Raw genomic sequence first — 55507 nt, 5'->3', positions numbered from 1 at the left:
GGGCAAGACGCTCGCCGAGAACCTCGCGGACCTCGACCCGCAGCCGATCGACGGCGAGGTCATCCACACCTTCGACAACCCGATCCACGCGACCGGCGGCCTGACGATCCTGCACGGGTCGCTCGCGCCCGAGGGTGCCGTCGTGAAGACCGCAGGCTTCGACGCGGCCGTCTTCGAGGGCTCCGCCCGGGTGTTCGAGCGCGAGCGCGCGGCCATGGACGCCGTGGCCAACGGCGAGATCGAGGCGGGCACCGTCATCGTCATCCGCTACGAGGGTCCGAAGGGCGGACCCGGTATGCGCGAGATGCTCGCCATCACCGCGGCCATCAAGGGCGCGGGGCTCGGAAAAGATGTACTACTCTTGACTGACGGACGATTCTCAGGCGGCACAACCGGCCTGTGCATCGGCCACATAGCACCCGAAGCGGTGGACGCAGGTCCTATCGCCTTCGTGCGCGATGGTGATCTGATACGGGTCGATATCGCAGCTCGCTCTCTCGACCTACTCGTCGACGAGGCGGAGCTCGCCTCCCGCCGCTCTGGCTGGGAGCCGCTACCCCCGCGCTATACCCGTGGCGTTCTTGCCAAGTACTCGCGTCTCGTGCGGTCCGCCGCCGAGGGCGCGACGACCGGCTGATCCGCGTCGGCTCCGGCATCCCAGCCTCCGACGTCGCCAACAGACCATCAGAAGGAGTGTCATGACTGCTGACACCGTCTCGGCTGTGCCGAGGCCGCCCGCACCCAAGTCCGCCGCACCGGAGATCTCCGGAGCCGAGGCCGTGGTCCGCACGCTCGAGCTCCTCGGCGTCAAGGACGTCTTCGGTCTTCCCGGAGGAGCGATCCTCCCGGTCTACGACCCGCTGATGGACGCCGCCGAGCTGCGGCACATCCTCGTGCGGCACGAACAGGGAGCGGGACACGCCGCCGAAGGCTACGCGTCGTCCTCGGGCAAGGTCGGCGTCTGCATCGCGACGTCAGGTCCCGGTGCGACCAACCTCGTGACCGCGATCGCCGACGCCTACATGGACTCGGTGCCGCTGCTCGCGATCACCGGGCAGGTGTTCTCGACGCTGATGGGCACTGACGCGTTTCAGGAGGCCGACATCGTCGGCATCACGATGCCGGTCACGAAGCACTCGTTCCTCGTGAAGGATGCGTCGGAGATCCCGGGCGCCATCGCGGCGGCCTATGAGATCGCCTCGACCGGCCGACCGGGACCGGTGCTCGTCGACATCACGAAGGACGCCCAGCAGGCGATGGCGCCGTTCGTCTGGCCTCCCAAGTACGACCTGCCCGGATACCGCCCCGTGACCAAAGCGCACGGCAAGCAGATCCAGGCGGCGGCGGCCCTTCTGGCCGAGGCCAAGAAGCCGGTGCTGTACGTCGGCGGCGGTGTGATCCGCGGTCGCGCGTCTGCCGAGCTGCTCGCCCTCGCCGAGACCACGAATGCGCCCGTCGTGACCACGCTCATGGCTCGCGGCGCCTTCCCCGACTCCCACCAGCAGCACCTCGGCATGCCGGGCATGCACGGCACCGTTCCGGCGGTGCTGGCGCTGCAGGAGGCCGACCTGATCGTGTCCCTCGGGGCGCGGTTCGACGACCGCGTGACCGGCAAGGCCGCGCTCTTCGCGCCGAACGCCAAGGTCGTGCACGTCGACATCGATCCGGCCGAGATCTCGAAGATCCGCACCGCAGACGTGCCGATCGTGGGCGACGTCCGCGACGTGCTGGTCGATCTCGAGTCGGCGTTCCGCACAGCGATCACCACCACGACCCCTGATACCGAGGAGTGGTGGTCGTACCTCGACGGGCTGCGCAACGAGTTCCCGCTCGGGTACGCGCCGACGACCGACGGCCTCCTCGCTCCGCAGTACGTGATCCAGCGGATCGGCGAGCTGACCGGGCCGGAGGGCATCTACGCCGCGGGCGTGGGACAGCACCAGATGTGGGCTGCGCAGTTCATCAAGTACGAGCGCCCCAACGCCTGGCTGAACTCCGGGGGCGCAGGAACCATGGGCTACTCGGTTCCCGCTGCGATGGGCGCGAAGGTCGCCGAGCCCGACCGTGTGGTGTGGGCGATCGACGGTGACGGCTGCTTCCAGATGACCAATCAGGAGCTCGCCACCTGCACGATCAACAACATCCCGATCAAGGTCGCGATCATCAACAACTCGTCGCTGGGCATGGTGCGCCAGTGGCAGACGCTGTTCTACGACGGTCGCCACTCGAACACCGACCTCAACACCGGTCACGGCACCGTCCGCATCCCCGACTTCGTGAAGCTCGCGGAGGCATATGGCTGCCTCGCGATCCGCGTGGAGAAGGAGGAGGAGGTGGATGCCGCGATCAAGCTCGCCCTCGAGACGAACGACCGTCCCGTCGTCATCGACTTCGTCGTCAGCGCCGATTCGATGGTGTGGCCGATGGTTCCCCAGGGCGTGAGCAACAGCTACGTCCAGTACGCCCGCGAGCACGCGCCCGCATTCGACGAGGAGGACTGACCATGTCGACTCACGTGCTGAGCCTCCTCGTGGAGAACACCCCCGGCCTGCTGACCCGAGTCGCGGGACTGTTCGCACGCCGCGGCTTCAACATCGACTCTCTCGCGGTGGGCGTGACCGAGGTGCCTGGCATCTCGCGCATCACGGTCGTCGTCGACCTCGAGGATCTTCCTCTCGAGCAGGTGACCAAGCAGCTCAACAAGCTGATCAACGTCATCAAGATCGTCGAGCTCGACTTCCCGACCTCGGTGCAGCGCGAGCACATGCTCGTCAAGGTGCGCACCGACAACGCGACCAGGTCGAACGTCATCGAGGTGGCGAACCTGTTCCGCGCGTCTGTGGTGGACTACGCCTCCGACGCGCTGGTGATCGAGGTCACCGGTGACAGGGGCAAGGTCGATGCCATGCTCCGCGCCCTCGAGCCTTTCGGAATCAAGGAGATCGCGCAGTCGGGCCTCCTCGCCATCGGCCGCGGAGGCAAGAGCATCACCGAGCGCGTCCTGCGCGGCTGACCAGATTTCACACACGTACACGAACATCAATCAAGGAGAGAAACCAGTGAGCACCGAGATCTTCTACGACGCAGACGCCGATCTGTCGATCATCCAGGGCAAGAAGGTCGCGATCGTCGGCTACGGCTCGCAGGGTCACGCGCACGCGCAGAACCTTCGCGACTCGGGTGTCGAGGTCGCCATCGCCCTCAAGGAGGGGTCGAAGTCGGCGCCGAAGGCGGAAGAGGCCGGATTCGCGGTCAAGACCGTCGCCGACGCGACGCAGTGGGCCGACCTCATCATGATCCTCGCGCCGGACCAGCACCAGCGCACGATCTACAGCGAGTCGATCGCACCGAACCTCACCGAGGGCAAGACGCTCGCATTCGCGCACGGCTTCAACATCCGCTTCGGCTACATCGATGCTCCTGAGGGCGTCGACGTGATCCTCGTCGCCCCGAAGGCTCCGGGTCACACGGTCCGTCGCGAGTTCGTCGCCGGCCGTGGAATCCCCGACATCATCGCCGTCGAGCGGGACGCATCGGGCAACGCGTGGGCCACGGCGCTCTCGTACGCGAAGGCCATCGGCGGCACCCGCGCCGGCGTCATCAAGACGACCTTCACCGAAGAGACCGAGACCGACCTGTTCGGCGAGCAGGCCGTGCTGTGCGGTGGCGTCAGCCACCTCGTGCAGGCCGGCTTCGAGACGCTCACCGAAGCGGGATACCAGCCGCAGATCGCGTACTTCGAGGTGCTGCACGAGCTGAAGCTCATCGTCGACCTCATGTGGGAGGGCGGCATCGCGAAGCAGCGTTGGTCGGTCTCCGACACTGCTGAGTACGGCGACTACGTCTCGGGTCCCCGCGTCGTGACCCCCGAGGTCAAGGAGTCGATGAAGGCGATCCTCGCGGACATCCAGAACGGCAACTTCGCGAAGCGCTTCATCGACGACCAGGACAACGGCGCCGAGGAGTTCCTGGCACTGCGTGCCAAGGAGGAGACGCACCCGATCGAGGCCACCGGCAAGGAGCTACGCTCGCTCTTCGCCTGGAAGCAGCAGGACGAAGACTACGTCGACGGCAGCGCTGCGCGCTGATCTGAGACGGTCGAAGAGAAGGGGCCCGGTGCGGATCGCACCGGGCCCCTTCTCGCGGTTCTGCGGGTCACTCCGCCGGAGCCTCCTCGACCTCGATCGGGGCGTCGGCGGGGTCGGCCCATACCGGCGCGGGCAGAAGAGTGTCGACCGCTCCGCCCTGGATCTCGCGCAACGCGTCCTCGATCTCGTCGGCGTTCTCGGGCACGGCGAGACCGCAGGTGCGCAGCTCGGAGGCGAACTTCAGCGTGAGTCGGCTCTTGCCGGCCTCCACGGCCTCAGCCGTGGTGCCGGTGCGCTTCTCGCTGCCGGTCTGGATGTCGGAGACCTCATCGCACACGTGGTAGACCGCACCGCCGTCGACCCACACGACCTCGTCCTTTCCGAGCATCAGGATGACCGCCGACTGGTCGGCCGTGTACTTCTCGACGGACGGCGGGTTGAAGTCGACACCGATCACCGTGGCGAGCAGGGCGAGGACCACTCCGACGATGCCGGCCGTCGTCTTCTGCCCCTTGCTCATGTCCTTGTTGAGGAAGATCAGGATCACCAGGGGGAGGAAGGCCACGATCGCGATGATCGCGCCGAGCTGGTTCTGCACGAAGAAGCGCACGGTCTCGGATCGGCGCGCGGGGTCGAGCCTGTTGGCCTTCTTCCAGAGCACCGAGCCGGTGATCGCGAGCGCGGCGATGACCACGAGCAGGACGAGAAGCGTGACGAACGCCCACTGCGGGAACTGCGCCGTGACGCCCTGCTCTTCCAGGAGGCCCGTGTCGGGGTCGCGCACGAGCGTGCCGTCCTCGCCGACGTACTCGCGCTGGCGGAGCAGCCAGAAGATCGACACCGCCTCGGCCGCGATGGCGAGACCCCACAGGACCGCGGCGATCCAGCGGAAGGTCGTCGCCCGCGACTTCGCCGCGGCTGTCGGCTTCCATCCCGCGGCGGGCTCGTCGGCTCCGCCCGGTGTGCTCTGGTCGACCCTGTCGTTCTGCTCGGCCACTGGCTTCCCTTCCGGAGAGGGCCGCGGTGGCCCAGATGCCCCCGAGCATAGTGGACGACGTGTCCTACGCTGGGGACATGACTTCCGACTCCGACGATGCCCTGAGCTGGGACGGCGACGACGGCGTCGCGCCGAAGGCGCGCACTCCGAAGCGCTCTGAGAGCGAGGCGTCCACCCAGCGGGATCACGCCGATGATGCGGCGCTGCCGGACGGCTGGAACGCCGTCGGCCGCGGCAGCGAGGCCGTCGGTCGCGTCGAGACCGACGGCACCGTCACGATGCCGGACGAGCAGGAATCAGCACACCTGAGCACCGCGATGCTGCTGACCCTCGGGGTCGTCGGCGGCGTGTACCTCCTGTACAGCATCGGCTGGGTCGTCGGAGGGCTGCGGCTGAAGCCGCTGGCCAATCTGATCGTGGCCGATGCCATGTACGTGCCGTGGTTCGTGCTCGCGGTCGCGGCGCCCGCGCTCTGGTTCCTCGCGGTGTGGGTCTTGACCCGTGCGAAGGCGACGTGGGTCCGGGTCGGACTGCTGCTGCTCGGAGTCGTGCTGCTCGTGCCCTGGCCTTTCGTGACGGTGGGGGTGATCGGATCATGACCGAGCAGTCGACCTCTCCGGCGACCTCCGCCTCCCCGCGGTGGCTCAATGCACTCGTGCTCGGAGTCGCAGGACTCTTCTACGCCTATGCGATCTGGAATGCCGTCGCTCATCTCGTCTCCATGGCCCAGAGCGGACTCACCGGCATCGGCTGGGTGACCCTTCTCTTCGGAGTGGTGTTCCCGGCGCTCGTCTTCGTGTTCGCGTACGTGATCGGGCGACGGCGACGCGCGGGCGAGCTCGCTCTGGTGCTGCTGGCGGGTCTCGGCGTCGTGGCGGTGTTCTGGCTGAGCCTGATCGGCTACAGCATCCTCAACATGTCCGATCTCGTGACCGTCGCTCTCTGACAGACGGCGTCACACGGCACGGAGCAGCGGAGCCGCTCGGGTACAGTTGAAGTGATCGCGCCCCCACGGTGTGCGGCGCATCGGCCCCCTGTCGCGCTGCCCCGAAGGATCCCTGTGCCGAAGCCCGTCGTGCTCATCGCTGAAGTTCTCTCTCCCGCCACGATCGAGGCCCTCGGCCCCGACTTCGACGTTCGCAACGTCGACGGCACCGACCGCGAAGCGCTGTTCGCCTCGCTCGCGGATGCCGACGCGGTGCTCATCCGTTCGGCGACGCACATCGACGAAGAGGCGCTCACCCACGCTCCGAAGCTCAAGGTCGTCGCCCGCGCGGGCGTCGGGCTCGACAACGTCGACATCAAGGCGGCCACCGCCGCGGGTGTCATGGTGGTCAACGCGCCGACCTCGAACATCGTCTCGGCCGCCGAGCTGACGGTCGGCCACATCCTCAGCCTCGCCCGTCGTATCCCCGCCGCACACGCGTCGCTCGCGGCCGGTCAGTGGAAGCGCAGCTCGTTCACGGGAGCCGAGCTCTTCGAGAAGACGGTCGGCATCGTCGGCCTCGGCCGCATCGGAGCTCTCGTCGCCGCGCGCCTCGCCGCGTTCGACATGCGCGTCGTCGCTTACGACCCCTACGTCACCTCGGCCCGCGCGCAGCAGCTCGGTGTCCAGCTCCTCTCGCTCGACGAGCTCGTCGCAGAGGCGGACTTCCTCACGATCCACATGCCGAAGACGCCGGAGACGACCGGCATGATCGGTGCCGAGCAGTTCACGGCCATGAAGCCCACGGCCTTCGTCGTCAACGTCGCCCGCGGTGGCCTCATCGACGAGGAAGCGCTGCACGCGGCCCTCGTCGCCGGTGAGATCGCGGGTGCGGGTCTCGACGTCTTCACCTCCGAGCCCCCGGCCGAGGGCGGAACTGCTCGTCCGCTGCTCGACCTCCCGAACGTCGTCGTCACTCCGCACCTGGGTGCCAGCACGGAGGAGGCGCAGGAGAAGGCCGGAGTCTCGGTCGCGCGTTCCGTGCGCCTCGCGCTCGGCGGCGACCTCGTTCCCGATGCGGTCAACGTGGCCGGGGGAGTGATCGACCCGTATGTGCGCCCCGGCATCTCGCTCGTCGAGAAGCTCGGCCAGATCTTCGCGGCTCTCTCGACGTCGCCTCTCACGAGCCTCGATGTCGAGGTGCACGGCGAGCTGAACGACTACGACGTGAGCGTGCTGAAGCTCGCCGCGCTCAAGGGCGTCTTCACGAACATCGTCAGCGAGACCGTGTCGTACGTCAACGCACCGCTGCTCGCCGACCAGCGCGGTATCGCGGTGCGTCTGCTCAAGGACGACGTGAGCGACGAGTACCGCAACGTCATCACTCTGGTCGGAGCGCTCTCCGACGGCACGCAGCTGTCGGTGTCGGGCACCCTCACGGGTCCCAAGCAGGCAGAGAAGCTGGTCGCCATCAATGACCACGCCCTCGAGCTGCCGATCGAGAAGCACCATGTCGTGATGCTCTACACCGACCGTCCCGGCATCGTCGCGGTCTACGGTCAGAAGTTCGGCGAGGCCGGTATCAACATCGCAGGCATGCAGATCTCGCGCCTGGGGGCGGGCGATCAGGCGCTCAGCGTTCTCACCCTCGACTCGCCGGTCTCGGACGATCTGCTCGACGACCTGCGCAACGAGATCGACGCAGACCTGTTCCGTCAGATCGAGATCACCGAGGTCTGATCGCAGGGGAGACTCCGACAGAGCGGGAGGAGCGGCCGGGAGGTCGCTCCTCCCGCTCTGTCGTTCCCGGCCTCAGGGAGCGGTGGCGCGCAGCACGAGCGCGATCAGGTCGGACAGCTCGTCACTTCTCGGCACCAGGCGTTCGGGACCGTGCACATCGAGCGAGTTGTTGAAATACAGACCGTCGCTGAGCAGCATCACGAGATCGAGGCTCGCGGCATCCCGCACATGAGGACGGATCGTGTCCTCCCAGCGGTCGCGGTTGCGTCGCAGCGCGTCGGCAGCGGGTGCCGAGCCGCCTTGGGCCAGGCGGGTGGCGGCGATGAGGACGCGGTCCAGCGCGTCGTCCTCCATCACGGAGGTGCGCACGTAGTACGCGACGGGGCCCTCTTCGGCCGAGGTCATCCGCTCGAGATCCAGAGTGGTGAGCGCATCGAGGCGCTCGATGAGGCCCGCTGCCAGCTCGTCCTTCGAGCCGAAGTGATAGAGGAGGCCGCCCTTCGACACGCCGGCGGCCTTCGCTGTCGCATCCAAAGTGGCGGCCCGCTCACCGTCTTCGATGACGATCGATTCGAAGGCGTCCAGGACGCGTTCGCGGGCGAGGGGAGGTCGGGGCATCGGGGATCCTCTGTTCGTCTCGATTCACAGTAGCGCGGACGTATGACGATTCTGTTACTATACCATCTGGACGGTTTAGTAACGATGCCGTCGTGATCCTGAGAGGTGTTCCATGACCCGTACTGCGTCGATCCCGACGACAGAGACGGATGCTCCCCGCGTCGGCGCCCGTGGCTGGGCGGCACTCGTCGTCCTCATGCTGCCGGTGCTCCTGGTGTCGGTGGACAACACGGTGCTGAGCTTCGCACTGCCCGAGATCTCCATCGCGCTCGCGCCCACCGGAGCGGAGCAGCTGTGGATCATCGATGTGTATCCGCTCGTGCTCGCCGGGCTGCTCGTGACCATGGGCACACTCGGAGACCGCTTCGGGCGTCGTCGGATGCTGCTGATCGGCGCGACCGGCTTCGCGGCCGTGTCGGCACTCGCTGCGTTCGCCCCCACGGCAGGTCTTCTCATCGCCGCACGAGCGCTGCTCGGCTTCTTCGGCGCGATGCTGATGCCGTCGACCCTCTCGCTGCTGCGCTCGATCTTCACGAACCGCGATCAGCGGCGCCTCGCCATCGCGGTCTGGGCGTCGGCGTTCTCCGCGGGCTCGGCCCTCGGGCCGATCGTCGGCGGCTTCCTGCTCGAGCACTTCGACTGGGGCTCGGTCTTCCTGATCGCCGTGCCCGTGCTGATCCCGCTCCTCATCGCGGCGCCGCTGCTCGTTCCCGAAAGCCGTGACCCGCACCCCGGACGCATCGACATCGTCAGCATCATGCTCTCGATGGCAGCGATGATCCCGGTCGTCTACGCGATCAAGTCGCTCGCCGTCGACGGCCCCAGTCTCACTGCGGGGGCGTGGGCGCTGCTCGGCATCGCGATGGGGTATCTCTTCGTGCGACGTCAGCTCGCAGCCGAGGTCCCGATGCTCGACATGCAGCTGTTCCGCCGGGGCTCCTTCTCGGGGGCGATCCTCGTGAACCTCCTGAGCGTCGTGGCGCTCGTGGGCTTCCTCTACTTCGTGTCGCAGCACCTGCAGCTCGTCCTCGGCCTCTCGCCGATGACGGCCGGCGCAGCGCTCGTGCCCGGAATGGCCGCGATGATCGTCGCCGGCCTCTCGGTCGTGCCGATCTCACGGCGAGTGCCACCGCACGTGCTCGTGCCCGCCGGTCTCGCGTTCTCTGTCGCCGGTTACCTCCTGGTCGCGTTCACGACGGCGGATCACGGCGTCGCTCCGCTGATCATCGCCTTCGTGGTGCTGGGCATCGGCATCGGGGCGGCGGAGACGATCTCGAATGAGCTGATCCTGTCCAGTGCTCCGGCCGAGAAGGCGGGCGCGGCCAGCGCCGTCTCCGAGACCGCCTACGAGCTGGGAGCGGTGCTCGGCACCGCGGTCCTCGGCGGCCTGATCACCGCGTTCTACCGCGGGGCGCTGGTGATTCCCTCCGGCATCCCAGCGGAGGCGGCGCACGCCGCGACGGAGACGCTGGCCGGCGCCTACACTGCCGCGAAGGATCTGCCCGCGCAGCTCGGAGACGCGCTGTGGGATGCGGCTGCCGCCGCCTTCGGATCGGGTGTCCTGGTGACCTCGCTGATCGGCGCGGGCCTGGTGATCGTGGCCGGGGTGATCGCCGCCGTCACACTGCGCAAGGCGCCCTCGCACTGACCAGTACGCTGGGAGGACCGGCCCGCTCGGCATGCATCCGAGCGTCGGCCGGTCCATCCCGATGCAAGGAGTGTCATGTCGCGTGTCGTGAAGCTGGCCGTCATCCCCGGTGACGGAATCGGCCCAGAGGTCGTCGCCGAGGCCGAGAAGGTCCTCGACGCGGTCACCGCATCGAGCGATGTGACGTTCGACAAGACGCGCTTCTCGCTCGGCGCCGCCCGTTTCCTCGAGACGGGCGACACTCTCACCGACGATGATCTGCAGTCGATCTCCGAACACGACGCGATCCTGCTCGGCGCGGTCGGCGGCACGCCAGGAGACCCGCGCCTGAAGGACGCGAACATCGAGCGCGGCCTGCTGCTGAAACTCCGCTTCACGCTGGATCATTACGTCAATCTGCGTCCGTCCAAGCTCTTCGCCGGTGCCTCGGGTCCGCTCGCGAACCCCGGCGAGATCGACTTCGTCGTCGTCCGCGAGGGCACTGAGGGGCCGTACGTCGGCAACGGCGGCGCGATCCGCAAGGGCACACCGCACGAGGTCGCCAACGAGACGTCCGTGAACACGGCATTCGGTGTCGAGCGGGTCGTGCGATACGCGTTCGATCTCGCCGAACGTCGCAGCAAGAAGATCACCCTCGTGCACAAGACGAACGTGCTCGTGCACGCCGGCGCCATCTGGCAGCGCGTCGTCGACGAGGTCGCGTCCGAGCATCCCGACGTGTCCGTCGACTACCTGCACGTCGATGCCGCGACGATCTTCCTCGTCACCGATCCCTCGCGCTTCGACGTGATCGTCACCGACAACCTCTTCGGCGACATCCTCACCGATCTCGCAGGCGCTGTCACCGGCGGCATCGGACTCGCCGCATCGGGCAACATCAACCCCGACGGCACCTTCCCGTCGATGTTCGAGCCGGTGCACGGCTCGGCTCCCGACATCGCGGGGCAGCAGAAGGCCGACCCCACCGCGGCGATCCTGTCGGTCGCGCTGCTGCTCGACCACCTCGGACTCGGAGCGGAGGCCGCTCGAGTGAGTGCCGCCGTCGAATCCGACATCGCGACCCGCACGGGTGCGCGCACGACCGCGGAGATCGGCTCCGCGATCGCTGCTCTGCTCTGACCGACAGGCGTAGGCTGAGACGGCGCGAGGATGCGCGCCGCATGAGGAATGGATGACGAGATGACGACCATCGACGCCGAGACCACCGTGGCTCCGCTGGAGTTCGCTGTGACCAAGAACCTGACCGCCGCGACGCCCGGTCGGGTCGCCGAGGTTCACGAGAACCCGGGGTTCGGTGTCGTGTTCACCGACCACATGGTCGACATCTGCTGGTCCGTCAAGGGCGGATGGCACCGACCGCGCGTGCAGCCCTACGGACCCATCCCGCTCGACCCGGCCGCGTCCGTGCTGCACTACGCCCAGGAGATCTTCGAGGGCATCAAAGCCTATCGTCACGCCGACGGCTCGATCCACACGTTCCGCCCCGACCGCAACGCGGCACGACTGCAGGCCAGCGCGCGTCGACTCGCGCTCCCGGAGCTGCCCACCGAGTACTTCATCCAGTCGCTGCGCGAGATCATCGCGGTCGACGGTCGCTGGGTTCCCTCAGGTGCCGACCAGAGCCTGTACCTGCGTCCGTTCATGTTCGCCAAGGAGGCCTTCCTCGGTGTTCGCGCGGCTCAGAAGGTCGCGTACTACGTGATCGCCAGCCCAGCCGGAGCGTACTTCACCGGGGAGTGAAGCCCGTGCGGATCTGGCTCTCCGAGGACTACGCCCGTGCCGGCAAGGGCGGCACCGGCAAGGCGAAGACCGGCGGCAACTACGCCTCGAGCCTGCTCGCGCAGAGTGAGGCGAGCGCGAAGGGCTGCGACCAGGTCGTGTTCCTCAACGAGCAGCGCAACGTCGAGGAGCTCGGCGGCATGAACGTCGTGTTCGTCTTCAAAGACGGCCGCGTCGTGACGCCCGAGTCCGACAGCATCCTCGAGGGGATCACACGCGATTCGCTGCTGCAGCTCGCCGAAGACCGCGGCTACGCGGTCGAGAAGCGTCCGATCTCCATCGACGAGTGGCGCGAGGGTGTGGCCTCAGGCGACATCGTCGAGGTCTTCGCCTGCGGCACCGCCGCCGTCGTGACTCCCATCGGTGCTCTCGTCGGCGAGGGCTTCGATGAGCCGCAGCCGCTCGGCGAACTGGCCCTGTCGCTGCGCGAAGAGCTCACCGACATCCAGTACGGCCGCCGTGAGGACAAGCACGGCTGGCTTCTGCGGCTCGACGCCTGAGCCTTCGTACTCTCGAGACCCCGCTGCGCTTCCGTGCAGCGGGGTCTCGTCGTGCATCACGCTGGATAGGCTGGTGGCATGAAGATCGCCCGATTCAGCCATGACGACGCCATCCTCTTCGGGATCGTCGATGACACCGACCTCGTCGTCCTCTCCGGCGATCCGCTCTTCGCGGGCTACGAGCCCACGGGTGACCGGGTGCCGATCGCGGACGCGGTGATCCTCGCTCCGGTGATCCCGCGCTCCAAGATCGTCTGCGTCGGCAAGAACTACCACGATCACGCCGCCGAGATGGGCGGAGTCGCCCCCGAGGAGCCGCTGCTGTTCCTCAAGCCCAACACCGCCGTCATCGGCCCGGGAGACGCCATCGTGCGCCCCTCGATCTCGGAGCAGACCGAGTACGAGGGTGAGCTCGCTGTCGTGATCGGTAGGGTCGCGAAGAACGTGAAGGCCGCGGATGCCCTCGATCACGTGCTCGGCTACACGATCGCCAACGACGTCACCGCGCGTGACCTCCAGCGCAAGGACGGTCAGTGGGCTCGGGCGAAGGGCTTCGACACCTTCTGCCCTCTCGGCCCGACCATCAGCACCGACTTCGACCCCTCGGCCGCGACGATCGAGACCCGCGTCAACGGCGAGGTGCGGCAGAAGGCCCCGCTCACCGACATGATCCACTCGGTCGAGGCGATCATCGAGCATGCTTCGGCGGCCTTCACGCTGCTGCCCGGCGACGTCATCCTCACGGGTACGCCGGCAGGTGTGGGGGAGTTCGTCGCCGGGGACACCGTCGAGGTCGAGATCACCGGACTGGGTATCCTGCGCAACACCGTGCGCGACGCCGTGCGCGCATCATGACCGGCGTCGCCCTCACGGCTGCTCAGCAGGCGGCGGTGCAGCGGCGAACCGTGCTGGTTCTCTCCACAGGGCAGGTACTGGGCGGGATCGCCTTCGGGGCGACGGTGTCTCTCGGCGCTCTGCTTGCGGCTGACATCTCGGGCAGCGACGCCCTCTCGGGGCTCGCGACGGCGTCGGTCACCCTCGGCGCCGCGCTGTGCGCCATCCCGCTCGCGCGCCTGGCTGCCAAGGTGGGCCGACGCCGAGCCCTCACCTTGGGAAACCTCTTCGCACTCGTCGGCATCGCGGTGGTGATCCTCGCGGCGTCGGTGCGGGTGTTCCCGCTGCTGCTCGTCGGCATCCTGATGATCGGCGCCGGCAATGCGGGCAATCTGCAGTCGCGGTTCGCCGCGACCGACCTCGCCGCACCACAGCATCGCGGAAGGGATCTCTCGATCGTGGTCTGGGCGACCACCATCGGCGGTGTCGCTGGGCCGTTGCTGCTGGGGCCGGGGGAGATCGTCGGGGCGGCGATCGGCATGCCGCCACAGACCGGTTCCTACGCCTTCTCGTTCGTCGCTCAGTGCGTCGCGCTCGTCCTGTACCTCGTGGCGCTCCGCCCCGACCCGCTTCTGGCAGCGCAGCGGCTCGCCTCGGCGGCCGCGAAGGCGACGGGCGCCGTCGTCGCCGACCGACCTGTGGTCGCGCGCTACGCGATGTTCGCGGTGGCCGGTTCGCACGTGGTGATGGCCTCCGTCATGGCGATGACCCCGGTCCACCTCGCCCATATGGCGCACGGTGCACACGGCATGGCGCCCACCCCGGCCGATGTCTCGGCTCTCGTGGGCATCACGATCGCCCTGCACGTCGGAGGCATGTACGCGCTGTCGCCCGTCTTCGGCATCCTCGCCGACAGATGGGGCCGGCTGCGCGTGGTTCTGCTGGGGCAGATCCTTCTCGGCGGGGCGCTCGCGTTCGCCGTCTTCGCGAACGATCGGGAGTGGGGCGTGATCGTCGCTCTCATCCTGCTGGGACTCGGATGGAGCGCGGCGACGGTGGCAGGGGCCGCGCTGCTGACCGAGTCGAGTGCCCCCGAGATCCGCACGCGCAGGCAGGGCCGCAGCGATTCGCTGATGAGCCTCTCGGCCGCAGCAGGCGCTGTGCTCGCGGGTGTGGTGCTCGCGAACTTCCAGTACGCAGGGCTCGGGATCGCGGCATCGGTGATCGTCATCGCCATCGTCGCGCTGTCGCCGCTCGGCCGCTCGCGCGGATGAAGGACTGGACGGGCACCGGGCGCGCATACGCCGACTCCTACGCGTCGCTCTGCGTCGGGACCGCGGAGGCCCTGCTCGGAGCGTTCGGAACCCCTGGGAAGCGGACGCTGCTCGACGTGGGGTCGGGCACGGGAATGCTCACGGCCGCATTCGCCGATGCCGGCTGGGATGCGACCGGATGCGAGCCCGAGCCGACGATGCGAGACGTCGCGCTGCGCGAGCATCCCGAGATTCCGGTGCGCGACGGAACGCTGCCTGACCTGCCTTTCGAGGACGGCCAGTTCGACGTCGTCGTGGCGAACTTCGTGCTGAACCACGTCGCCGACCCCCGAGCATCCGCGGCGGAGCTCCTCCGCGTCTCCGTAGATCTGGTGTCGGCGACGATCTGGACGAACTCGCCCACCTGGCTCTGGCGGGAGGTGTGCGAGCGTGCGGCACTCATTCCTGCGACGGGGGAGCGACTGCCGCCGGAGAGGGACTTCGAGCGCACCGTCGACGGCTTCGCGAGGATGCTCGACGACGCGGGCTGGCCGCGCCCGCAGGTGTCTGAGATCACCTGGACGTGGTCGGCCGATGCGACTGCGCTGTGGGCGTCCGCCGAGGGAGGCGTCGGGGGAGCCGGTCAGTTCTACCGTGCGCTCGACGACGCCGGTCGGCGCTCGTTCCGCGCGGCCTTCGAGTTCGTGTGCGCCGAGCGGTCGATCGCCGGACGCCTGCCGCTGGCGCATTCTGCGGCGGTCGCCGTCGCGCCGCGAGGCTGAGACCGCCCAGGGCAGAATGCCCAGGGCTCCCCGGTGCCGCGACCGCCTCCGTGAGCGCGGCACCGAGGAGCACCTGAATCGCGGCGATCAGGTGTACCAGGTCGGCTCAGGCACCTCGTTGCGCAGCACGTAGTCGCCGACCTCCCGCTTCTTGTACGCGATCGGGTCGTGCAGGCTGTGCGTGCGCAGGTTGCGCCAGAAGATGTCGAGGCCGACCGAGTTGGCCGAGGCCCTGGCGCCGGTGAGCTCGTAGATCTTCGTGGCGACCTCCAGGCCGTCGTCGACGATGCGCAGCTTCCCCGCCGCGATGCGCACGGCGATCTCGCCACGTCGACGTGCAGTGAGTTCTTCGCGCGGGGCGTGCAGCACCGCACTGATCTCGGCGCCCACGGCATCGAGCAGCGCTTCGTCGGCCCACAGCCTCGATGCCAGCTCGCCATAGCCTTCGAGCAGATACCACTCGTCTGTCGCGTGCTGCTTGTCATCGCCGCCGTACGGCCACGGGCGGGTCACAGATCGCGTGTAGGCGGATGCCGTCTGGAGGGCACCCTGTGCGATGCCGAGGTAGAAGTTCGCGAAGACGAGCTGGATGGTCGGCACGTTCAGAGTGTTGTAGGTCAAGGGGCGGAACACCCGGTCGACGAAGCCGGCTGCCGCCGACCAGGGGACTCGGACGTCGCGGATCTCGACCGAGCCCGATTCGGTGAGTCGCTGCCCCAGGTTGTCCCAGTCGTCTCCGAAGACGATCCCCTCCTGAGCCGTGGGGACGATCGCGAAGATGTGCGTCTCGGTGCCTTCGAGGACGCCTTCGAGGACGGTCAGGTCCGAGATCTGGCCGCCCGTCGAGAAGGACTTGCGCCCGGAGAACACGAGATCATCGCCGTCTTCGCGGATCACCAAGTCGGAGTCGCGCGGGTTGACCGCGCCGCCGAAGACGAAGTCGTTCGCGGTGTACAGCTCCTCGACCGCGGCGATCTGCTCTTCGGTTCCGACGAGACGGGCCGCCCACGCCCAGAGGTAGTGATACCCGAGGACCTGTCCGATCGACCCGTCGCCGCGGGCCACCGCCCTGATCACCTTGTAGGCGGTGTCCCAGCTCTCACCGGCGCCGCCGTGGGCGCGAGGGCCGAGCAGGGTGACCAGCCCCGAGTCCTTGAGCAGCTGGACCTCGGCCCGAGGGGTCGCATTCGCGCGGTCCCGCTCGACGGCATCCACCGCGAGGATGTCGGCCACCTCCTCGGCGCGGTCGATCCACTCGAGGCTGGTCTGAGGTCTTGGCGTGCCGCGCCAGCGATCGCTGAGGCCTGTCGTCACTGCATCCGTGATTGTCATGTTGTCACCCTTCCGGTTGGTCGATGCGGCAACGATAGGAGCGCGTCGGCGTCGAATGCGGGTTGTTACCCAGGGTGAGGGACTGTTACCCACGGTGACCCCTCCTGAGCGGCCCGCGACCGCTGGCGATCGGGGAGGTCGAGACGCCACCCGGCAACTAGAATCGAGGGGATATGGCTACCCCGCACCCCCTCACCACGACCGCCAGCGGCTCCGACGTACGCGTCCGCTTCTGCCCCTCGCCCACCGGACTGCCGCACGTCGGCATGGTCCGCACGGCCCTCTTCAACTGGGCGTACGCCCGCCACAACGGCGGGAAGATGGTGTTCCGCATCGAGGACACCGACGCCGCGCGCGACAGTGAGGAGAGCTTCCGCCAGCTCGTCGACGCTCTGACCTGGCTCAAGATCGACTGGGATGAGGGCGTCGAGGTCGGTGGGCCGCATGCCCCGTACCGCCAGTCCGAGCGTCACGACATCTATCGCGGCGTGATCGACAAGCTCCTCGCCTCCGGCGCCCTGTACGAGAGCTTCTCCACGGCGGAGGAGATCGACGCCCGCAACGAGGCGGCCGGACGCGCGAAGCAGCTCGGCTACGACAATCACGACCGGGATCTCACGACCGAGCAGAAGGACGCCTTCCGCGCGGAGGGTCGTCAGCCGGCACTCCGACTGCGCGTGCCTGACGAGGACCTCACCTACGTCGATCTGATCCGCGGTGAGGTGACCTTCCCCGCCGGTTCCTTCCCGGACTTCGTGGTGGTGCGTCCGAACGGGATCCCGCTCTACACGTTCGTGAATCCCGTCGACGACGCGCTCATGGGCATCACGCACGTTCTGCGCGGCGAAGACCTGATGCCCTCCACGGCTCGTCAGCTCGCGCTGTACGCGGCCCTGATCGACGCCGGCGTCACCACGTTCGTCCCGCGGTTCGCTCACATGCCGCTCGTGCTCGGCGAGACGGGTAACAAGAAGCTCTCCAAGCGCGACCCTCAGGCGGATCTTTTCCTGCACCGGGATCGCGGATTCATCCACGAGGGTCTCCTGAACTATCTGGCGCTGCTCGGCTGGTCCATCGGTCACGACCGCGATGTCTTCACGCTCGAGGAGTTCACCGAGGCGTTCGACATCGTGGACGTCAACCCGAACCCGGCTCGGTTCGACCAGAAGAAGGCCGAGTCGATCAACGGCGACCACATCCGCAAGCTCGACGAGAAGGACTTCGCCGAGAGGACGATCCCGTACCTCGCGGCCGCCGGCCTCTTCGACGAGCCGACTCACGAAGAGCTCGTGCTCGCCTTCCGGGTCGCCCCGCTCGTGCAGGAGCGCGTGCAGTTGCTCGGCGACGTGCCCGGCATGGTCGGCTTCCTCTTCTCCGACGACGTCTCGTATGACGCCGACGCGCTCAAGGGGCTCCCTGCGAACGCCGGCGAGGTGCTCGACGCGTGCGTGGTGGCTCTCGAGCCGGTGACCGACTTCACGCCCGAGAAGATTCAGGAGGCTCTCACAGCGGCGCTCGTCGAGAGCCTCGAGCTCAAGCCGCGTGTCGCCTACGGTCCTCCGCGTGTCGCGATCACGGGACGCCGCATCTCGCCGCCGCTGTTCGAATCCATGGAGCTCCTGGGCAAGGACGAGTCGCTGCGACGGCTCCGGTTGCTGTCGGAGTTCCTGGCCGGCTGAGACGGCCTGGTCGACGAGGGAGAGTCGCCGATGAGTGCTCTCCCTCGTCATCTCCGCCCGCGACGCGCCCGGACGAACGGCGGCGTTTTGGCATTAGGGCCGCGGCTCGGGTAAGCTTGACTCTCGGTGCGAGACTCCGGTTTCGCCCTTGGGGTATGGTGTAATTGGCAACACGGCGGTTTCTGGTTCCGTTGTTCTTGGTTCGAGTCCAGGTACCCCAGCAAGACAAAAACCCCCGCTCAGGCGGGGGTTTTGTCGTTACTGGATGCGTGCCTACTCGCACTCTCCGATGAACCCGAGGTAGCACACCGCTTCGTGCGTGACGGCTGGCTCGTAGTCGTCGTTCGACACCTGACGAGTATCGATCTCAGGCGTCCGGTGAAGGCTGCCATAGCTGCCGAGCGTGGCCACGAAGTAGCCGTCGCCGTCCTGCGCCTTCATCTCGTCTATCGCCGCGCTGTACTCGGCGCACAGGCGGGTCGCGCTCTCGGTGAGCTCGACATCGACGCAGGCTGCCGTGTAGGTCGCGACCATGAGGTTCGTGCAGTCCGTCCAGTCCTGGTTCACGCTGCAGGGGTTCACGTCGTCCATCGTGACGTCGTAGCGCCCGGTCTCGTACTCCTCGCTGCGGAAGGTCTCTGGCTGCTCGGGTACATCGGTCTTGGTCCAGTGTCGCGCCGTGGCGAAGGCGAAGATCACGACGATCGCGGCGATGAGAAGGAGCGCGCCCACGATCGAGAGCGCCACCCAGAGACCGACACGCCTCTTCTGACCCGGAGGGCCGTCGGGCGCGGGCGTGTATCCCGGGTACACCGGCGGGCCTGCTGGCGCCGGGGCCTGCGTGGCGTACACGGGCGCCGTGTCGTATGCGGGAGGAGGTGCGTCGTACGCCGGAGGAGGTGCGTCGTATGCGGGGCCCGTGGGCGGCGGGGGAGCGGTCGGCTGGGTCGACACCCAGTAGGCGTACCAGCTCTGAGCGGACGCGGTATCGTCGGCCACCTGTCGGGCTTCGAGGTCGGTGAGCTGCAACCCGAGTGGGGCGCGCAGATCTGCACGGGTCAGGGACGCACGGAACTCCTCGAATGACATCGCCATAGTCACGAGGATGGCAGACCATCGGGTGCCCGGACAATCCGATCGGCGCGATGCCGCTGCCGACGGAGCATGCCGTCCGGAGGGAGATATCGCCTAGCAGAGCGCGCCCGTGTCGCGCCATGCCCTTCACTGCCGTCGCCGGGCCGGGCATCGTGATCGCAGATGCCCGACGCGGCATGACAGGGAGGATGCCAATGGCACTCACGAGAGTCGTCCCCGGCGAGACGCCGGGAATTCGACGCGTGCGATCGGGCTCCGGCTTCCGATACGTCGATGCCGGTAACACGCCCGTGGCCGAGGCCGATCGAGAGCGCATCCGGGACCTCGCGATACCTCCCGCGTGGAAAGACGTGTGGATCGCCGCCGACCCCCTCGCTCACATTCAGGCGGTCGGCACAGACGATGCGGGCAGACGTCAGTATCTCTACCATCCCCTCTGGCGCACCGGCAGAGATCAGCGCAAGTTCGCCCGGGCGCTCAAACTGGCCGAGGCGCTGCCCGCCGCCAGGGCCAAGGTCACCCGTGCCATCGGTGAACCGGGACTGACACGTGACCGCGCCCTCGCCGTCTCCTTCCGGCTGCTGGACGACGCTGCACTGCGCATCGGCTCGGAGCGTTACCTGGTGAAACACGGCAGTCGCGGCCTGAGCACGCTTCGGCGACGGGACGTGCGGATCGACGGGAGTACGGTCGCGCTCAGCTTCCCGGCGAAGAGCAAGCAGCTCGCCTCGATCGAGATCACCGATGCGCCGCTCGCCGAGGCGCTGTCGGAGTTCGCCGTCGGTTCGCCGAAGGCTCCGCTGCTCGCCTATCGCAAGGGTCGTCGCCGGGTGCGACTCACATCGAGCGAGGTCAACGACTATCTACGGCAGGTGGCGGGATCGTCGTTCACCGCGAAGGACTTCCGCACGCTGCACGGTACGATCCTCGCGGCGGACGCGCTGGCGCGGATCGGCCGACTCGAGACGAAGACCGATCGACGGCGCGCCGAGCGCCTCGCTGTGCAGGCCACGGCGTCGGCGCTCGGCAACACTCTCGCGGTCGCCCGAGGGAGCTACATCGACCCGCGGGTCTTCCGGCTCTACGCGCGCGGTCGCACTCTCGACCTGTCGGTGTCGCCGGAGACTGCTATCCGCAAGCTCCTCGGGCGGTGAGGGGCGTCAGCTCTCGCGAGGGTAGGTGTAGAAACCCTCGCCCGTCGCGACCCCCAGCTTGCCGTGGTCGATGTACTGCTCCTTGAGCAGGTCTGCGAAGCGCTGCTGCTTCTCGCCGCCCATGCGCGAGATGTTGTAGGCGGTCGTCAGACCGACGATGTCGTAGATCTCGAAGGGGCCCGCCGGCGCGCCCGTGCCGATCCGCCAGGTCGCGTCGATGTCCGCGGGCTCGGCGATGCCGTCGACGAGCAGCTCGGCCCCGGCCTGGAGGAAGGGCACGAGCAGCGAGTTCAGCAGGTAGCCCGCCTTCTCCTTCTTGATCTGGATGGGGACCATCCCGATCTGCGTCGCGAACTCGACGACCGTCTCGTAGACGGTGGGGTCGGTTGCGGGGGTTCCCATGACCTCGGCGGTGTTGTGCGACCAGATCTCGTTCGCGAAGTGGAGGGCGAGGAACCGGTCGGGGCGACCCGTCGATTCCGCGAGCGCGCTCGGCAGGAGGGTCGAGGAGTTGGTCGCGAAGATCGTGGTCGCCGGTGCGGCGTCGGCGAGGGTCCGGTAGATGCTCTGCTTGAGTTCGAGGTTCTCGGGCACCGCCTCGATGATGAGGTCAGCTGCAGCGGCTGCATCCGCGAGGTCGGACGTGAGCCGGATGCGGTCGATCGCGGCTTTCGCGCCGCCGTCAGCGGCATTCTCCACGCCGTCTGCGATGTAGCGCGAGGCGAGACCCTCGAGTCGTTCGGCCGCGCGATCGAGCGCGGACTGATCGATGTCGTATGCGACGACGTCGAAACCGTGGAAGGCGGTCTGGAACGCGATCTGCGATCCGAGCACGCCGGTGCCGAGAACAGTGATGTTCTTCATTTCTCTTCTTCCTCTGGTGGCCTTGTGGGCCGTGGTCAGGCTTGTTCGTCGCCGCTGTCGAAACGCCGGAGATCATGCGCGAAGCGCTGCACCTCGTCATCCGTCCACTGCGCGAGATGGGCGTCGATGACGTCCTGCAGCGATCGCAGTGTGCCGCGGAATGCCTCTTCGCCCTCGGCGGTCAGCTCGAGCGGTCGGCCGCGTCCGGAGTTCGAAGGGGTCTCCTGCACGAGGCCGAGAGACATGAGTGCGGACAGCTGACGCGAAACGGTCGAGCGGTTCAGCCGGAACATCCGGGCGATGTCCGTCGACCGGATCCCGGGCTGGTCGGCGATCGCCATGACGATGGACTGGTCGGTCATCGAGAGCGTCGGCTCTCCCGCGCGGGCGTCGACCAGGCCGCGCCGCGTGATGGCGACGAGCGACTTCAGGACGGCGGCGCTGTCGGTTCGGCGTTCGTCTGACCCGGTCTCATGTTGCATAGCGCAACTCTACGCTCTTCTGTTGCGTGATGCAACGTACGTAGGTTCCGCAGGGCGGGAACGCGGATGAAAGGATGGAGGCATGGACACAGCCAATCTCTCTCGAGAGGAGACCGCGGCGCGATCCGCCGCCGTCTCCGTGCGCAGCATCCGCGTAGAACTCGACCTCACGGGTGCACCGGAGCGGGCACGCAGCGGGTTCTCCACGATCACGACCCTGGATTTCACCGCGACGGCGGACTCGACCTGGGTGGACTTCATCGGAGAGCGCGTCGAGAGGGTCGTCGTCAACGGCGTCGACCGCGATGTCGTCTACGACGGGTCGCGCATCGAGCTGAGCGGCCTCGGGACCGAGAACGTCGTCCGTGTCGAAGCTGTCGCGAGCTACAGCCGATCCGGCGAAGGCCTGCACCGGTTCCACGACCCGGCCGACGACCGCACCTACCTCTACACGCAGTACGAGCCCGCCGACGCGCGACGGGTGATGGCCTGCTTCGAGCAGCCCGACATCAAGGCGCCCTACACGTTCGTGATCGATGCTCCGGCGGGTTGGCAGGTGCTGTCGAACCAGGCGGCGGTCAGCGTCGACGCCGGCGTCGGCGTGCAACGTGTCGAGTTCGCTCCTACGCTTCCGATCTCCAGTTACATCACGTCCATCGCGGCGGGACCCTACGCTCGAGTCGACGGCGAGTGGCAGCGCGACGATCAGCGCATCGCGCTGGGCCTGTTCGCGCGACAGTCCCTCGCGCAGTACCTGGAGTCGGACGAGATCCTCGAGATCACCCGCCAGGGTCTCGATTTCTTCACCGACGCGTTCGCCTACCCCTATCCCTGGGGCAAGTACGACCAGATCTTCGTGCCCGAATACAACCTCGGCGCGATGGAGAACCCCGGCCTCGTGACATTCACAGAGTCCTACCTGTCGCGAGGGGCCGCCACGGATGCCCAGCGTGCCGCTCGCGCGAACACGATCCTGCATGAGATGGCGCACATGTGGTTCGGCGACCTGGTCACGATGAAGTGGTGGGACGACCTGTGGCTCAAGGAGTCGTTCGCCGACTACATGGGTTCGCACGCCTCGGCGGTGGCGACGCGCTTCCACGACGCCTGGGTGAAATTCGCTGCGAACCGCAAAGCGTGGGCGTACCAGCAGGACCAGTTGCCCACGACGCACCCGATCGTCGCGGACATCCCCGATCTCGAGGCGGCGAAGCTGAACTTCGACGGCATCACCTACGCCAAGGGTGCCGCCGTGCTCAAGCAGCTCGTCGCGTTCGTCGGCGACGAGGCGTTCTTCGAGGGCGCGCGGCGGTACTTCGCGGCGAACGCCTTCGGCAACACGACCCTCGACGACTTCCTCGTGCAGTTGAGTGCGGTCTCCGGGCGGGACATGACCGATTGGTCGCGTGCCTGGTTGCAGACCACCGGGGTCTCGACGCTGTGGGTGGAGCGGGATGCCGACGGCGGCGCCGCCGTCATGCAGAGCGACCCTCGGCCGCACCGCCTGCGCATCGGTCTCTACGATCGTGTCGACGGGAGGGTCGTCCGTCGCGATCAGATCGCGCTCGACATCGACGACGAGCGGACACCGGTCGTCATCCCGGCTGCGGATCTCGTGCTCCTCAATGATGACGACCTCACCTATGCCAAGGTGCGTCTCGACGACGCCTCTCTGGCGACGGTGCGGGAATCACTGTCTTCGCTCGACGATCCTCTCGCCAGGGCTGTCATCTGGTCATCGCTCTGGAACGCCACCCGCGACGGCGAGCTCGCGGTCGCTCGGTACGCCGAGATCGTTCGTGCCCACGCTCCGCGGGAGTCGAACATCGGCCTTCTCGCCGGCATCCTCGCGAATACGCTCTTCGCGATCCGCAACTACGCGAGCGATGACGCGCGACAGCGTGAATTGACAGCATGGGTCGAGACCGCGTGGACTGCGCTCCAGGCGTCCGATGCCGGCAGCGATGCACAGCTCTCCTGGGCGCGTGCGCTCGCATCGGCATCAGCTTTCGACGATGTGCGTGCAGACGACATCCGCGCGATCCTGCATGGCGATGCCCCCGACGGGCTCACGATCGACCCGGATCTGCGGTGGCAGCTCCTCACCGCCCTCGTCACCACGGGACACGCGGATGCCGATGCGGTGGCCGCGGAGCTGGAGTCCGACGACACGGGCAGCGGACGCACCGCTGCCCGCAGGGCCCTGGCCTCGCGTCCCGAACCGGACGTCCGGGCTGCCGCCTGGGACGCGGCGTGGAACGACGGATCGCTCAGCAACGATCATCTCGACGCGGTGATCGGCGGGTTCCGAGCCGGAGGACGCCGCGATCTCATCGAGAGGTTCGATGCCGAGTACTTCGGGCGGATCGGCGATGCGTGGGCGACACGGAGCATCGAGCTGGCGCAACGCCTCGTGGTCGGACTCTTCCCCGCCTCGCCCACACTCGATGCCGTGGATGCGTGGCTCGCGGACAACGACACGGCGCCCGCCGCTCTGCGTCGGATCGTCATCGAACAGCGCGACCACCTGGCGCGAGCTCTGCGCGTTCGAGCCGCGCAGAGCTAGTCCTCTTCGAGCGCGTCGGCCGTGCTCACTCCGACGGCGAAGTACTCGGGCCTGTCATCGCTCTGAGTCATCAGGACGAGGGCGATGTACGCCGCCCAGCCTCTCGCGCGGGTCCAGGTGGCGTCGTCGTAACGCTCCCTCGTCGCTCGCCGGAATGCCTCTCGGCCGCAGGCGTCGAAGAGCATCCAGGCCGAGGCGAGGTCGTAGGCGGGGTCGCCGACCGTGACATCGCCGAAGTCGATGAGCGCGGTGAGCGTGCCGTCGGCGACGAGCACGTTGCCCGGGTGCAGATCGCCATGGATCCAGACCTGCTCCGATGCGGGCGGCGCTGCGAGTGCCGCGGCCCAGGCGTCGCGCAATGCCGTCCGGCGGTCGAACGCGTCCAGACGTGGCCGAATGGCGGCGTCTCGAGTGGACAGGGCGCGTCCGCGCACCGGGTTGCGGGGAGCATCGACCGGCGCGGCGACGTGCAGCGCGCGCAGGGCGTCCGCGAGTCGGGGCGCCCAGGTCGCGTTGTCCGGGCGGGAGGAGGCGAGCGCCGTCGTTCCGGGGATCCAGGGCAGAACGGACCAGGGTCGCGGAAAGTGCGCGCTCGGCTCGCCCACGATCACGGGGACGGGCGCACGGATGCCGACGGCGGCGAGAGCCGGCCCGATCGTGCGCAGGGCACGCTGCTCGTGGGTGATGAGCGGCACCGAGAGATCGCGTCGAGGCAGTCGCACGGCGAGTTCGGAGCCGAGGCGCCACATCGAGTTGTCCCAGCCGTCGGCGAACAGCCTCAGCGGAAGCTCGGCGAGGGCGGGGTCCGTGCTTCGGAGGAGATCTCGTACGCCGCCCTCGTCGAGCGAGTACTCGGCAGAGGGGGAGTCCGCCACGTCAGATGTCGAGCGAGTCGCCCGGTTCGAGTATCGAGAACTCGCCGCCGCCCTGCTCGGTCGCCCACTGCAGCCGCTGCCGGTGCATCGTCTTGCCCGCGACGGACAGCGTCATGTCGTGAGTGCCGAACGCCCGCCGCGGTTTCACGGCCAGGACGTAGTCCATGGCCTCGCCGATCTTCAGCCACGGCGCGCCGAGCGGTGCCGCGAGAGTGCCGACCTCGACGCCCTCGGGGATCGCGTACGAGTCGCCCGGGTAGTAGAAGACATCGTTGATCAGCACGCCGACGTTCTCGACCACCGGCAGTGACGAGTGGATCAGCTCATGCGTGCCGCCGAAGAAGCGGAGCGTGAACGCACCGACCTCCACCGTCTCGCCCGGAGCGACCACGGAGATGTCATAGCCGTCGGCGGCGCGCGCGACGCCCGCCGGGGCGTAGATCGGGGTGCCGGGGGCTGCGCGCAGGATCCGATCCAGGTGCTCGGGGGTCCAATGGTCGGGGTGCTCGTGAGTGATCACGACAGCGACGAGACCCGAGAGATCGTTCAGGGGAGAGGTGAACGAGCCCGGGTCGAGGAGAAGGACGTCATCGCCCTGCTGGATGCGAAGAGCGGCATGTTCGAATTTGGTGACGCGCATGAGATGAGTCAACTCCTTCCGGGGCGCCGTGGCAAACCCCTCGGCAGGTGCGCCACGCCCGGGATCTGAAGACCGCCCCGCTCGATTTGGCGACGTGAGAATCGTCGTGGCATACTTGAACAGTTGTCGCGGCACGGAAACGTTCCGCCAGACGGCCCCATCGTATAGCGGCCTAGTACGCTGCCCTCTCACGGCGGTAACGCGGGTTCGAATCCCGCTGGGGTCACAACAAGCGAAAGCCCTCGGTTCTCCGAGGGCTTTCGTCGTCTCCGCATCCATCATGTGGATCCGACGGCTGTACGTAGCGACATGCTCCGGAACGCGGGGTTGGCCAACGGCGCCACCATCGATGCCGTCATCGCTCCACCGAAGAGGGCGAAGGGAACCCAGAGCGCGGTGGTCGACGCGAGCAGACCGAACGCGGCCATCGCGAGCGGCATCAGGCAGTCGTCGCCCAACCGGGTGATGGAGCTCATGCGGCCGAGGTACGCGGTGTCGACGGTTGCCGAGAACGTGGCGCTGAGCAGCACCGATGCGTAGCCGGCGGTCGCACCGATGACGAAGGCAGCGACTCCGACACTCCACGCGGGACCCCAGCCGAGTGCGACGATGGCCATTCCCTGCAGCATCAGAGCACGGAATCCCGCGCGTGCCTCGCGCCGAGGCCGCCACCTGGCGACGGACACGGCGCCGATCGCCGCGCCGAGTCCCAACAGAGCTTCGAACAGCCCTACAGCCGGCGCGCCCCAGCCTTCGTCGTGTGCTCGGAGCGCGAGGCCGATCCCGACGGCCGGACCGACCGCGAGGTTGAGCCCCGAGAGGGCGATGACGAGCGTGCGGGTGGTCGGATGTGCGCCGAGGTGGGCGAATCCACCCGCGATGTCGCGAAGAGCGGACTGTCGGTCTGCCCGTGCGAGCAGGAACCGCGGTCTGAGCCAGATGGCGATGAACGCGATGACGACGGTGAAAGTCACCGCGTTCACCGCCGCGCTTCCGACGAGGCCCGCGGATGCGACGATCACACCGCCGACGGCCGCGCCGGCCATCGTTCCGAGTCGCGATGCGGTCTGCGAGAGAGCGCCGTAGGACGGCAGGTCAGCGGCTCGCACGAGCTGGCGGGCGACGGTGCCCGCCGAGGGCTCGTAGAAGGCGTCGCAGACGCCGAATGCGATGGCGGCGAGGAGGAGCACACCCACGGTGGGCGGCGCGGAGAGCACCCAGAGCGCCACCGTCACGAGAACGCCCACCCGGACGGCGTTGAACAGCATCATCACTCGGCGCGCGTCCGCGCGGTCGGCGATCATGCCGCCGAACAGCAGGACGACCGCACGAGGCAGAGTGCCGGCGGCGACGATGAGTCCTGCGACCGCAGGCGAGGCCGTCTGCACGGCGGTCCACGCCAGCGCGATCGTCCACAGGGCGTCGCCCGCGTCCGAGAGCGCCTTGACGAGGATCCACGCATGCACTCGATGGTCTCGTCGGAACGCCGGCGGCTCGACGAGCTGCACAGGGTCTGCGGCGGTCATGGTGTCGTCGGGAAGGCGTGCGCGAAGAAGAAGATCGGTGTCCGCTGCTGCCCGTCTTCGAGATCGACCGAGTCGCGCCAGTCCTTCAGCGTCGCCGACAGCCTCGAGCTGAGGTCGCGCAGCTCGTCCGGCGTCGCCCAGGCCGTGGTCTCGGTGTTCGAGGCGTCATAGCCGGCGACGGCCGGATCATCGTGCCGGCGCTGCCAGCGTTGGAGGCGCTCGATCTGCATCCGGATGCTCTGCCGTTGCGCTTCGCGCGCCAGAAGCGCGTCGGCGGGGGAGTCCGCGAAGTCTTCCGCCGACCAGGTCAGGCCGCGACGGGCGATCTTCCACCAGCTCGTGCGCCGGTCGCCCGACGGGTCCTCGGCGCGCTCGACGAGGCCCGCCCGCTCCAGCATGCGCAGATGATGGCTGATGCTGCCGACCTGCGCATCGAGCGACCGGGCGAGTGCCGTCACCTGCGATGTGCCGTACAGCAGCAGGTAGTCGTAGATGCGTCGGCGCAGCGGGTGGTGCACGGCGGTGACGACCGAGATGTCTTCCATGAACGTCACGTTAGAACCGGTTCCCGATTCTCACAAGAGTTCTTGTATACCCCGGAAATCCGAGATTTAACGGGTGATCTCAGCTGTCGGTACCCGCCGCGTCGGAGCCTCGACGACCGCGGCGTGCTCGGCGGACGCCCCATATGATCAGCACGACCAGCCCGGCCACGGCGAGCCACGGAAGCAGGAATCCGACAGAGACCACCAGGGCGTTCAGCGAGACCACGAGCCCGTTCCATCCCGCGACGAGCCCATCGGAGAATCCTGCGGGATCGGCCGTCGTCGGCGCGGCGGTGCGGGTCAGCTGCACCGAGAGACTCGACATCGCGACCTGGTCCTCGAGCGAGGCGAGCTGCTGCTCGTACGACTCGAGCTGCGCCTGACGATCGGTCAGCGCCACCTCCGCCTCGATGAGCTCCGCGACGGTGCCGGTCTGGGACATGAGCTCGCTGAGTCGCTGGACGGATGCCCTGGTCGCATCGATGCGCGCTCGCAGATCGATCGCGGTCGAGGTCACATCCTGCTGCGCGATGGAGGAGGAGAGCACCTCGCCGGATTCGGTGAGCTCATCGATGACGGCGGGAAGATCCGCCGACGGCACGCGGATGCTGATCCAGCCGTACTCCGAGTCCGCGGCGACAGGATCGGAGGAGGCGTCCACGGCAGGGGTCCCGCCGATCTCGGTGCTCTCGACGTAGCCGCCATGCGACTCTGCGAGTGCCCCGATGGCGACCGCGGCGTCCGAGACGTCCTTCACCTCCACCGTGGCGTTGGCCGTGGCGATGATCTCACGATCACCCGCTGCGACATCTCCGGCGACCGCGCCCGACTCGGCTGACTCGGTCAGAGCCGAGGGCGCGCTCTGGTCGACGGCGCCCGAGCGAGCGTCCTCGACGACAGTCACGCCCCCGCCGTCGGCCGAGCTCGTCGCCGAACCGCCGACCGCGGTGAGGATGGGCGGGGTGATGAGGACGCCGATGACGAACGCCGCGGCGATGCCTGTGCCGGTGAGCCACCGACGACGACGAACGCGACCGCGCTTCTCTGCAGGCGACTGCCGCGGCAGCTCGGCGGCGATGTCCTCGAACACGGCTCTCTCGATGCGCTCCACTGCGGCATCGGTCAGCTCGGGCAGTGGCTCGGTGGAGGTGTCGTTCATGCGTCGCTCGCTTCCTTCACGGCACCACGCAGTCGGGTGCGGACTCGGGAGAGACGGTTCCGGACGATGGCGTGGCTCACGCCGAGCTCCTCGGCCGCAGCCTGGTAGGCGTAGCCTTCCGCGGCGCAGAGGCGGAAGATCGCGCGATCGAGGTCGCTGAGGGTGCCGACCTCGGCCGCGATCCGCTCTGCGAGATCCGCGGTGATCACCTGCTCCTCCACGCTGACCGTCGAGGGGAGGGTCTCATCGACCGCATCCGCGGTGTTGGCCTGGTCGCGTCTGCGCTGGCGCAGGCGGTTCGCGGCCTGGAAGCGGCAGATCGTCGCGAGCCACGGGAGGAGGGAGTCTCCCTGCAGCTCGAACCCCGGCAGCTTCCGCCACGCCGTGACGAAGGTCTCCTGAGTCACGTCCTCGGCATCCGCGGCGGCGCCGACGATCCCGTGTGCGATCCAGTAGACCGGGCGGGCGTACGCGCGGTACAGCTCGCGGAAGGCGCTCTCGTCACCTGCCGCGGCCCGCGCCGCCACTCTCTGGTCACTCGTCTGCACTGGCATCCCGATTCCGTTCGGTGTCTCTCACCCAGGAAGTGTCGGTCGACGCCCCATCGTCTCAGATCGGTGCCGGCGGCATCCGCAAGCGTCTTCGACTCCGCTACCATTGCTGAGGCGAGAGGGAGTATCCCGCAAGCGCATCCACCGTCATCACGAGCACCGACATCGCTGCTCCGGTCGTGCGACGCACTCTGTGCGTGGGAGAGACTTTCGGCGTTTTTCCGACCCTCCCGAAAGGTGCTGTACGCCCTTGGAAATCCCTGTCTGGTTCGAGATCACCTCGATGATCGTCCTCACGATCATCCTGATCGGCGACCTGCTTCTGATCCGACTTCGTCCCCACATCCCCTCGACCAAGGAGTCGACCCTGTGGGTGGTGTTCTACGTCGGACTCGCGCTGCTCTTCGCGGTTCTTCTCGGAAACGTCGCAGGCTGGCGAAACGCCGGCGACTTCATCACCGGCTGGGCGCTCGAATACAGCCTCTCGATCGACAACCTCTTCGTCTTCGTGCTGATCATGGCGCAGTTCGCGGTGCCGCGACGCTTGCAGCAGCAGGTGCTGATGGTCGGCATCATCATCGCCCTCGTCCTCCGCGGAGCGTTCATCCTCGTCGGCGTCACGATCGTCGAGCACTTCTCGCCGATCTTCTACATCTTCGGTGCCTTCCTCATCTACACCGCGATCAAGCAGGCGATGCCCGAGGGCGAGCACGAAGACGATGTGAAGAAGGAGAACTTCATCGTGCGCCTGCTGCGGCGCCGCATCGACATCAGCGAGGAGTACGACGGCTCGAAGCTGCGCACGACCGTCGACGGCAAGCGCATGTGGACGCCGATGGTCATCGTGTTCATCACGATCGGCGTCACCGACCTGATCTTCGCGATCGACTCGATCCCGGCGATCTTCGAGATCACCACCAACGGGTTCCTCGTCTTCGCCGCGAACATCTTCGCGCTCATGGGTCTGCGCCAGCTCTACTTCCTGCTCGGTGATCTGCTCGATCGTCTGCGCTACCTCCACTACGGGATCGCGGTCATCCTCGGATTCATCGGCATCAAGCTGATCCTTCACGCGCTGCACGAGAACGAGCTGCCGTTCATCAACGGCGGTCAGCATGTCGAGTGGGTTCCCGACATCGACAACATGGTGTCGCTGGGCGTCATCGTCGTGGCGATGACGGTGGCCACCGTCGCCAGCCTCATCGCCTCGTCTCGGGAGAAGCGGGCGCAGCGGGTCAGCCCGACGGTCGAGTGAGACGGTCGCTCTCCGCGGCGCCCGCGATTCCCGCGACGAGCAGGAGACGTGTCACTCCGCCGTCCAGAGCGCCTCGGCGTCGAGCGTGAGATCGATCACCTGACGCAGCAGAGCGCCCACCGTGGTGGACTGCAGCAGCGTGTACTGGTCGTATTCGCCCAGCGGCGCGATGGCGGCGAGCTGCCAGGCGGCCGCGAGCGGTTCGTCGGACAGCTCGGTGTCGGCGTCCCAAGGCGAGTCGGTGCGTGCCAGCACCCGGCGCACGATCGCCTCGGCTTCGGTGCGCAGGGGTGTGAGGGCGTCGTTCCAGGTCAGCTCGGGCAGCGGGGTCACCTCTGCGCGCGGGTAAGGAGCTTCGTCCAGCCACTGGTCGACGGTGAAGCGTGCCGTGCCGACCGCCAGGGTGTGCAGCACCTGGGCATCCGCCGCCACGCTCACCAGGCGCGCCATCGTGCCGAATCCACTGCGGCGGTCGCCACCGCCGACCTCATGTCCGCGCTCGATGAGCACGACGCCGAACTGAGGGTCGTCCTCGTCGAGCAGCTGCCCGATCATGGTGAGGTACCGCGGCTCGAACACGCGGAGGGGGAGCGGGGTGTACGGGAAGAGCACCGACCCCAGCGGGAACATCGGTATTTCTGACATGGCCCCAGTCAACACCGTGCGACGTACAGTGAACAGATGCGCAGACCCCGCCCTCTCGTGCCCTCGCCCGGTCAGGAATCCGTCTGGGACTATCCTCGACCGCCGAAGATCGAGCCCGTGGCTGCGCGCATCACCGTCCGCCTCGGCGGCCAGCTCATCGCCGACACGCGCGACGCGGTGCGAGTCCTCGAGACGAGCCATCCTCCCGTGTACTACCTGCCGATCGCCGACTTCACCGCGGGCTCGCTCTCTGACGCGCCGGGCACCTCGTTCTGCGAGTTCAAGGGAGCCGCACGCTACCTCGACGTGCGAGGTGGAGCGCAGACGGCGGCCGGGGCCGCCTGGAACTACCCGAAGCCCTCTCGAGGTTTCGAGATGCTGGCAGACCGGGTCGCCGTCTATGCGGGTCCGATGGACGAGTGCACGGTGGGGGACGAGGTCGTCACACCGCAGCCGGGCGGGTTCTACGGCGGGTGGGTCACGTCGACGGTCGTCGGCCCCTTCAAGGGTGCACCCGGCACCCTGGGCTGGTGACCCTGCTCGCCTACGCGTCAGAACGCGCGGAGGTTCGCCTGCAGCCCTCCGTCGACGTAGTCCCGGCGCAGGATGCCCCGGCGTCGAAGAACAGGCACGAGTTCATCCAGCGTCCGATGCAGCGTGACGGGGTGGAAGTCGCCCCACAGCAGGACGCCGTCGTTGCCCCACTCGCCGAGCTCTTCGATCAGATCTGCGAACTCCTCGGCAGTGCCGACGAAACCCGAGCGATCGGAGATGCGGCCCGTCCGAGCGAGCGCGGCGAGATGGGCCCGCAGAGGAGCATCGTCTCCGCGGTCGCCGATCAGGCGCTGGATGCTCCCGCGCGAGACGTGCTCGCCGAAGATCTCGAGGTCGAGTGGTCTGTCGAGATCGAGCGAGGTCAGATCCGTCTCCAGGTCGCTGGACTGCTTGCGTGCGATCTGCACGAGGGTCGCGTCGTCGGGATGCGCGGAGGAGGCGACGATTCGGTCGGCCTCCTCGGCGGATGATGTGATCACCGGCTGGATCGCGAACAGGATCTTGATGTCGTCCGGCGAGCGTCCGGCGGCGATCGCCGCATCGTGGATCTTCGCTCGATAGGCACGCACCGAGGCCTCGTCCAGCGGCGCGAGGGCGAGCTGCACATCGGAGTTGGCGCCGGCGAATCCGAGGCCGCGGCCGGAGCCGCCGGGGGAGACGATCGACGGCTCTCCGTCGGTGAACGGCACGGCGTTCAACGGGCCGTCGAAGTCGAAGTGCGTTCCGCGGTGCTGCACGGAGCGCAGCTTCGATCCGTCGGCGAACACGTCGGTCTCGCGATCGCGGACCAGCGCACCGTCGTCCCAGCTGCGCCAGAGCGAGCGGATGCCGGCGAGCCATTCTTCGGCGCGGTCGTATGCCGCATCGTGCCCGAGCTGTTCCGCGGCGGAGAAATGTCGCGCACTGCCGGTGTCGGTCACCACGTTGAGCCCGAGGCGGTGGCCACTGAGGTGCTGAAGCGTGGAGAACTGCCGAGCCGCGGTATACGGCAGGTACGCCGCCGGGTTCACGGTGGGCACGACCCCGAGATGCCGTGTCGCCTGGAAGAGGTAGGGAGCGAGCAGCAGCGGGTCGTGCTTGGGGCCGCCGAAGGCATGGCGCACCCGGAGGTCGATCGTGTCGGGAGAGCCGAGCGACGGCGCGTCCTCGATGATGAGGAGGTCGAAGCCTGCCTGCTCGAGCGTGCGAGCCGCCTCCTGGTAGATCTCCGGACGGGTCCAGTCGTAGTCCCAGTCCAGCGACGGATAGCCCCACCCCTGCGGGCCGAAGCCGCGTGCCAGGAACCACCCGAAGTGCTGGGGCCTGGTCATGAGACGGCCTCTCGTGCGGGTTCCAGGACTCGGGCCAGGTCGCCGAGGAGGTCGGCGACGTCTTCGATGCCGACCGACAGCCGCAGGGTTCCCGGCTGCACTCCGAGGACGTCTCGCTCCTCGGGCGTGCGATGCGAGTGGCTGGTGGTCGCGGGGTGCAGCACCAGCGAGCGCACGTCGCCGATGTGGGTCATGTGCGTGAACACGTCGACGCTCTCGACGAAGTCGCGTGCGGCGTCGAGGCCCCCGCGGAGCGTGAAGGTGAAGATCGAGCCGTACCCTCCCGAGAGGTACCTCTCGGCGAGGCCGTGGTCGGGATGCGTGTCGAGGCCGACGTAGTCGACGCTCTCGACCGCTTCCTGCGCGGCGAGCCAGCGGGCGATCTCGAGGGCGTTCCGGGACTGCCGCTCGACCCGCAGACCGAGGGTCTCGGCGCCCTGTCCGATCAGGAACGCGTTGAGCGGCGACGGGGACGCGCCGAATCGCGGAGCGACGGACTCGCGCGCGTAGGCGATGCGCGCGTTGCCGCCATGACGCGAAGCCACGCTCGGGAACCCGCCGCGCCCCGGAAGAACGAGATGCGGAGCGTTGTGCCCCGCCTTCGCCGGGTCGAAGCGGCCGTCGTCGAGGATCACGCCTCCGAGCACCGACCCGTGACCGGCGAGGAACTTCGAGGCGGAGTGCACCACCATGGCGGCGCCATGCTCGAGCGGCCGGAGCAGGAACGGCGTCGCGAGGGTGTTGTCGACGATGAGCGGGATGGCGAACTCGTCGGCGACCGCGCTCACCGCGGAGATGTCGAGGATGTCGTTGCGCGCGTTCGCGATGGATTCGCCGAACAGCGCCCGGGTGGTCGGGCGGATCGCACCCCGCCAGGCGCCGGGGTCGGCGATGTCGTCGATGAACGTCGTCTCGATGCCGAGGCGAGCGAGGTTGTCGAGCAGAAGCCCTCGCGTGCCTTCGTAGATGTGCGTCGAGGAGACGATGTGATCGCCCGCTCCGGCGACGGTCAGCAGTGCGGTGACGACCGCGGCCTGGCCGCTGGCGACGAGCACGGCCTCTGCGGCGGATTCGAGTGCGGCGAGCTGGCGCTCGACGGCGTGCACCGTCGGATTCCCCGTGCGCGTGTATCCGAACCCCGCGCCGGTGCCGAAGTGGTCGGCGGCGTGGTCGAAGTCGTCGAACTCGAAGCCCGCCGTCAGGTAGATCGGTGTCGCCCTCGACGATGCGGGCCCCTGATTCCGGGCCGCGTGGACCGCTCTCGTGGCGAATCCGGTGCTGTCGTCGGTCATGCGGGTGCCTCTCGAAGGTGTGGGTGACAGTAGCGTGTCACGCGGAGACTCCGGGCGCTGAAGCGGTGGTAATCTGACGTCATGCGGATCGTGCTCCTTCTTAGCGGCCGCGACGAGACCTCGTTCTGAGCCCCTCCTCGTCGCGGAGTCCATCGTGGGCCGAACCGCCAGCTTCAGGAGACACGCAATGAACACCCCCGCAGCAGACACTGCTCCCGTCCGTCCCAGGACCCTCGCCGAGAAGGTCTGGGACGACCATCTCGTCGTCAAGGGCGAGAACGGCGAGCCGGACCTCATCTACATCGATCTGCACCTGGTGCATGAGGTGACGAGCCCGCAGGCGTTCGACGGACTGCGGTCGGAGGGGCGACCGTTGCGGCGCCTCGACCTGACGATCGCCACCGAGGACCACAACACGCCGACCTGGGACATCGACAAGCCCATCGCCGACCTCACGAGCCGCACGCAGATCGAGACGCTGCGCCGCAACGCCACGGAGTTCGGCGTGCGTCTGCACTCGCTCGGCGACGCCGAACAGGGCATCGTCCACGTCGTGGGGCCGCAGCTCGGTCTCACGATGCCCGGCATCACGGTGGTCTGCGGCGACTCGCACACATCGACGCACGGCGCGTTCGGCGCCATGGCCTTCGGCATCGGCACGAGCGAGGTCGAGCATGTCATGGCGACGCAGACGTTGCCGCTGAAGCCGTTCAAGACCATGGCGATCAACGTCGAGGGCACCCTGAGGCCCGGCGTCACCGCGAAGGACATCATCCTCGCGGTGATCGCGAAGATCACCACCGGCGGCGGTCAGGGCTACGTCCTGGAGTTCCGCGGCAGCGCGATCCGGGCGTTGTCGATGGAGGGCCGGATGACGATCTGCAACATGTCGATCGAGGCCGGCGCTCGTGCCGGCATGGTCGCGCCCGACGAGACGACCTTCGAGTACCTGAAGGGTCGCCCGCACGCCCCGAAGGGGCAGGACTGGGACGACGCCGTCGCGCACTGGCGAACGCTGCCGACGGATGAGGGGGCGACGTTCGACGCCGAGGTCTTCATCGATGCCGATGAGCTCGAGCCGTTCGTGACGTGGGGCACCAACCCCGGTCAGGGCAGCTCGCTGTCGGCGGCGGTTCCCGACCCGGCAGAGATCGCCGATGCCAATGAGCGTGCCGCAGCCGAGCGGGCCCTCGAGTACATGGATCTGACGCCCGGCACGCCTCTCAAGGAGGTGCCGGTCGACGCCGTCTTCATGGGGTCGTGCACGAACAGCCGCATCGAGGATCTCCGCGCGTTCGCGTCGATCGTCGAAGGCAAGAAGAAGGCCGACGGCGTCCGCGTCATGGTCGTTCCCGGCTCTGCCCGGGTGCGGCTGGAGGCGGAGGCCGAAGGACTCGACAAGATCATCAAGGACTTCGGAGCCGAGTGGCGATTCGCGGGGTGCTCGATGTGCCTCGGGATGAACCCCGATCAGCTCGCGCCGGGGGAGCGCTGCGCGTCGACCTCCAACCGCAACTTCGAGGGCCGGCAGGGCAAGGGTGGACGCACGCACCTGGTGTCGCCGCTCGTCGCCGCCGCGACCGCGATCCGCGGCACGCTGTCGAGTCCGAGCGACCTGAACGAGATGGCGGAGGTCTGACCATGGAGAAGTTCACCACCCACACCGGCATCGCCGCCCCGCTGAAGCGCTCGAACGTCGACACGGACCAGATCATCCCCGCCGTGTTCCTCAAGCGGGTCACGAAGACCGGCTTCGAGGACGCACTGTTCCACGGCTGGCGTCAGGATCCCGAGTTCGTGCTCAACCAGCCGGCTTTCCAGGGCGCATCGGTGCTCGTCGCCGGCCCCGACTTCGGCACCGGATCCAGCCGCGAGCACGCCGTCTGGGCGCTGCGCGACTTCGGCTTCGCGGTGGTCCTGAGCCCGCGCTTCGCCGACATCTTCCGGGGCAACTCGGGCAAGCAGGGGCTCCTCGCCGCCACCATCTCCGAAGAGGATCTCGAGCGGATCTGGGCCGAGATCGACCGGAATCCCGGGGCTTCGATTACGGTCGACCTCGAGGCGCGAGTCGCGTCGATCGGTGAGATCCAGGCTGACCTCGGGATCGACGATTACACTAGATGGCGGCTCCTCGAAGGGCTCGATGACATCGGGCTCACCCTGCGCAACGAAGACAAGATCGCGCAGTTCGAGGCCCGTCGCGAGTCGTGGCGGCCCCGGACCCTTCCCGTTCAGCAGTGAACGGCGGGGCGGGGAGCCGAGGGCGACCCCGCCGCGAATTCCGTTGAATGAAGTGAGGCTCCGAATGACGACACCTGTGCGCGACGCTCTTCCGGACGGAGTCCCCCACTCACCGGAGACGTCCTCGCCATTCGCGGAGGGCGCCCGCTGCGCGGCCGCGTCGACGTCAAGGGCGCGAAGAACCTCGCGACCAAGGCGATGGTCGCGTCCCTGCTCGGAGAGACCGTCAGCGTGCTGCGCGACGTGCCCGCCATCAGCGACGTCGCGGTCGTCCGCTCGCTTCTCGAGGTCCATGGCGTGCGGGTCTCCGACGGCGATGAGCCCGGAGCTCTCGTCTTCGACCCCAGCGACGTCGAGTCCGCCCACTTCGAGGAGATCGACGCTCACGCGGGTGCCTCGCGCATCCCGATCCTCTTCTGCGGCCCGCTGCTGCACCGTCTCGGTCAGGCCTTCATCCCCGACCTGGGCGGCTGCCGCATCGGCGACCGCCCGATCGACTTCCATCTGGACGCGCTCCGCAAGTTCGGCGCCATCGTCGAGAAGCTGCCGAGCGGCATCCGCCTGTCGACGGGTGGTGCGCGCCTGCACGGTGCGAACATCCACCTCCCGTACCCGAGTGTCGGAGCGACCGAGCAGGTGCTGCTCACGGCCGTTCGCGCCGAGGGCACCACGGAGCTTCGCAACGCCGCCATCGAGCCCGAGATCATGGATCTGATCGCGGTGCTGCAGAAGATGGGCGCGATCATCTCCTACGAGCCGAACCGCGTCATCCTCATCGAGGGTGTCGAGACGCTTCGGGGGTATGACCACCGCTCGATCTTCGACCGCAACGAAGCCGCATCCTGGGCGTCCGCCGCACTCGCCACCGACGGCGAGATCTTCGTGGGCGGCGCGAAGCAGCAGGAGATGCTCACGTTCCTCAACGTGTTCCGCAAGGCCGGCGGATGGTTCGACATCAAGGAGGACGGGATCCTGTTCCGTCGCGACGGCGAGCTCAAGCCGGTCATCGTCGAGACCGACGTGCACCCCGGATTCATGACCGACTGGCAGCAGCCTCTCGTCGTGGCGCTCACTCAGGCCAAGGGCCGCTCGGTCGTGCACGAGACGGTCTACGAGAACCGTCTGGGCTTCACCGAGGCGCTCGTCAAGATGGGCGCCGACATCGTCGTGCACCCCCGCGGACTGCAGGACGGGGCCCGTCGTGTCCCGCGCCGGGACCTCGAGCAGGCCGCCGTCATCACCGGCCCGACGCCGCTGCACGCCGCAGACATCGTCGTTCCCGACCTTCGCGGCGGATACAGCCACGTCATCGCGGCGCTGACCGCCGAAGGCGAGTCGAGGGTGTCCGGAGTGGACATCCTCAGCCGCGGATACGAGAAGTTCCTCGCCAAGCTCGATGCCGTGGGCGCCGACTTCGACGTCATCCGGTGACCCCGATGGGTTCCCGCTCGACGGAGACCACGCGACCGAGTGCGTTCTGGCCGGTCGCGGCGATCGCCGTGCCGCTGATCTCGCTCGTCGCGAAGCTCCGCATCACGGGAAGCGAGAAGCTCCCGCGTGAGGGAGCGTACGTTCTCGCCCCGAACCACTACTCCGAGTTCGATCCGCTCGTGGTCGCACTCGCGGTGTGGCGCATCGGTCGAGCTCCGCGCTTCATGGCGAAGGAGAGTCTCTTCAAGGTTCCTGTGCTCGGAGCCGTGCTCCGCGCGACAGGAATGGTCCCCGTGGCACGCGCCTCGTCGGCATCCGCGGCGAAGCAGACGCTCAAGCAGTCGGCCGAGCTCGTCGAGCACGGTCGCGGTGTGATCGTCTATCCGGAGGGCACGCTGACCCGCGACCCCGACATGTGGCCGATGCGCGGAAAGTCCGGGGCTGTCCGGCTCGCGCTGACCGACGGCATCCCGCTCATCCCGATGGCCCACTGGGGCACCCAGCGGATCATGGGGCGCTACCAGAAGGGGCTCAGCCTCTGGCCGCTGCGCAAGCCCGTGGACGTCGTCATCGGCGATCCCGTCGATCTGTCGGACCTCCGTGGTCGTGCAGGCGAGGCATCTGCGCTGAACGAAGCCACCGAACGACTGATGCAGGCCATCACGGCGCTGCTCGAGGACCTGCGTGACGAGAAGGCTCCGGCCGAGCGCTGGAACCCGTCCGCCCATGGACAGAAGGAGACGGGTCGCCTTGACTCCTAAGCGCAACGCTCCCGCAGGACCACGCATCGCGGTGATCGGTGCCGGAAGCTGGGGCACCACGTTCGGAAAGATCCTCGCCGACGGCGGGGCGCAGGTCACGATGTGGGCGCGCCGAGCCGAACTCGCCCACGAGATCGACGAGGCCAAGCGCAACTCCCGCTATCTGCCCGGCATCAACCTGCCGCGCACGATGTCCGCGACGCACGAGCTGGCGATCGCGCTCCGCGATGTCGACCAGGTGTACCTCTCGGTGCCGAGTCAGTCGCTGCGGGAGAATCTCAAGGCGCTTCGGCCGCTGCTCGCCGACAACGACGCCAAGATCGTCAGCCTGATGAAGGGCGTCGAGCGCACGACGGGGCTCCGGATGAGCCAGGTCATCGAGCAGGAGCTGCGCTGCGATCCCGACCGCATCGCGGTCGCCTCCGGGCCGAACCTCGCGCTCGAGATCGCTCGCGAGCAGCCCACGGCCGCCGTGATCTCCTCACGCAGTCGGGAGACCGCCGAGGAGGTCGCGCGCGCGGCACGTAACAGCTACTTCCGGACGTTCGTGAACACCGACGTGATCGGCACGGAGTTCGGGGGAGTGCTGAAGAACCTCATCGCGGTGGCCATCGGCATCGTCGACGGCGTCGGGTACGGCGAGAACACCAAGGCGTCGATCATCACCCGCGGGCTCGTGGAGATGACCGATTTCGCCGTCGCCAACGGCGCTCACCCCGAGACCCTGCAGGGACTCGCGGGCCTGGGCGACCTCATCGCAACATGTCAGTCCCCGCTGAGCCGCAACAACACGGCCGGGCGCCTGCTCGGCCAGGGATACAGCTTCCAGGACGTCGTGAAGCAGATGCAGCAGACCGCTGAGGGCCTCGCGTCCGTGGCGCCCGTGCTGCAACTCGCCCGCGAGTCCGACGTGCACATGCCCATCGTCGAGCAGGTGAAGATGGTGCTCGACGGCAAGATGAACCCCCGTGACATCGCACCCCACCTGACGACGGACGACGACACCCCGCAGGGTGAGAGGACCAACCATGGACAAGCAGACGGTGGTGGTGCTCTTCGGAGGGCGCTCCAGCGAGCATTCGATCAGTTCCGCAACGGCGGGCGGAGTGCTGGGCGCGATTGATCGCGATCGGTACGCCGTGATCCCGGTCGGGATCACCCGCGACGGCGCCTTCGTCCTCGAGGACGACGACCCGGCGAAGTTCCCGCTGGATGCCGCTCACCTGCCCGAGGTCGCCGACAACGGCACACGGGTGCTGTGGCCGGAACCCGGCGGAGACCGCAGCCTGCGCGTCGTGCGCACCGACGGCACCGCCGAATCCCTCGGCGAGATCGATATCGTGCTGCCGATCCTCCACGGCCCGCACGGCGAGGACGGCACCATCCAGGGGTACTTCGACACCCTCGAGGTCCCCTACGCCGGCGGCGGGGTGCTCGACTCCGCACTGTGCATGGACAAGCACTTCATGAAGATCGCGCTGCGGGCCGCCGGTATCGCGGTGGCGGCCGGACTGACGGTGCGCGCGCGCCAGTGGGAACAGGATGCCGTCGCGATCCGCGATTCGGCGGCGGCGCTCGGCCTGCCGCTCTTCGTGAAGCCGGCTCGCGCGGGATCCAGCGTGGGCGTCTCGAAGGTCGAGAGCGCCGACGAGCTCGATGCGGCGCTGGCGATCGCGTTCGCAGAAGACGACAAGGTCCTGATCGAGGCGGGCGTGGTCGGCCGCGAGATCGAGGTCGCCGTGCTCGAAGGGGCCGACGGCGTCCGAGCGTCGCTTCCTGGCGAGATCGTGCTGACGACTCGAGGGTTCTACGACTTCGAGGGAAAGTACCTCGGCGGCGACGGCGTCGACGTCGTGTGCCCGGCGGAGCTCGAGGATTCCGAGGTCGCGGCCATTCAGGATGCGGCAGTCCGTGCGTTCGAGGCGGTGGACGGGCGAGGTCTTGCGCGCGTCGACATGTTCCTCACTCCTACGGGAGAGCTGGTGGTCAACGAGCTGAACACGATGCCGGGATTCACTCCGATCTCGATGTTCCCGAAGTGCTGGGTGGCCTCCGGACTCAGCTACGGCGACCTGATCTCCGAGTTGATCGAGGCGGGCCTGCGCCGCTGACCCTCGACGGGTCAGCCTTCGGTCGATCCGTCGTCCGGGTTCTCCTCGGTGGGCACCCGGTCGGTGCAGCGTGCCGTGGCGGGCGCGAGGCCCGACTGGATGCTCGTGGAGAGGCTCTCGACGACCGTACGGAAGTCGATCTCCTCGCCACGGCGGATGATCACCTCGATGGCGGGCTCGCGACCGTACGTCACGAGACGCTGCCGGTCTTCCTCCTGATCGAGAACGAGCCAGTCGACGCTGCCGATGGTCGTGCACACCTCTGTCGATGGCGCCGGCGGTTCGACGCCGCAGCGCAGCACGACGGTCGGGTCGCCCCAGGCTCCGGTCGCCTGAGCATCGGTCCACACCCGATCGAGATCGCCGACGGCGTCGGGGAGGAGCACGGACACCTCGGCGCAGGCCGGATCGTTGGCGTCCTCAGCGGGTTCGAGGTGGATCGTCGTCGAGCAGCCGGACAGTGCGGCGAGGAGGACCAGCGAGCCCGCGACGACGGCGAGACGGCGAGAGCGGGGCATGCATCCAGGCTACCTTTGACTGCATGTCCTCCCGACCTCGCGACGATGATCCGACCCTCGGCGAACTGTCGGAGGGGGAGATCCTCAGAGCGATCCTGGCGAGGACGGCGCGGGCCTCTCACACGCTCGTCGGACCCGGCGACGATGCAGCGGTGATCGCCGCTCCCTCGGGTTCGGTGGTCGCCACGACGGACACTCTCGTGCACGGCCCGGACTTCCGGCTCGCGTGGTCGTCGGGGTACGACCTCGGTTGGAAGGCCGCCGCCGTCAACCTCGCCGACGTGGCGGCCATGGGCGCGCGGCCGACGGCGCTCCTGGTGGCGCTGGCCGTTCCCCGCGATCTTCGACTGTCGTTCATCGAGCGCCTCGCAGACGGCTTCCGAGAAGCCTGCGCCGCACTCGCACCGGGATGCGCGGTGGTCGGCGGCGATCTCACGGTCTCGGACGTCCTGACCGTGGCCGTCACCGCGCTCGGCGATCTCGAGGGCCGGCCGCCTGTGACCCGGTCGGGCGCACGGGTCGGTGACGTGGTCGCGGTCGCAGGCGAACTGGGGCACGCCGCTCACGGACTCTCGGTGCTCTTCGGAAGGTTCCGTGAGGGGGAGGCGCCGGTCCCCGTCGATGCGTCCCTGCTCGCCCCGGGTGAGAGCGCTGCTCTGGCTGCACAGCTCCGTCCATCGCCGCCGATCGGTCTCGGCCCATTCGCTGCCACCGCGGGCGCGACCGCGATGATGGACATCTCAGACGGGCTCGCGCTCGACGCGCGACGGATGGCAGCGGCCTCCGAGGTCACCATCGCACTCGACAGCGCAGCCCTCGGCGACAGCCCCCAGCGAGCTCTCGCCGGTGGCGAGGATCACGCCCTGCTCGCCTGCTTCCCGCCGGGGATCGTGCCGGCGGGCTTCCGCGTCATCGGCACTGTCATGCCCCGGGGCGAGCACGAGCTGCTGGTCGACGGCGCACCCGCGGACGTCAGCGGCTGGGATCCCTATCGCGACTGGGACTCGGCCTCGGGCTGAGACGACTCCGTCGCGGGAGTGGGCTCGGCCCACCAGAGCGCGGTGTCGCCGTAGGCCTTCTCGCGGATCAGCTCCAGTCCGGCCGCAGCGAGGTCGGGAGGGGTCGATCGCCGGGCGCGCTCGATGATCACGAGGGCGTCGGGAGCGAGAAGCGGCGCGAGCGTGACGAGGTCCGCCGTCATCGCCTCGTCGTCGAGGTCGTACGGGGGATCCGAGAACACGAGGTCGTACGGGCCGGAGGAGCGCAGCAGGAACGATCGGACGGTGCTCTGGTGCACCCTCGCGCTCGGCGCTCCGGCCTTCGCGACGGTGGCGGCGTTGCGGCGGACCACCGACGCCGCCTCTCGGCCGTGCTCGACGAGATCCGCGCTCGTCGCGCCGCGGCTGAGGGTCTCCAGTCCCAGCGCACCCGAGCCGGCATAGAGGTCGAGTACCCGCGCGCCGACGATGGCGTCCGCCGACTCCAGCGCTCCGAAGAGCGACTCCCGCACGCGGTCGCTGGTGGGTCTCGTTCCCGCGCGGGGCACGTCGAGCCGCGCGCCGCGCGCTGTTCCGGCGATGATCCTCGTCACCCGTTCACGATACGACAGCTGCGGCGCACGTCGTGTCCGTGCGGACTCCTAGACTCGGATCATGTCGCTCACGCTGGATTCGTCGCTCGAGGAGGCGCTGGGCGCCACGCCGGCGAAGTCTCTCGACAGAGCCTTCAGCATGAAGACGGTCGGCGATCTCGTGTCGCACTATCCCCGACGGTACGCGGATCCGGGCGAGCTGACCCCGATCCGTGAACTCCCTCTGGGCGAGACGGTGACGATCGTCGCCGAGGTGCTGTCCTCCAGCGCCAGGGCGATGCGCAACCGTCGTGGTGCGATGGTCGACGTCGTGATCGGCGACGGCATCGGCAAGATGTCTCTGACGTTCTTCGCGAAGAACCTGGGCGCGGCCAAGTGGCGCTCCGAGGACCTCGCGGTCGGACGTCGAGGTGTCTTCTCGGGCAAGGTCGGCGAGTTCAACGGCATGACGCAGTTCGCGCATCCCGAGTACGAGCTGTTCGACGACGAGGATGCGGCCAGACGCCGGGCGGACGCGCGCGCTGCCGTGCTGATTCCCATCTATCCCGCGACGTCGACGCTGCAGACGTGGCAGATCGCGAAGTTCATCACGCGGGCGCTCGACGGCCTCGGCGACGTGCCGGAGCCTCTCGCCCCCGATGTCCGCGCGCGGGAGGAACTTCTGACCGCCCGAGAGGCGCTCGAGCAGATTCACCGCCCGAAGACCCGCAACGACATCGATCCTGCGGTCCGCACCCTGCGGATGCACGAGGCGCTCACTCTCCAGACCGCCCTCCTGCAGCAGCGGGATGCCGTGCGATCGCTGTCGGCGACCGCGCGTCCGTCGAAGCCCGGTGGGCTGCTCGAGCGCTTCGACGCCTCGCTGCCGTACGACCTCACGCCCGACCAGAAGACGGTCGGCGAGCAGGTGGCGAGCGACCTCGTCGCCGCCTGGCCGATGAATCGTCTCGTGCAGGGCGAGGTCGGGTCCGGGAAGACCCTCGTCGCGCTGCGCGCGATGCTCCAGGTGGCCGAGTCCGGCGGTCAGGCGGCGCTGATCGCCCCGACCGAGGTGCTCGCAGGGCAGCACCTGCGATCGATCGCGAAGATGCTCGGGCCGCAGATGTCGCCGCTCGTGATGCCCACCCTGCTCACCGGTCAGATGCCGGCCGCCGAGCGTCGCAAGGCTGCGCTCCGCGTCGCCTCCGGACAGGCGCTGATCGTCGTGGGCACGCACGCGCTGCTCGGCGAGAAGACGACCTTCGCTGATCTCGGCCTCGTCGTCGTCGACGAGCAGCACCGGTTCGGAGTCGAGCAACGAGAGGCGCTCCGCGCGAAGGGGTCCAGCCCGCACGCGCTGGTTCTCACCGCGACCCCGATCCCGCGCACGGTCGCGATGACGGTGTTCGGCGATCTCGACACCTCCGTGATCCGCACGATGCCCAAGGGACGAGCCGGAATCGAGTCCTTCGTCGCTCCGCTCGCAGAGCATCCCGGCTGGTTCAATCGAGTCTGGGAGCGCGCTGCCGAGGAGATCTCTCAGGGCCGACAGGTGTTCGCGGTATGCGCGGCGATCGACACGACCAAGAAGACGGCGGAAGCGGGGGAGCAGCCCGCGATCCCGCCCGAGGGTGCGTCAGGTCCTCGCTGGGGCGTGGTGCAGCTCGATGAGGCCCTGGCGACGCACCCCCGGCTCGGGAACGTCCGACGGGCCGTGCTGCACGGTCGCATGCCGTCCGACGAGAAGGACGCCGTCATGCAGTCCTTCGCGCGCGGCGAGATCGACCTGCTGGTGGCGACGACCGTGATCGAGGTCGGCGTCGACGTCCCGAACGCCTCGACCATGATCGTTCTCGACGCCGATCGGTTCGGGGTGTCGCAGCTGCACCAGCTGAGGGGCCGTGTCGGTCGAGGAGGCGTTCCAGGGCTCTGCCTGTTGGTCACCGAAGCCGAAGAGGGGTCAGTGGCGCGCGAACGCGTGGACGCGGTGGCAGCGACCCTCGACGGATTCGCTCTCGCGGAGGTCGATCTCGAGCTCCGCGGTGAAGGTGACGTGCTCGGTGCCGCACAGGCTGGAGCTCGGTCCTCCCTGAAGCTGCTGCGGGTCGTCAAGGACTCGGGCATGATCGTCCGAGCCCGGGAGCTCGCGGAGAGCATCCTCTCCGACGACCCGGATCTGCGGGCGAATCCCGGACTCCGCTCGGCGATCGAGCGACGCGTGAGCGACGACGACCGGGCGGCACTCGCGAAGAACTGACCGCGGCATCGCGTGCTTTAGGCTGGGGGCATGAGCAGCCGGATCGCCGTCGTCCCTGGATCGTTCGATCCGCCGACCCTGGGTCATCTCGACGTGATCCGTCGCGCAGCCAAGCTGTACGACGAACTCCACGTGCTCGTGGTGCACAACCCCGGCAAAGAGGCGCTGCTCCCGATCGCTCAGCGGATGTCGCTGCTCGAGCAGTCGATCGCTGAGGACGGGATCGGCGACAACGTCGTCGTGGGCTCCTGGAGCATGGGGCTGCTCGTGGACTACGCCCGCGACGTCGGTGCGGGAGTTCTCGTGAAGGGGATCCGTTCGCAGATCGACGTCGCGTACGAATCCCCGATGGCGATCGTCAACCGTCACCTCGCCGACATCGAGACGGTCTTCCTCCTGCCCGACCCCGCGCATGCCCTGGTCTCCAGCTCCCTGGTCCGCCAGGTGGCCGGCCTCGGCGGTGACGTGTCGCCGTTCGTGCCTCCGGCAGTCGCCTCCTTCCTCGACACCGGATCACGCGGGATCTGATTTCCGGAGGCGCCGTCTCCACACAGCGCGGAACCAGCCTCCATCCTGCAGGAGCCGGTACCATTGCCGGGTGCGTTCCCGAATGAATGGTCCCTTCGTCCTGCCCGTCCGTGACATCGTCCGCAAGCCGGGCGAGATGCGCGAGCACGAGTTCTCGGTGACCCTCGGCGAAGGCTGGGGAGAGGGAATCGTCGCGTATGAAGCCGGTTCTGCGCTCGACCTGGACGTGCGTCTCGAGTCGGTTCACGAGGGCATCCTGGTCTCCGGAACCGCCGACGCTGAGTACTCCGGCGTATGCGGAAGATGCCTGATCGACATCACCCGGCCCGTCGAAGTCGAGTTCCAGGAGCTTTTCGCGTATCCTGGTGAGGAAGAAACTGACTTCGAGGTTCAAGACGACCACGTGGATCTTGAAACTCTAGTCAGGGATGCGGCCGTATTGGCGCTTCCATTTCAGCCGGTGTGTCAGCCGGATTGCCCCGGGCTCGACCCGGAGACGGGCGAGAGGCTGACCGAGAGCACCGGGACGGAGCAGGTGGCTCCCATCGATCCTCGGTGGAGCGCGCTCCAGCAGATCACAGACCAAGACGGTGAGGCACAGAGCCGAGCCGCCGAGAAAGAAGAGAGCTAGTCATGGCTGGTAACCCCCCGAAGCGCAAGGTATCCCGTTCGAACACCCGCTCGCGCCGCGCGCAGTGGAAGGCGGCGCCCGTCGCACTCGTCAAGACCATCGAGAACGGTCAGGTCGTCTACAGCCGTCCTCACCAGGCCAAGGTCGTCACCGACTCGCAGGGCACCGAGCTCTTCCTCGAGTACAAGGGTCGCAAGGTCGCCGACGTCTGAGTCGCGACTTCACGATTGTGACTGAGGTCCCTGGGGGGACGAGACCGCTCCCAGAGAAGCTCCGCGTCGATATCGACGCGGAGCTTCTGGAGTTGGCGCTCACCCATCGCTCCTATGCCTACGAGCACGGCGGCATCCCCCATAACGAACGTCTCGAGTTCCTCGGCGACTCCGTTCTCGGACAAGCCGTGACGGTGATGCTCTTCACGACCCATCCGGAGCTGGATGAGGGGGAGTTGGCCAAGCGGCGCGCGAGCGTCGTCTCGACGGTCGCTCTCGCCGAGGTCGCGAGAGCGATCGATCTCGGCAGCCATCTGCTGCTGGGACGCGGTGAGGAACAGACGGGCGGTCGCGACAAGGACTCGATCCTCGCCGACACGATGGAAGCCGTGATCGGCGCGACGTATCTGTCAGCGGGTCCTGAGGCGGCGACCGAGCTCGTACTCCGGCTGACCGCGCCGCTCCTCGCCGACCCCGAGCGCTACGGCGCGGCGATGGATCCGAAGACGAGCCTGCAGGAGCTGGCTGCGCGAGTCGGTGCGACTCCGCCCCAGTACTCGGTGGAGGCGAGCGGCCCCGACCACGATCGTCGATTCCTTGCAACCGTGGTCGTCGGCGATCTGGCGATGACCGGCAAGGGCAGCAGCAAGAAGACGGCAGAGATGGCCGCCGCGCTCAGCGCGTGGCGACTGCTCAACGAGCGTGCCTGAGCTTCCCGAGGTCGAGGTCGTCCGGGCGGGTCTCGCTCCCGCGGTGATCGGCTCGCTCATCACGGCCGTGAGCGTGTTCGATGAACGAGCTCTCACACGGCATGCGGCCGGGCCGTCCGACTTCGCCGCGCGCCTGGAGGGACGAAGAGTCACTGCAGCCGACCGACGGGGCAAGTTCCTCTGGCTGCCGCTGGACACCGCTGATTCCGCGTTGATCGCGCACCTCGGAATGAGCGGACAGATGCTGCTGCGCGCGCCGGACGCCGAGGCGGAACGCCACGAGCGCATCCGGATCAGCATCGAGCATCCTCGTCATGGCGAGCTCGCGATCGTCTTCGCCGACCAGAGGACTTTCGGGTCGTTGGCGGTCGACGGTCTGGTGCCGGACGGACCGACGTGGATCCCGACTCAGGTCGTACACATCGCCCGTGATCCGATAGACCCGCTGTTCGACGACGATCGCTTCCTGCGTGCACTCCGCACACGCGGCAGTGCGATCAAGCGAGTGCTGCTCGATCAGCAGACGATCAGCGGCGTGGGCAACATCTATGCGGATGAGGCGCTGTGGGCGGCGCGCATCCACCCGGCGACTCTCGCGAGTGCGCTGTCGACGCAAGCGAGCAGGCGCCTCCTCGCCGAGATCAGAGTGGTGCTCGTGAAGGCCCTTGCAGAGGGCGGCACGAGCTTCGACTCCCAGTACGTCAATGTGAACGGTCAGGCAGGCTACTTCGCCCACTCGCTCAACGCGTACGGTCGAGGCGGACAGCCGTGCCCGCGCTGCGGCACTCTGATCCGCCGGGAGGCTTTCATGAACCGCTCGAGTCATTACTGTCCGCGCTGCCAGCGGCGTCGCTGAGACTCACACCATCTCGAACGACCGGGCGAGCAGCGGCCGCGTCGCTCGAGTGCTCATCCAGACGATTCCGATCCCCACGGCCAGTACGAGCGCGATCGTGAGGAGAGACTCGGGTGCCGCGACCAGGGCGATCCCCAGAAGCGGGAAGACCAGCACGCCGGCACAGGTGGCCGAGCCGATCGCGGTCACGAGGAGTGGAGACATGATCGCCCGGCGGCGTGCGCTGTCGACGATCGCGAGCGGCACGCCCAGCCGGTGCAGACTCCGGTGGAGTTCCTGCTGATCGAGAACGGCCGCGGCTTGATTGACCCCCACGGACGCCGCGACCATCAGGAATGAAGCGACGAGGGTGATGACGAGGCCGGTGCGCATGTCCGTGGCGAGGGCCGCATCCGCGGACGTCGTGTCGCCGCTGTTCATCACATTCATCAGGGAGACGCCGGTTCCTGCGAACACCGCCATGAAGCTCGCCATCGCGATGCCGCTCACCTGACGCCACGCGGCTTTGGGGGAGTCCAGCACCAGGCGGGCGGCGAGCAGCCGATCTGCGTGCTCGGCCTTGCGCAGCTGACGGCCGGCGGCGACCTTCAGGACCCATGGTCCGATCACGTTGAGCACCGCCAGGGAGACGGCGAACAACAGGGCGAGGACGGCGATGGTCGCCGCGAGTCCTGCGACGGGCGGGAAGACCGTGACAAGGACGAACACGAGCGCAAGAACGGAGACTGCGATGATCGCGCGGAACCAGTGCGCGGTGGAGACGGTCGTCCGCAGGCGCACGCCGAGGGGCGAGATGATCACGCGCCGGAGCCCCAGCACAGCACTCGCTGCCGCCACGAGAAGGACGGCTCCCACGACGGCGAGAACGCCGAGGGGCGAGAGCATGACCGCCTCGACGCCGAGAGTCGTGCCACGGAACGGGATGAGTCCGACGAGAGGGGTGAGGGCGAGATGGACGACGACTCCGGCGACGGCACCGGCGGCCGCGACGATCATGGATTCGATGGCCGTAGCGACGCCGACGCCCAGAGGTGTCACGCCGAGAAGCCGCAGGGTCGAGAGACGCTCGTCACGGCGGCGGGCTGAGAGACGGGCGGCCGCCCCGCCGAGATTCATCAGCGGGACGATGAGGAGCACGAGCGCGATCGCGGCCAACGCCTGGTACACCGGCGCGTACTCATCGGTCCAGGTCCAGAACGACTGAGCCCCGCCCACGACGGTCAGCACGAGGGCGGTGACGATGCCGAAAGCGATGACCGGAAGCGCGAGCACCGCGTTCTGTCCCGTCCCGGCGCGAAGAAGGACAGCCAGGACGCGGGCGTTCATGCCGTCACCGCCGACGAGATGATCTGGCCGTCGCGCACGGAGACGATCCGCGAGCAGCGCGCCGCCACGTCTGCATCGTGTGTCACGACGAGCAGCGTGCGCCCCTGACCCGTCGTCGACCACAGCAGCGCATTCATCATGTCCTGCGACGTGTGCGAGTCGAGGGCGCCGGTCGGCTCGTCGGCGAACACGAGTTCCGCACCCGTCGCCTGAGCCCGTGCGATCGCGACGCGCTGCGCCTGCCCGCCGGACAGCTCGCCGATTCGGCGGTCCTCCATCCCGGCCAGCCCGAGCGCGGCGAGCCAGGACGCCGCGTGAGCGGTGGCCTGCGCTCTCTTCACGCCGTTGATCATCGATGCGAGCGCCACGTTCTCGACCGCCGTGAGCTCCGGAATGAGCAGACCCTGCTGGAAGACGAACCCGAACCGCTCTCTCCGCAGCCGGGAACGAGCGGATTCTCCGAGTCCGGCGAGTTCCACCGCCTGACCGACCGAGGGCTGGAACGACACGGTGCCCGAGTCCGGACTGATGATGCCGGCGAGGACATGGAGGAGAGTGGTCTTGCCCGACCCGGAGGCACCCATGATGGCGACCGACTCGCCGCGGTGGATGGTGAGATCCACCCCGGCGAGTGCGCGGGTCGTTCCGTAGGACTTGGTCAGAGAGCGTGCGTCGAGGACCGTCGTGTTCATGCATCCAGCCTCGCGGCCATACGGAGACCGCTGCGTCGGCCGGGCGGATGATCCGTGGCCGGCCGTGTACACCGCTCGGATGATCTCGATCAGATCCGCTTCTGCCACGCTCCCGCATAGGAGACAGGCGCGAAACCGATCGCCTCGTTGATGCTCAACATGGGACGGTTCTCCTCTGCGTTGAACGTCGAGACTGTCGGGGTGAGCGGCATGAGCTCTCTCCAACGGAGGAGATTCGCGCACTTGACGATCGTGCCGAGACGGTGCCCGCGGTGCTCGCGAGACACCAGAGTGCCGAGCTGGTGGGTCACTCCTGAGCGGTCCGCCCCGACGAGTAGCTCGTTGTAGGCGACCATGTCTCCGCTGGGCACATGCTGCACCGCGACGATCGACAGAGCCTGACCGGCCCCCGTGAGCCGTCGCTCACGTCGCACGACACGTTCCGCATCCCACTCCTCGGCCACGAAGTCCATGTCGCCGCTCGGGGCGTCGGTAGACAGGCGAGCGAGGATCGCCGCGTACCCGTCACGGAACTCGGGCGGTGTCGGTGCCATCCACTGGAGCACCCGGTAGTCGCCGCCGGCGGCGGTCTTCGCCGATTCCAGAGCGGCCCGCAGCGGGGCGGGGTCGGAGCGCAGATCGAGCTCGCTGTTGCGTTCGACCTGTTCGAACTCGTATCCGCGGGCGACGAGAGCGTCCGACAGCGGAATCGCCGGAATGCGACCCCACCCCGTTCGCGGTGTGATCATCCGGTCTGACTCCATGGGCCTGTGCAGCGTCCAGGTCTGCACCAGGGATCGGCCGTGTGCGCGCGCCTCCGACTCGGCGAGCGACAGGAGAGCGTCTTCGACACCGCGTCCCCAGTGCTTCTCCGGCACGAGGAGGTCCGCCTCTGCGGCGTTCGCGTCCGCCTCCTGAGCGTAGGAGAGAGTGATCATGCCGACGATCTCGGTTCCGAGCCTGGCGACGAAACCGGTCTGCAGGGTATCGCTGGGATCCTGCCACGATGCGAGCATCTGCGCGGCATCGGGGGCGATGTCGGGCAGGCCGACCAGCTCCTCGCAGATCTGCCTGTTGAGCTCTCCGTATGCGCGGAAGTCCGCGGCATCCTCGGCGTCCAGCGCGCGGGGGACGGTCAGAGGTGTGATCGTCAGTGTGCTGGTCGTCATGACAGCTCCTTCTTCCACGCGCCTTCATAGGCGACGGCGGTGAATCCCATCGCCTCGTTGATGGCGAGCATCGGCCGGTTCTCCTCGGCGTTGTAAGTGATCACGTCGCGTGACGCGGGAGCGATGCCTGTCCACGACAGGAACGCTTCGCACTTCACGAGTTGCCCCAGACGATGGCCGCGGTGCTCGGTGAGCACCAGGGTGTCGTGCTGGTGTGTGGTGGCGGTGGGATCCGGACCGATTCCGAGTTCGGTGAATGCGGTGAGCTCGCCTGTCGGGATGTGCTGCGCGACAGTGACCTGCATGATCTGGCCCATCTCCGCGACTCTCTTCTCCGTGGCGACCAGACGCTCTGCGTCCCAGGCCTCCTCGTCGGTCTCGAGATCGGCCGAGGGGGCGTCGGTCGACATGCGCGACTTGAGCCATGCGTAGCCGTCGACGTGCTCCGGTGGCGTCGGAAGCATCCACTGGAGCACGCGATAGTCCTGTGAGAGCGCTCGCGCGTCCTCGCGCAGCTCCTCGGCACGCTGAACCGTCTCCTGGGTGACCGCGAGGCGGCTCACCCGATAGACCTGCTCGAGGGCGAATCCGTGGCGGATGAGGAATCGTGCGACGTGATCGTCCGGAACGCTGCCGAAGCCCGTCTTCGCCTGCAGCCTGGGTCCGTCGCTGGCCGGCTGCTCCGACCAGTTCTGAATGACCTCGCGGCCGTGGAGACGGGCGAAGGCCTCGACGTGCGGCAGGATCGCGGTTCCGATCCCCTGACCCCAGACACGGGGGTGGATCTCGATCGCGGCGATCGCCACACGCGACCCCTCCTCATGAGGAATGTCGATGACTGTGCGCCCGACGATCTCGCCTCCGACGCGCACCGCCCACACGGCAGTCGTGCGCTCTTTGCGAGAGCGCAGGATCGGAAGCAGCGCCTCTGGCGTCAGATCCTGCTCGGTGCGTCCGGTGAGCTCTCGGTAGACGGCGTTGCGAACGCGGGCGAGCTCGCGGAATTCGGCGGCGTCAGCTGCATCCGCTCGTGCCGGCAGCACGAGCGGATGCAGCGACGCATCAGGGGTGAGCGGAATGCTCATGGCGATCTCCAGGTCAGCGCAGCTGACGCTGCAGGTCGTAGGTGAGCAGGGCGTAGGTCTCGCCGGGCGTGCGATCACGTCGATCGAGACGCAGCGCATCCGCTTCGGCGGCGGCGATACGACGTACCGGGCGAGGGCGCTGTGCCCTCTGGAGCAGCCAGAGGCCGATCCGGAGAGAGAGACGATCTGCCAGCGCGAGGCGCCGCAGCTCATCGGCTGCGGGGATGTGGAGGACCTGCTGGTCCTCGGTATCCGGAGGGTGGGGGATGCTGCGGTACAGCGTGGTGTTCACGATGATTCCTTCGAGATGAATGGTGGTGATGGGTGCGGCGAACGCGGCCGCAGGGCCTTCGTTGAAGGGCGGCGGTGCGCGGTGAGAGTCGAGAGCCCGGTGCGCCCGAAGGCGAGCGCCGGGATCGGCGGAGAGCCGTGATCCGGAGGGGATCAGAGGGCGGAGCGCGGAGTAGAGCGGGCGAGAAGCCCCGTCACAGGTCGGAGACCGGTGGATGGTTCGGGGCAGAGTTCTCGGGCTGCGGTTCTACGAGAGAGCGCTTCGACGGACGCCGGCGGTTACCGAGTGCGCAGAGCGCGGCGCGAATGGCGCGGCGAGGCCAGTGGCCTGAGCAGTGAGCTGAGTGATCATCGGTAACCTCCTTTCGTGTGGCGATCCGGAGGTTACGGTAGCGAAACCCGGGCGTGTCCGTCAAGCATGACCGGCGTGGATCGGCGTGTCGCGCGGAATTCCGGTTCACTGCGAACCCGCGCGGGATGCCCGTTCTGAGCCGTCATTCCGGTAGCGTATGGGCGTGATTCACCCCCGAGACGCGGTACGCGCATGCATCTGAAGAGCCTGACCCTCAAGGGGTTCAAGTCCTTCGCGCAGCCGACCAGCTTCGTCTTCGAGCCGGGTGTCACCTGCATCGTCGGACCCAACGGGTCAGGCAAGTCCAACGTGGTGGACGCCCTCGCGTGGGTCATGGGCGAACAAGGGGCCAAAACGCTGCGCGGCGGCAAGATGGAAGACGTCATCTTCGCAGGCACCTCGACCCGGGGGCCGCTGGGCCGCGCCGAGGTGCAGCTGACGATCGACAACAGCGACGGAGCACTGCCGATCGAGTTCGCCGAGGTCACGATCAGCCGGACTCTGTTCCGCAACGGATCGAGCGAGTACGCGATCAACGGAGAGAACTGCCGCCTGCTCGATCTGCAGGAGCTCCTCAGCGACTCGGGGCTGGGACGCGAGATGCACGTCATCGTCGGACAGGGCCGGCTGGACACAGTGCTCCAGGCATCGCCGGAAGACCGTCGTGGCTTCATCGAAGAGGCCGCCGGCATCCTCAAGCATCGGCGGCGCAAGGAGAAGACCCTTCGCAAGCTCGATGCGATGGAGACCAACCTCACGCGATTGAGCGACCTCGCGGGTGAGATCCGCCGTCAACTGAAGCCGCTGGGACGCCAGGCCGAGATCGCGCGAGAGGCGCAGACGATCGCCGCGGTCGTCCGCGATGCCAAGGCCCGGATCTTCGCCGACGACGTCGTGGCGCTGCGCACCGCCCTGGCCGATCACACGCGCACGGAGAACGAGAGACATACCGAACGACTGGTGCTGTCCGATCAGGCGGAGGCGGTGCGGGCGAACATCGCACGGCTCGAGCAGGATCAGAACTCGGCCGCGGTGGATCAGGCGCGAAGCGTCGCCTTCGGTCTCGAGCAGGTGCAGGAGCGGATGCGCGGGCTTTACACTCTGGCCAATCAGCGGCTCGCGTTGCTCGGCTCGGACGACGATGACGCGGCAGTGACCGCCGTCACGGTCACGCAGAGCACGATCGACGAGGCGAAGGATGAGATCACCGTGATCTCCGCGGGCCTCGGTGACGCCCAGGAAGCGGCGACCGTGGCGAGCCGCGAGGTGATGCTCGCGCGCGCCGAACTCGACACTCTCGACGTCGACATCGCCGAACAGAGCGCGCTGGTGTCGGAGTACGACATGCGCATCAGTTCGCTGCGTGGCACAGCCGATGCGGCCGCGTCCGCTCTCGCTGCCGTGCGGGGCGCGGTTCTTCGACAGGAGAACGCTCTCGAGGCGGCGAACGCGCGCCGTCGTGACGCAGCGGAAGCCCTCGAGGCGATCGCCGATGCAGAGGCGCCTGAGGGCACGGCAGCCGAGCATTCCGCAACGTACGAGAGCGCGCAGCGGGCTGCGACGGCGGCCGAAGCCGAGCGGGAGACGCTCCGTGAGCGGCTGCACGCGGCGGAACGCGAGGTCGACGCGCTCACCGCGAAGTCGGCGGCGCTCGGGAGCGCGCTCGCGATCTCCGGAGGAGCCGCGGAGATCGTGAAGACCGGCGGTCCGGGGATACGCGGACTCGTGGGCGACTCGGTGCAGGTCAGGAGCGGATTCGAAGCTGCCGTCGCGGCGGTGCTGGGTCCCCTCGCCGAAGGCGTCCTCGTCGACGTCGCGGACGATGCGTTCGACCTCGCCGGCGACGCGTCGGAGCAGCGACGGGGAGTGGTCGATTTCGTGATCGCCGACTCCGCGCGTCCGTCGATCGAGCTGCCCGCCATCGATGGGGTGACCCGCGCGGTCGACACGGTCACGGCGCCGGACGGCGTCCTCGGCATCCTGTCGCACGTCGTCATCGCAGACAGCCTCGACGCAGCGCGTGCCGCGCGACTGTCACTCGATCTCGCCGGCGACACCACCACCACGATCGTGACCA

The 55507-nt window shown here is 68.0% G+C and carries 53 protein-coding genes, 2 tRNA genes and 1 pseudogene (2 of these 56 running past the window's edge); 34 read left to right on the top strand and 22 right to left on the bottom strand.

Annotated elements, in window-relative coordinates; genetic code table 11:
• From ilvD to ilvC, 4 genes are all read left to right on the top strand, one after another.
• Nucleotides 1-637 carry the 3' end of a dihydroxy-acid dehydratase gene (gene ilvD / locus ACZZZQ_RS18055; protein WP_053095858.1) on the top strand. Its footprint begins 1082 nt before the window's first position, so 637 of the gene's 1719 nt are visible here — the last part of the coding sequence; its start codon lies beyond the left edge, outside the window; it ends in the stop codon at nucleotides 635-637.
• Between the two features lie 61 nt (nucleotides 638-698).
• A complete protein-coding gene (locus tag ACZZZQ_RS18050) occupies nucleotides 699-2501 on the top strand; it encodes an acetolactate synthase large subunit (RefSeq protein ID WP_053095859.1) in 1803 nt (600 codons plus the stop codon).
• 2 nt (nucleotides 2502-2503) lie between these two features.
• Complete coding sequence (ilvN, locus tag ACZZZQ_RS18045) at nucleotides 2504-3013, top strand: acetolactate synthase small subunit (RefSeq protein WP_056278631.1); 510 nt, start codon at nucleotides 2504-2506, stop codon at nucleotides 3011-3013.
• Complete coding sequence (gene ilvC, locus ACZZZQ_RS18040; protein WP_261987737.1) at nucleotides 2901-4088, top strand: ketol-acid reductoisomerase; 1188 nt, start codon at nucleotides 2901-2903, stop codon at nucleotides 4086-4088. Before ilvN ends, ilvC begins: the two co-directional genes overlap by 113 nt.
• A gap of 67 nt (nucleotides 4089-4155) precedes the next feature.
• On the opposite strand, the gene ACZZZQ_RS18035 is transcribed toward ilvC, so the two are convergent.
• Nucleotides 4156-5085, bottom strand: coding sequence for a hypothetical protein (locus tag ACZZZQ_RS18035; protein ID WP_285362953.1), 930 nt, complete (start codon nucleotides 5083-5085; stop codon nucleotides 4156-4158).
• Between the two features lie 77 nt (nucleotides 5086-5162).
• Here ACZZZQ_RS18035 and ACZZZQ_RS18030 point away from each other — a divergent pair, with 77 nt between their 5' ends.
• The 3 genes from ACZZZQ_RS18030 (at nucleotide 5163) to serA (ending at nucleotide 7750) form a co-directional block, all read left to right on the top strand.
• Nucleotides 5163-5684 (top strand): hypothetical protein, encoded by a 522-nt coding sequence (locus ACZZZQ_RS18030; RefSeq protein ID WP_056279044.1) that lies wholly within the window; start codon nucleotides 5163-5165, stop codon nucleotides 5682-5684.
• Entirely contained in the window at nucleotides 5681-6031 is a 351-nt protein-coding gene (locus ACZZZQ_RS18025) for a hypothetical protein (RefSeq protein WP_056278633.1), read from the top strand. Before ACZZZQ_RS18030 ends, ACZZZQ_RS18025 begins: the two co-directional genes overlap by 4 nt.
• Nucleotides 6032-6145: 114 nt before the next feature.
• The gene (serA, locus tag ACZZZQ_RS18020; protein WP_463508066.1) at nucleotides 6146-7750 is read left to right on the top strand and encodes a phosphoglycerate dehydrogenase; all 1605 of its coding nucleotides are present in this window, start codon (nucleotides 6146-6148) and stop codon (nucleotides 7748-7750) included.
• 72 nt (nucleotides 7751-7822) lie between these two features.
• Here the strand turns inward: serA and ACZZZQ_RS18015 are convergent, their stop codons facing one another.
• A complete protein-coding gene (locus tag ACZZZQ_RS18015) occupies nucleotides 7823-8368 on the bottom strand; it encodes a TetR/AcrR family transcriptional regulator (RefSeq protein ID WP_053095865.1) in 546 nt (181 codons plus the stop codon).
• Between the two features lie 112 nt (nucleotides 8369-8480).
• Between ACZZZQ_RS18015 and ACZZZQ_RS18010 the strand changes: the two genes are divergently transcribed.
• The 6 genes and pseudogenes from ACZZZQ_RS18010 (at nucleotide 8481) to ACZZZQ_RS17985 (ending at nucleotide 15164) form a co-directional block, all read left to right on the top strand.
• Complete coding sequence (locus tag ACZZZQ_RS18010) at nucleotides 8481-10016, top strand: MFS transporter (RefSeq protein ID WP_295100319.1); 1536 nt, start codon at nucleotides 8481-8483, stop codon at nucleotides 10014-10016.
• A gap of 75 nt (nucleotides 10017-10091) precedes the next feature.
• Nucleotides 10092-11135 carry a 3-isopropylmalate dehydrogenase gene (locus ACZZZQ_RS18005; protein ID WP_053095867.1) on the top strand — a complete coding sequence of 348 codons (1044 nt, stop codon included), beginning with the start codon at nucleotides 10092-10094 and terminating at the stop codon, nucleotides 11133-11135.
• A 60-nt stretch (nucleotides 11136-11195) separates the two neighbouring features.
• Nucleotides 11196-12295, top strand: a pseudogene (locus tag ACZZZQ_RS18000) (branched-chain amino acid aminotransferase).
• Between the two features lie 78 nt (nucleotides 12296-12373).
• Nucleotides 12374-13150, top strand: a complete 777-nt coding sequence (locus tag ACZZZQ_RS17995) for a fumarylacetoacetate hydrolase family protein (protein ID WP_463508065.1) — start codon at nucleotides 12374-12376, stop codon at nucleotides 13148-13150.
• The gene (locus ACZZZQ_RS17990) at nucleotides 13147-14403 is read left to right on the top strand and encodes an MFS transporter (protein WP_187249546.1); all 1257 of its coding nucleotides are present in this window, start codon (nucleotides 13147-13149) and stop codon (nucleotides 14401-14403) included. The genes ACZZZQ_RS17995 and ACZZZQ_RS17990 overlap by 4 nt, the downstream gene beginning before the upstream one ends.
• Complete coding sequence (locus ACZZZQ_RS17985; RefSeq protein ID WP_400340938.1) at nucleotides 14400-15164, top strand: class I SAM-dependent methyltransferase; 765 nt, start codon at nucleotides 14400-14402, stop codon at nucleotides 15162-15164. The genes ACZZZQ_RS17990 and ACZZZQ_RS17985 overlap by 4 nt, the downstream gene beginning before the upstream one ends.
• 87 nt (nucleotides 15165-15251) lie before the next feature.
• Here ACZZZQ_RS17985 and ACZZZQ_RS17980 read toward each other — a convergent pair whose 3' ends face one another.
• Complete coding sequence (locus tag ACZZZQ_RS17980; protein WP_463508064.1) at nucleotides 15252-16496, bottom strand: acyl-CoA dehydrogenase family protein; 1245 nt, start codon at nucleotides 16494-16496, stop codon at nucleotides 15252-15254.
• A gap of 173 nt (nucleotides 16497-16669) precedes the next feature.
• Here ACZZZQ_RS17980 and gltX point away from each other — a divergent pair, with 173 nt between their 5' ends.
• Nucleotides 16670-18175, top strand: coding sequence for a glutamate--tRNA ligase (gene gltX / locus ACZZZQ_RS17975; protein WP_463508063.1), 1506 nt, complete (start codon nucleotides 16670-16672; stop codon nucleotides 18173-18175).
• A gap of 149 nt (nucleotides 18176-18324) precedes the next feature.
• Nucleotides 18325-18396: transfer RNA gene (locus tag ACZZZQ_RS17970), tRNA-Gln, on the top strand.
• A 52-nt stretch (nucleotides 18397-18448) separates the two neighbouring features.
• Here ACZZZQ_RS17970 and ACZZZQ_RS17965 read toward each other — a convergent pair.
• Nucleotides 18449-19270 carry a hypothetical protein gene (locus tag ACZZZQ_RS17965; RefSeq protein ID WP_463508062.1) on the bottom strand — a complete coding sequence of 274 codons (822 nt, stop codon included), beginning with the start codon at nucleotides 19268-19270 and terminating at the stop codon, nucleotides 18449-18451.
• Nucleotides 19271-19464: 194 nt separating this feature from the next.
• Between ACZZZQ_RS17965 and ACZZZQ_RS17960 the strand changes: the two genes are divergently transcribed.
• Entirely contained in the window at nucleotides 19465-20424 is a 960-nt protein-coding gene (locus tag ACZZZQ_RS17960) for a DNA topoisomerase IB (protein ID WP_431739069.1), read from the top strand.
• 6 nt (nucleotides 20425-20430) lie between these two features.
• Here the strand turns inward: ACZZZQ_RS17960 and ACZZZQ_RS17955 are convergent, their stop codons facing one another.
• Together ACZZZQ_RS17955 and ACZZZQ_RS17950 are read right to left on the bottom strand one after the other, a co-directional pair.
• Nucleotides 20431-21288 (bottom strand): 3-hydroxyacyl-CoA dehydrogenase, encoded by an 858-nt coding sequence (locus ACZZZQ_RS17955; protein ID WP_463508061.1) that lies wholly within the window; start codon nucleotides 21286-21288, stop codon nucleotides 20431-20433.
• A gap of 35 nt (nucleotides 21289-21323) precedes the next feature.
• A complete protein-coding gene (locus ACZZZQ_RS17950) occupies nucleotides 21324-21770 on the bottom strand; it encodes a MarR family winged helix-turn-helix transcriptional regulator (RefSeq protein WP_053095875.1) in 447 nt (148 codons plus the stop codon).
• Nucleotides 21771-21852: 82 nt separating this feature from the next.
• Here ACZZZQ_RS17950 and pepN point away from each other — a divergent pair, with 82 nt between their 5' ends.
• Nucleotides 21853-24336 carry an aminopeptidase N gene (gene pepN / locus ACZZZQ_RS17945; RefSeq protein ID WP_463508060.1) on the top strand — a complete coding sequence of 828 codons (2484 nt, stop codon included), beginning with the start codon at nucleotides 21853-21855 and terminating at the stop codon, nucleotides 24334-24336.
• On the opposite strand, the gene ACZZZQ_RS17940 is transcribed toward pepN, so the two are convergent.
• Together ACZZZQ_RS17940 and ACZZZQ_RS17935 are read right to left on the bottom strand one after the other, a co-directional pair.
• The gene (locus ACZZZQ_RS17940) at nucleotides 24333-25211 is read right to left on the bottom strand and encodes an aminoglycoside phosphotransferase family protein (RefSeq protein WP_056278644.1); all 879 of its coding nucleotides are present in this window, start codon (nucleotides 25209-25211) and stop codon (nucleotides 24333-24335) included. The genes pepN and ACZZZQ_RS17940 overlap by 4 nt on opposite strands.
• Nucleotide 25212: 1 nt before the next feature.
• Nucleotides 25213-25851 (bottom strand): MBL fold metallo-hydrolase, encoded by a 639-nt coding sequence (locus tag ACZZZQ_RS17935; protein WP_463508059.1) that lies wholly within the window; start codon nucleotides 25849-25851, stop codon nucleotides 25213-25215.
• 153 nt (nucleotides 25852-26004) lie between these two features.
• Here ACZZZQ_RS17935 and ACZZZQ_RS17930 point away from each other — a divergent pair.
• Nucleotides 26005-26077, top strand: a tRNA-Glu gene (locus tag ACZZZQ_RS17930).
• Nucleotides 26078-26129: 52 nt separating this feature from the next.
• Here the strand turns inward: ACZZZQ_RS17930 and ACZZZQ_RS17925 are convergent.
• From ACZZZQ_RS17925 to ACZZZQ_RS17910, 4 genes are all read right to left on the bottom strand, one after another.
• On the bottom strand, nucleotides 26130-27377 hold the full coding sequence (locus ACZZZQ_RS17925) for an MFS transporter (protein ID WP_056278645.1): 1248 nt from the start codon (nucleotides 27375-27377) through the stop codon (nucleotides 26130-26132).
• Nucleotides 27374-27922, bottom strand: coding sequence for an ArsR/SmtB family transcription factor (locus ACZZZQ_RS17920; protein ID WP_072591187.1), 549 nt, complete (start codon nucleotides 27920-27922; stop codon nucleotides 27374-27376). The genes ACZZZQ_RS17925 and ACZZZQ_RS17920 overlap by 4 nt, the downstream gene beginning before the upstream one ends.
• 79 nt (nucleotides 27923-28001) lie before the next feature.
• On the bottom strand, nucleotides 28002-29081 hold the full coding sequence (locus ACZZZQ_RS17915; RefSeq protein WP_187249556.1) for a DUF4349 domain-containing protein: 1080 nt from the start codon (nucleotides 29079-29081) through the stop codon (nucleotides 28002-28004).
• The gene (locus tag ACZZZQ_RS17910) at nucleotides 29078-29635 is read right to left on the bottom strand and encodes an RNA polymerase sigma factor (RefSeq protein ID WP_463508058.1); all 558 of its coding nucleotides are present in this window, start codon (nucleotides 29633-29635) and stop codon (nucleotides 29078-29080) included. Before ACZZZQ_RS17910 ends, ACZZZQ_RS17915 begins: the two co-directional genes overlap by 4 nt.
• 247 nt (nucleotides 29636-29882) lie before the next feature.
• Between ACZZZQ_RS17910 and ACZZZQ_RS17905 the strand changes: the two genes are divergently transcribed.
• Nucleotides 29883-30887: a TerC/Alx family metal homeostasis membrane protein gene (locus ACZZZQ_RS17905; protein WP_053095882.1), complete on the top strand. Its 1005-nt coding sequence runs from the start codon at nucleotides 29883-29885 to the stop codon at nucleotides 30885-30887.
• Nucleotides 30888-30938: 51 nt separating this feature from the next.
• Here the strand turns inward: ACZZZQ_RS17905 and ACZZZQ_RS17900 are convergent, their stop codons facing one another.
• On the bottom strand, nucleotides 30939-31532 hold the full coding sequence (locus ACZZZQ_RS17900) for an LON peptidase substrate-binding domain-containing protein (protein ID WP_072591189.1): 594 nt from the start codon (nucleotides 31530-31532) through the stop codon (nucleotides 30939-30941).
• A gap of 36 nt (nucleotides 31533-31568) precedes the next feature.
• Here ACZZZQ_RS17900 and ACZZZQ_RS17895 point away from each other — a divergent pair, with 36 nt between their 5' ends.
• Nucleotides 31569-32066 carry a DUF427 domain-containing protein gene (locus ACZZZQ_RS17895; RefSeq protein WP_463508057.1) on the top strand — a complete coding sequence of 166 codons (498 nt, stop codon included), beginning with the start codon at nucleotides 31569-31571 and terminating at the stop codon, nucleotides 32064-32066.
• Nucleotides 32067-32083: 17 nt separating this feature from the next.
• Here the strand turns inward: ACZZZQ_RS17895 and ACZZZQ_RS17890 are convergent, their stop codons facing one another.
• Nucleotides 32084-33397 carry an LLM class flavin-dependent oxidoreductase gene (locus ACZZZQ_RS17890; RefSeq protein WP_072591191.1) on the bottom strand — a complete coding sequence of 438 codons (1314 nt, stop codon included), beginning with the start codon at nucleotides 33395-33397 and terminating at the stop codon, nucleotides 32084-32086.
• Nucleotides 33394-34689 carry an O-acetylhomoserine aminocarboxypropyltransferase/cysteine synthase family protein gene (locus ACZZZQ_RS17885; protein ID WP_187249558.1) on the bottom strand — a complete coding sequence of 432 codons (1296 nt, stop codon included), beginning with the start codon at nucleotides 34687-34689 and terminating at the stop codon, nucleotides 33394-33396. Before ACZZZQ_RS17885 ends, ACZZZQ_RS17890 begins: the two co-directional genes overlap by 4 nt.
• A 187-nt stretch (nucleotides 34690-34876) precedes the next feature.
• On the opposite strand from ACZZZQ_RS17885, the gene leuC reads away from it, so the two are divergent.
• The 6 genes from leuC (at nucleotide 34877) to ACZZZQ_RS17855 (ending at nucleotide 41233) form a co-directional block, all read left to right on the top strand.
• Nucleotides 34877-36328 (top strand): 3-isopropylmalate dehydratase large subunit, encoded by a 1452-nt coding sequence (gene leuC / locus ACZZZQ_RS17880; protein WP_463508056.1) that lies wholly within the window; start codon nucleotides 34877-34879, stop codon nucleotides 36326-36328.
• Nucleotides 36329-36330: 2 nt separating this feature from the next.
• Complete coding sequence (gene leuD, locus ACZZZQ_RS17875) at nucleotides 36331-36930, top strand: 3-isopropylmalate dehydratase small subunit (protein ID WP_072591193.1); 600 nt, start codon at nucleotides 36331-36333, stop codon at nucleotides 36928-36930.
• Nucleotides 36931-37059: 129 nt separating this feature from the next.
• On the top strand, nucleotides 37060-38361 hold the full coding sequence (murA, locus tag ACZZZQ_RS17870) for a UDP-N-acetylglucosamine 1-carboxyvinyltransferase (protein ID WP_463508111.1): 1302 nt from the start codon (nucleotides 37060-37062) through the stop codon (nucleotides 38359-38361).
• Between the two features lie 5 nt (nucleotides 38362-38366).
• A complete protein-coding gene (locus ACZZZQ_RS17865) occupies nucleotides 38367-39122 on the top strand; it encodes a lysophospholipid acyltransferase family protein (RefSeq protein ID WP_053095891.1) in 756 nt (251 codons plus the stop codon).
• A complete protein-coding gene (locus tag ACZZZQ_RS17860) occupies nucleotides 39088-40245 on the top strand; it encodes an NAD(P)H-dependent glycerol-3-phosphate dehydrogenase (protein ID WP_463508055.1) in 1158 nt (385 codons plus the stop codon). Before ACZZZQ_RS17865 ends, ACZZZQ_RS17860 begins: the two co-directional genes overlap by 35 nt.
• Nucleotides 40151-41233 (top strand): D-alanine--D-alanine ligase family protein, encoded by a 1083-nt coding sequence (locus ACZZZQ_RS17855; protein WP_463508054.1) that lies wholly within the window; start codon nucleotides 40151-40153, stop codon nucleotides 41231-41233. Before ACZZZQ_RS17860 ends, ACZZZQ_RS17855 begins: the two co-directional genes overlap by 95 nt.
• 11 nt (nucleotides 41234-41244) lie before the next feature.
• Here ACZZZQ_RS17855 and ACZZZQ_RS17850 read toward each other — a convergent pair whose 3' ends face one another.
• Nucleotides 41245-41751 carry a DUF3515 family protein gene (locus tag ACZZZQ_RS17850; protein ID WP_053095897.1) on the bottom strand — a complete coding sequence of 169 codons (507 nt, stop codon included), beginning with the start codon at nucleotides 41749-41751 and terminating at the stop codon, nucleotides 41245-41247.
• A gap of 23 nt (nucleotides 41752-41774) precedes the next feature.
• Between ACZZZQ_RS17850 and thiL the strand changes: the two genes are divergently transcribed.
• Nucleotides 41775-42770 (top strand): thiamine-phosphate kinase, encoded by a 996-nt coding sequence (thiL, locus tag ACZZZQ_RS17845; RefSeq protein WP_463508053.1) that lies wholly within the window; start codon nucleotides 41775-41777, stop codon nucleotides 42768-42770.
• Here thiL and rsmD read toward each other — a convergent pair.
• Entirely contained in the window at nucleotides 42740-43342 is a 603-nt protein-coding gene (rsmD, locus tag ACZZZQ_RS17840) for a 16S rRNA (guanine(966)-N(2))-methyltransferase RsmD (protein WP_463508052.1), read from the bottom strand. The genes thiL and rsmD overlap by 31 nt on opposite strands.
• A 61-nt stretch (nucleotides 43343-43403) precedes the next feature.
• Here rsmD and ACZZZQ_RS17835 point away from each other — a divergent pair, with 61 nt between their 5' ends.
• The 6 genes from ACZZZQ_RS17835 (at nucleotide 43404) to mutM (ending at nucleotide 48515) form a co-directional block, all read left to right on the top strand.
• The gene (locus ACZZZQ_RS17835) at nucleotides 43404-45578 is read left to right on the top strand and encodes an ATP-dependent DNA helicase RecG (protein ID WP_463508051.1); all 2175 of its coding nucleotides are present in this window, start codon (nucleotides 43404-43406) and stop codon (nucleotides 45576-45578) included.
• A gap of 30 nt (nucleotides 45579-45608) precedes the next feature.
• Entirely contained in the window at nucleotides 45609-46106 is a 498-nt protein-coding gene (coaD, locus tag ACZZZQ_RS17830; RefSeq protein WP_053095905.1) for a pantetheine-phosphate adenylyltransferase, read from the top strand.
• Between the two features lie 82 nt (nucleotides 46107-46188).
• Nucleotides 46189-46737: a YceD family protein gene (locus ACZZZQ_RS17825; protein ID WP_285363172.1), complete on the top strand. Its 549-nt coding sequence runs from the start codon at nucleotides 46189-46191 to the stop codon at nucleotides 46735-46737.
• Between the two features lie 2 nt (nucleotides 46738-46739).
• A complete protein-coding gene (gene rpmF / locus ACZZZQ_RS17820) occupies nucleotides 46740-46949 on the top strand; it encodes a 50S ribosomal protein L32 (protein WP_017830754.1) in 210 nt (69 codons plus the stop codon).
• A gap of 17 nt (nucleotides 46950-46966) precedes the next feature.
• Nucleotides 46967-47659: a ribonuclease III gene (gene rnc, locus ACZZZQ_RS17815; protein WP_463508050.1), complete on the top strand. Its 693-nt coding sequence runs from the start codon at nucleotides 46967-46969 to the stop codon at nucleotides 47657-47659.
• The gene (gene mutM, locus ACZZZQ_RS17810; protein ID WP_056278660.1) at nucleotides 47652-48515 is read left to right on the top strand and encodes a bifunctional DNA-formamidopyrimidine glycosylase/DNA-(apurinic or apyrimidinic site) lyase; all 864 of its coding nucleotides are present in this window, start codon (nucleotides 47652-47654) and stop codon (nucleotides 48513-48515) included. Before rnc ends, mutM begins: the two co-directional genes overlap by 8 nt.
• Nucleotides 48516-48518: 3 nt before the next feature.
• On the opposite strand, the gene ACZZZQ_RS17805 is transcribed toward mutM, so the two are convergent.
• From ACZZZQ_RS17805 to ACZZZQ_RS17785, 5 genes are all read right to left on the bottom strand, one after another.
• The gene (locus tag ACZZZQ_RS17805; protein WP_463508049.1) at nucleotides 48519-49841 is read right to left on the bottom strand and encodes a permease; all 1323 of its coding nucleotides are present in this window, start codon (nucleotides 49839-49841) and stop codon (nucleotides 48519-48521) included.
• Nucleotides 49838-50533: an ABC transporter ATP-binding protein gene (locus ACZZZQ_RS17800; protein WP_463508048.1), complete on the bottom strand. Its 696-nt coding sequence runs from the start codon at nucleotides 50531-50533 to the stop codon at nucleotides 49838-49840. Before ACZZZQ_RS17800 ends, ACZZZQ_RS17805 begins: the two co-directional genes overlap by 4 nt.
• Before the next feature lie 89 nt (nucleotides 50534-50622).
• Entirely contained in the window at nucleotides 50623-51702 is a 1080-nt protein-coding gene (locus ACZZZQ_RS17795) for a GNAT family N-acetyltransferase (RefSeq protein WP_463508047.1), read from the bottom strand.
• A complete protein-coding gene (locus ACZZZQ_RS17790; RefSeq protein WP_463508046.1) occupies nucleotides 51699-52787 on the bottom strand; it encodes a GNAT family N-acetyltransferase in 1089 nt (362 codons plus the stop codon). The genes ACZZZQ_RS17795 and ACZZZQ_RS17790 overlap by 4 nt, the downstream gene beginning before the upstream one ends.
• A 13-nt stretch (nucleotides 52788-52800) precedes the next feature.
• Nucleotides 52801-53079, bottom strand: a complete 279-nt coding sequence (locus ACZZZQ_RS17785; RefSeq protein ID WP_463508045.1) for a hypothetical protein — start codon at nucleotides 53077-53079, stop codon at nucleotides 52801-52803.
• A gap of 543 nt (nucleotides 53080-53622) precedes the next feature.
• On the opposite strand from ACZZZQ_RS17785, the gene smc reads away from it, so the two are divergent.
• On the top strand, nucleotides 53623-55507 hold the 5' portion of the coding sequence (gene smc / locus ACZZZQ_RS17780) for a chromosome segregation protein SMC (protein ID WP_463508044.1). It continues 1655 nt past the right edge of the window; the window shows 1885 of its 3540 coding nt (coding positions 1-1885); its start codon is at nucleotides 53623-53625; its stop codon lies off the right edge, out of view.

Source organism: Microbacterium sp. AC132 (assembly GCF_979258525.1).
This window is presented reverse-complemented; position numbering and strand designations above follow the sequence as displayed.

Bases quoted from the DNA above. Each gene is read 5' to 3' on its own strand.
- ACZZZQ_RS18050 (WP_053095859.1), top strand. From the start codon at position 699: ATGACTGCTGACACCGTCTCGGCTGTGCCGAGGCCGCCCGCACCCAAG.
- ilvN (WP_056278631.1), top strand. From the start codon at position 2,504: ATGTCGACTCACGTGCTGAGCCTCCTCGTGGAGAACACCCCCGGCCTG.
- ilvC (WP_261987737.1), top strand. From the start codon at position 2,901: ATGCCATGCTCCGCGCCCTCGAGCCTTTCGGAATCAAGGAGATCGCGC.
- ACZZZQ_RS18030 (WP_056279044.1), top strand. From the start codon at position 5,163: ATGACTTCCGACTCCGACGATGCCCTGAGCTGGGACGGCGACGACGGC.
- ACZZZQ_RS18025 (WP_056278633.1), top strand. From the start codon at position 5,681: ATGACCGAGCAGTCGACCTCTCCGGCGACCTCCGCCTCCCCGCGGTGG.
- ACZZZQ_RS18015 (WP_053095865.1), bottom strand. From the start codon at position 8,368: ATGCCCCGACCTCCCCTCGCCCGCGAACGCGTCCTGGACGCCTTCGAA.
- ACZZZQ_RS18010 (WP_295100319.1), top strand. From the start codon at position 8,481: ATGACCCGTACTGCGTCGATCCCGACGACAGAGACGGATGCTCCCCGC.
- ACZZZQ_RS18005 (WP_053095867.1), top strand. From the start codon at position 10,092: ATGTCGCGTGTCGTGAAGCTGGCCGTCATCCCCGGTGACGGAATCGGC.
- ACZZZQ_RS17995 (WP_463508065.1), top strand. From the start codon at position 12,374: ATGAAGATCGCCCGATTCAGCCATGACGACGCCATCCTCTTCGGGATC.
- ACZZZQ_RS17990 (WP_187249546.1), top strand. From the start codon at position 13,147: ATGACCGGCGTCGCCCTCACGGCTGCTCAGCAGGCGGCGGTGCAGCGG.
- ACZZZQ_RS17985 (WP_400340938.1), top strand. From the start codon at position 14,400: ATGAAGGACTGGACGGGCACCGGGCGCGCATACGCCGACTCCTACGCG.
- ACZZZQ_RS17980 (WP_463508064.1), bottom strand. From the start codon at position 16,496: ATGACAATCACGGATGCAGTGACGACAGGCCTCAGCGATCGCTGGCGC.
- gltX (WP_463508063.1), top strand. From the start codon at position 16,670: ATGGCTACCCCGCACCCCCTCACCACGACCGCCAGCGGCTCCGACGTA.
- ACZZZQ_RS17965 (WP_463508062.1), bottom strand. From the start codon at position 19,270: ATGGCGATGTCATTCGAGGAGTTCCGTGCGTCCCTGACCCGTGCAGAT.
- ACZZZQ_RS17960 (WP_431739069.1), top strand. From the start codon at position 19,465: ATGGCACTCACGAGAGTCGTCCCCGGCGAGACGCCGGGAATTCGACGC.
- ACZZZQ_RS17955 (WP_463508061.1), bottom strand. From the start codon at position 21,288: ATGAAGAACATCACTGTTCTCGGCACCGGCGTGCTCGGATCGCAGATC.
- ACZZZQ_RS17950 (WP_053095875.1), bottom strand. From the start codon at position 21,770: ATGCAACATGAGACCGGGTCAGACGAACGCCGAACCGACAGCGCCGCC.
- pepN (WP_463508060.1), top strand. From the start codon at position 21,853: ATGGACACAGCCAATCTCTCTCGAGAGGAGACCGCGGCGCGATCCGCC.
- ACZZZQ_RS17935 (WP_463508059.1), bottom strand. From the start codon at position 25,851: ATGCGCGTCACCAAATTCGAACATGCCGCTCTTCGCATCCAGCAGGGC.
- ACZZZQ_RS17925 (WP_056278645.1), bottom strand. From the start codon at position 27,377: ATGACCGCCGCAGACCCTGTGCAGCTCGTCGAGCCGCCGGCGTTCCGA.
- ACZZZQ_RS17920 (WP_072591187.1), bottom strand. From the start codon at position 27,922: ATGGAAGACATCTCGGTCGTCACCGCCGTGCACCACCCGCTGCGCCGA.
- ACZZZQ_RS17915 (WP_187249556.1), bottom strand. From the start codon at position 29,081: ATGAACGACACCTCCACCGAGCCACTGCCCGAGCTGACCGATGCCGCA.
- ACZZZQ_RS17910 (WP_463508058.1), bottom strand. From the start codon at position 29,635: ATGCCAGTGCAGACGAGTGACCAGAGAGTGGCGGCGCGGGCCGCGGCA.
- ACZZZQ_RS17900 (WP_072591189.1), bottom strand. From the start codon at position 31,532: ATGTCAGAAATACCGATGTTCCCGCTGGGGTCGGTGCTCTTCCCGTAC.
- ACZZZQ_RS17895 (WP_463508057.1), top strand. From the start codon at position 31,569: ATGCGCAGACCCCGCCCTCTCGTGCCCTCGCCCGGTCAGGAATCCGTC.
- ACZZZQ_RS17890 (WP_072591191.1), bottom strand. From the start codon at position 33,397: ATGACCAGGCCCCAGCACTTCGGGTGGTTCCTGGCACGCGGCTTCGGC.
- ACZZZQ_RS17885 (WP_187249558.1), bottom strand. From the start codon at position 34,689: ATGACCGACGACAGCACCGGATTCGCCACGAGAGCGGTCCACGCGGCC.
- leuC (WP_463508056.1), top strand. From the start codon at position 34,877: ATGAACACCCCCGCAGCAGACACTGCTCCCGTCCGTCCCAGGACCCTC.
- leuD (WP_072591193.1), top strand. From the start codon at position 36,331: ATGGAGAAGTTCACCACCCACACCGGCATCGCCGCCCCGCTGAAGCGC.
- ACZZZQ_RS17865 (WP_053095891.1), top strand. From the start codon at position 38,367: ATGGGTTCCCGCTCGACGGAGACCACGCGACCGAGTGCGTTCTGGCCG.
- ACZZZQ_RS17860 (WP_463508055.1), top strand. From the start codon at position 39,088: ATGGACAGAAGGAGACGGGTCGCCTTGACTCCTAAGCGCAACGCTCCC.
- ACZZZQ_RS17855 (WP_463508054.1), top strand. From the start codon at position 40,151: ATGGACAAGCAGACGGTGGTGGTGCTCTTCGGAGGGCGCTCCAGCGAG.
- ACZZZQ_RS17850 (WP_053095897.1), bottom strand. From the start codon at position 41,751: ATGCCCCGCTCTCGCCGTCTCGCCGTCGTCGCGGGCTCGCTGGTCCTC.
- thiL (WP_463508053.1), top strand. From the start codon at position 41,775: ATGTCCTCCCGACCTCGCGACGATGATCCGACCCTCGGCGAACTGTCG.
- ACZZZQ_RS17835 (WP_463508051.1), top strand. From the start codon at position 43,404: ATGTCGCTCACGCTGGATTCGTCGCTCGAGGAGGCGCTGGGCGCCACG.
- coaD (WP_053095905.1), top strand. From the start codon at position 45,609: ATGAGCAGCCGGATCGCCGTCGTCCCTGGATCGTTCGATCCGCCGACC.
- ACZZZQ_RS17825 (WP_285363172.1), top strand. From the start codon at position 46,189: ATGAATGGTCCCTTCGTCCTGCCCGTCCGTGACATCGTCCGCAAGCCG.
- rpmF (WP_017830754.1), top strand. From the start codon at position 46,740: ATGGCTGGTAACCCCCCGAAGCGCAAGGTATCCCGTTCGAACACCCGC.
- ACZZZQ_RS17805 (WP_463508049.1), bottom strand. From the start codon at position 49,841: ATGAACGCCCGCGTCCTGGCTGTCCTTCTTCGCGCCGGGACGGGACAG.
- ACZZZQ_RS17800 (WP_463508048.1), bottom strand. From the start codon at position 50,533: ATGAACACGACGGTCCTCGACGCACGCTCTCTGACCAAGTCCTACGGA.
- ACZZZQ_RS17795 (WP_463508047.1), bottom strand. From the start codon at position 51,702: ATGACGACCAGCACACTGACGATCACACCTCTGACCGTCCCCCGCGCG.
- ACZZZQ_RS17790 (WP_463508046.1), bottom strand. From the start codon at position 52,787: ATGAGCATTCCGCTCACCCCTGATGCGTCGCTGCATCCGCTCGTGCTG.